At 67.5% G+C, this 55,056-nt stretch carries 56 protein-coding genes and 4 tRNA genes (2 of these 60 only partly in view); 35 read left to right on the top strand and 25 right to left on the bottom strand.

All coding sequences use genetic code 11. The features are described 5' to 3' along the window. The 4 genes from ACVXZ4_RS16840 to ACVXZ4_RS16825 form a co-directional block, all read right to left on the bottom strand. Positions 1 to 442: the 5' portion of an alpha/beta fold hydrolase gene (locus ACVXZ4_RS16840; protein WP_461795933.1), read on the bottom strand. The gene continues 338 nt to the left of window position 1, outside the view; only the first 442 of its 780 coding nucleotides appear in the window; the start codon lies at positions 440 to 442; the stop codon falls past the left edge of the window. Positions 443 to 577: 135 nt separating this feature from the next. After that, positions 578 to 650 (bottom strand) — tRNA-Phe (locus tag ACVXZ4_RS16835). 61 nt (positions 651 to 711) lie between these two features. Next, positions 712 to 785: transfer RNA gene (locus tag ACVXZ4_RS16830), tRNA-Asp, on the bottom strand. A 15-nt stretch (positions 786 to 800) separates the two neighbouring features. Continuing rightward, positions 801 to 873: transfer RNA gene (locus ACVXZ4_RS16825), tRNA-Glu, on the bottom strand. Between the two features lie 191 nt (positions 874 to 1,064). On the opposite strand from ACVXZ4_RS16825, the gene ACVXZ4_RS16820 reads away from it, so the two are divergent. The 3 genes from ACVXZ4_RS16820 (at position 1,065) to ACVXZ4_RS16810 (ending at position 5,394) form a co-directional block, all read left to right on the top strand. Then, positions 1,065 to 2,312, top strand: a complete 1,248-nt coding sequence (locus tag ACVXZ4_RS16820) for a M23 family metallopeptidase (protein WP_461795932.1) — start codon at positions 1,065 to 1,067, stop codon at positions 2,310 to 2,312. Between the two features lie 290 nt (positions 2,313 to 2,602). Further along, complete coding sequence (locus tag ACVXZ4_RS16815) at positions 2,603 to 3,880, top strand: peptidoglycan DD-metalloendopeptidase family protein (RefSeq protein WP_461795931.1); 1,278 nt, start codon at positions 2,603 to 2,605, stop codon at positions 3,878 to 3,880. 149 nt (positions 3,881 to 4,029) lie between these two features. Continuing rightward, positions 4,030 to 5,394: a peptidoglycan DD-metalloendopeptidase family protein gene (locus ACVXZ4_RS16810; protein ID WP_461795930.1), complete on the top strand. Its 1,365-nt coding sequence runs from the start codon at positions 4,030 to 4,032 to the stop codon at positions 5,392 to 5,394. Between the two features lie 52 nt (positions 5,395 to 5,446). Here ACVXZ4_RS16810 and ACVXZ4_RS16805 read toward each other — a convergent pair whose 3' ends face one another. Then, positions 5,447 to 5,941, bottom strand: coding sequence for an inorganic diphosphatase (locus tag ACVXZ4_RS16805; RefSeq protein WP_461795929.1), 495 nt, complete (start codon positions 5,939 to 5,941; stop codon positions 5,447 to 5,449). Positions 5,942 to 6,314: 373 nt separating this feature from the next. Here ACVXZ4_RS16805 and tilS point away from each other — a divergent pair, with 373 nt between their 5' ends. From tilS to ACVXZ4_RS16730, 15 genes are all read left to right on the top strand, one after another. Beyond that, positions 6,315 to 7,223 (top strand): tRNA lysidine(34) synthetase TilS, encoded by a 909-nt coding sequence (gene tilS / locus ACVXZ4_RS16800; RefSeq protein WP_461798015.1) that lies wholly within the window; start codon positions 6,315 to 6,317, stop codon positions 7,221 to 7,223. A 24-nt stretch (positions 7,224 to 7,247) separates the two neighbouring features. Further along, a complete protein-coding gene (gene hpt / locus ACVXZ4_RS16795) occupies positions 7,248 to 7,799 on the top strand; it encodes a hypoxanthine phosphoribosyltransferase (RefSeq protein WP_461795928.1) in 552 nt (183 codons plus the stop codon). 497 nt (positions 7,800 to 8,296) lie between these two features. After that, on the top strand, positions 8,297 to 10,294 hold the full coding sequence (gene ftsH / locus ACVXZ4_RS16790; protein WP_461795927.1) for an ATP-dependent zinc metalloprotease FtsH: 1,998 nt from the start codon (positions 8,297 to 8,299) through the stop codon (positions 10,292 to 10,294). 34 nt (positions 10,295 to 10,328) lie between these two features. Then, complete coding sequence (folE, locus tag ACVXZ4_RS16785) at positions 10,329 to 10,907, top strand: GTP cyclohydrolase I (RefSeq protein ID WP_461795926.1); 579 nt, start codon at positions 10,329 to 10,331, stop codon at positions 10,905 to 10,907. Next, the gene (gene folP, locus ACVXZ4_RS16780; protein WP_461795925.1) at positions 10,904 to 11,755 is read left to right on the top strand and encodes a dihydropteroate synthase; all 852 of its coding nucleotides are present in this window, start codon (positions 10,904 to 10,906) and stop codon (positions 11,753 to 11,755) included. The genes folE and folP overlap by 4 nt, the downstream gene beginning before the upstream one ends. Continuing rightward, positions 11,752 to 12,162 (top strand): dihydroneopterin aldolase, encoded by a 411-nt coding sequence (folB, locus tag ACVXZ4_RS16775; RefSeq protein ID WP_461795924.1) that lies wholly within the window; start codon positions 11,752 to 11,754, stop codon positions 12,160 to 12,162. The genes folP and folB overlap by 4 nt, the downstream gene beginning before the upstream one ends. Next, entirely contained in the window at positions 12,159 to 12,686 is a 528-nt protein-coding gene (gene folK / locus ACVXZ4_RS16770) for a 2-amino-4-hydroxy-6-hydroxymethyldihydropteridine diphosphokinase (protein WP_461795923.1), read from the top strand. Before folB ends, folK begins: the two co-directional genes overlap by 4 nt. A gap of 13 nt (positions 12,687 to 12,699) precedes the next feature. Next, positions 12,700 to 13,182 (top strand): DUF3180 domain-containing protein, encoded by a 483-nt coding sequence (locus ACVXZ4_RS16765; protein ID WP_461795922.1) that lies wholly within the window; start codon positions 12,700 to 12,702, stop codon positions 13,180 to 13,182. Between the two features lie 10 nt (positions 13,183 to 13,192). After that, positions 13,193 to 13,672 carry a PH domain-containing protein gene (locus tag ACVXZ4_RS16760; RefSeq protein WP_461795921.1) on the top strand — a complete coding sequence of 160 codons (480 nt, stop codon included), beginning with the start codon at positions 13,193 to 13,195 and terminating at the stop codon, positions 13,670 to 13,672. Next, positions 13,669 to 15,210, top strand: a complete 1,542-nt coding sequence (locus ACVXZ4_RS16755) for a PH domain-containing protein (protein ID WP_461795920.1) — start codon at positions 13,669 to 13,671, stop codon at positions 15,208 to 15,210. The genes ACVXZ4_RS16760 and ACVXZ4_RS16755 overlap by 4 nt, the downstream gene beginning before the upstream one ends. Further along, complete coding sequence (locus ACVXZ4_RS16750) at positions 15,207 to 15,947, top strand: Rossmann-like and DUF2520 domain-containing protein (protein WP_461795919.1); 741 nt, start codon at positions 15,207 to 15,209, stop codon at positions 15,945 to 15,947. The genes ACVXZ4_RS16755 and ACVXZ4_RS16750 overlap by 4 nt, the downstream gene beginning before the upstream one ends. Before the next feature lie 43 nt (positions 15,948 to 15,990). Continuing rightward, the gene (gene panC, locus ACVXZ4_RS16745) at positions 15,991 to 16,854 is read left to right on the top strand and encodes a pantoate--beta-alanine ligase (RefSeq protein ID WP_461795918.1); all 864 of its coding nucleotides are present in this window, start codon (positions 15,991 to 15,993) and stop codon (positions 16,852 to 16,854) included. Positions 16,855 to 17,086: 232 nt separating this feature from the next. Then, positions 17,087 to 18,586, top strand: a complete 1,500-nt coding sequence (gene lysS, locus ACVXZ4_RS16740; RefSeq protein WP_461795917.1) for a lysine--tRNA ligase — start codon at positions 17,087 to 17,089, stop codon at positions 18,584 to 18,586. Continuing rightward, positions 18,583 to 18,720, top strand: a complete 138-nt coding sequence (locus tag ACVXZ4_RS16735; protein WP_461795916.1) for a hypothetical protein — start codon at positions 18,583 to 18,585, stop codon at positions 18,718 to 18,720. The genes lysS and ACVXZ4_RS16735 overlap by 4 nt, the downstream gene beginning before the upstream one ends. 33 nt (positions 18,721 to 18,753) lie before the next feature. Beyond that, positions 18,754 to 18,969, top strand: coding sequence for a hypothetical protein (locus ACVXZ4_RS16730; RefSeq protein WP_461795915.1), 216 nt, complete (start codon positions 18,754 to 18,756; stop codon positions 18,967 to 18,969). Here ACVXZ4_RS16730 and ACVXZ4_RS16725 read toward each other — a convergent pair. The 6 genes from ACVXZ4_RS16725 to ACVXZ4_RS16700 form a co-directional block, all read right to left on the bottom strand. Continuing rightward, entirely contained in the window at positions 18,953 to 19,945 is a 993-nt protein-coding gene (locus ACVXZ4_RS16725; protein ID WP_461795914.1) for a pirin family protein, read from the bottom strand. The genes ACVXZ4_RS16730 and ACVXZ4_RS16725 overlap by 17 nt on opposite strands. 134 nt (positions 19,946 to 20,079) lie before the next feature. Next, positions 20,080 to 21,744, bottom strand: coding sequence for an MDR family MFS transporter (locus ACVXZ4_RS16720; protein ID WP_461795913.1), 1,665 nt, complete (start codon positions 21,742 to 21,744; stop codon positions 20,080 to 20,082). Next, on the bottom strand, positions 21,741 to 22,367 hold the full coding sequence (locus tag ACVXZ4_RS16715; protein ID WP_461795912.1) for a TetR/AcrR family transcriptional regulator: 627 nt from the start codon (positions 22,365 to 22,367) through the stop codon (positions 21,741 to 21,743). The genes ACVXZ4_RS16720 and ACVXZ4_RS16715 overlap by 4 nt, the downstream gene beginning before the upstream one ends. Positions 22,368 to 22,537: 170 nt before the next feature. Continuing rightward, positions 22,538 to 22,750: a helix-turn-helix domain-containing protein gene (locus tag ACVXZ4_RS16710; protein WP_461795911.1), complete on the bottom strand. Its 213-nt coding sequence runs from the start codon at positions 22,748 to 22,750 to the stop codon at positions 22,538 to 22,540. Next, positions 22,750 to 23,475 carry a hypothetical protein gene (locus ACVXZ4_RS16705; protein ID WP_461795910.1) on the bottom strand — a complete coding sequence of 242 codons (726 nt, stop codon included), beginning with the start codon at positions 23,473 to 23,475 and terminating at the stop codon, positions 22,750 to 22,752. Before ACVXZ4_RS16705 ends, ACVXZ4_RS16710 begins: the two co-directional genes overlap by 1 nt. Further along, positions 23,475 to 24,104 (bottom strand): hypothetical protein, encoded by a 630-nt coding sequence (locus ACVXZ4_RS16700; RefSeq protein ID WP_461795909.1) that lies wholly within the window; start codon positions 24,102 to 24,104, stop codon positions 23,475 to 23,477. Before ACVXZ4_RS16700 ends, ACVXZ4_RS16705 begins: the two co-directional genes overlap by 1 nt. Before the next feature lie 429 nt (positions 24,105 to 24,533). On the opposite strand from ACVXZ4_RS16700, the gene ACVXZ4_RS16695 reads away from it, so the two are divergent. From ACVXZ4_RS16695 to mmuM, 5 genes are all read left to right on the top strand, one after another. Further along, a complete protein-coding gene (locus ACVXZ4_RS16695) occupies positions 24,534 to 27,020 on the top strand; it encodes an ATP-dependent Clp protease ATP-binding subunit (RefSeq protein WP_461795908.1) in 2,487 nt (828 codons plus the stop codon). 97 nt (positions 27,021 to 27,117) lie between these two features. Next, positions 27,118 to 27,618: an amino-acid N-acetyltransferase gene (locus ACVXZ4_RS16690; RefSeq protein ID WP_461795907.1), complete on the top strand. Its 501-nt coding sequence runs from the start codon at positions 27,118 to 27,120 to the stop codon at positions 27,616 to 27,618. A gap of 381 nt (positions 27,619 to 27,999) precedes the next feature. Further along, a complete protein-coding gene (locus ACVXZ4_RS16685; protein ID WP_461795906.1) occupies positions 28,000 to 30,606 on the top strand; it encodes an ExeM/NucH family extracellular endonuclease in 2,607 nt (868 codons plus the stop codon). A gap of 100 nt (positions 30,607 to 30,706) precedes the next feature. Continuing rightward, positions 30,707 to 31,324, top strand: a complete 618-nt coding sequence (locus ACVXZ4_RS16680; protein ID WP_461795905.1) for a hypothetical protein — start codon at positions 30,707 to 30,709, stop codon at positions 31,322 to 31,324. A gap of 139 nt (positions 31,325 to 31,463) precedes the next feature. After that, on the top strand, positions 31,464 to 32,357 hold the full coding sequence (mmuM, locus tag ACVXZ4_RS16675) for a homocysteine S-methyltransferase (RefSeq protein ID WP_461795904.1): 894 nt from the start codon (positions 31,464 to 31,466) through the stop codon (positions 32,355 to 32,357). A gap of 2 nt (positions 32,358 to 32,359) precedes the next feature. Here mmuM and radA read toward each other — a convergent pair whose 3' ends face one another. Both radA and ACVXZ4_RS16665 read right to left on the bottom strand, forming a co-directional pair. Further along, positions 32,360 to 33,718 (bottom strand): DNA repair protein RadA, encoded by a 1,359-nt coding sequence (radA, locus tag ACVXZ4_RS16670; RefSeq protein ID WP_461795903.1) that lies wholly within the window; start codon positions 33,716 to 33,718, stop codon positions 32,360 to 32,362. Between the two features lie 10 nt (positions 33,719 to 33,728). Beyond that, entirely contained in the window at positions 33,729 to 34,505 is a 777-nt protein-coding gene (locus ACVXZ4_RS16665; RefSeq protein ID WP_461795902.1) for an SGNH/GDSL hydrolase family protein, read from the bottom strand. A 71-nt stretch (positions 34,506 to 34,576) separates the two neighbouring features. Here ACVXZ4_RS16665 and ACVXZ4_RS16660 point away from each other — a divergent pair. After that, positions 34,577 to 34,666: transfer RNA gene (locus tag ACVXZ4_RS16660), tRNA-Ser, on the top strand. Positions 34,667 to 34,945: 279 nt separating this feature from the next. Here ACVXZ4_RS16660 and ACVXZ4_RS16655 read toward each other — a convergent pair. Then, positions 34,946 to 35,107, bottom strand: a complete 162-nt coding sequence (locus tag ACVXZ4_RS16655) for a hypothetical protein (RefSeq protein WP_461795901.1) — start codon at positions 35,105 to 35,107, stop codon at positions 34,946 to 34,948. Between the two features lie 219 nt (positions 35,108 to 35,326). On the opposite strand from ACVXZ4_RS16655, the gene ACVXZ4_RS16650 reads away from it, so the two are divergent. The 3 genes from ACVXZ4_RS16650 (at position 35,327) to ACVXZ4_RS16640 (ending at position 36,609) form a co-directional block, all read left to right on the top strand. Beyond that, positions 35,327 to 35,554: a hypothetical protein gene (locus ACVXZ4_RS16650; RefSeq protein WP_461795900.1), complete on the top strand. Its 228-nt coding sequence runs from the start codon at positions 35,327 to 35,329 to the stop codon at positions 35,552 to 35,554. 270 nt (positions 35,555 to 35,824) lie between these two features. Beyond that, positions 35,825 to 36,184 (top strand): ArsR/SmtB family transcription factor, encoded by a 360-nt coding sequence (locus ACVXZ4_RS16645; RefSeq protein ID WP_461795899.1) that lies wholly within the window; start codon positions 35,825 to 35,827, stop codon positions 36,182 to 36,184. Next, entirely contained in the window at positions 36,181 to 36,609 is a 429-nt protein-coding gene (locus ACVXZ4_RS16640; protein WP_461795898.1) for an SRPBCC family protein, read from the top strand. Before ACVXZ4_RS16645 ends, ACVXZ4_RS16640 begins: the two co-directional genes overlap by 4 nt. A gap of 35 nt (positions 36,610 to 36,644) precedes the next feature. On the opposite strand, the gene ACVXZ4_RS16635 is transcribed toward ACVXZ4_RS16640, so the two are convergent. After that, entirely contained in the window at positions 36,645 to 37,577 is a 933-nt protein-coding gene (locus ACVXZ4_RS16635) for a Ppx/GppA family phosphatase (protein WP_461795897.1), read from the bottom strand. Between the two features lie 74 nt (positions 37,578 to 37,651). Here ACVXZ4_RS16635 and ACVXZ4_RS16630 point away from each other — a divergent pair, with 74 nt between their 5' ends. The 3 genes from ACVXZ4_RS16630 (at position 37,652) to ACVXZ4_RS16620 (ending at position 40,277) form a co-directional block, all read left to right on the top strand. Further along, positions 37,652 to 39,169: a CYTH and CHAD domain-containing protein gene (locus ACVXZ4_RS16630; RefSeq protein WP_461795896.1), complete on the top strand. Its 1,518-nt coding sequence runs from the start codon at positions 37,652 to 37,654 to the stop codon at positions 39,167 to 39,169. Positions 39,170 to 39,246: 77 nt separating this feature from the next. After that, positions 39,247 to 39,570 carry a hypothetical protein gene (locus ACVXZ4_RS16625; RefSeq protein ID WP_461795895.1) on the top strand — a complete coding sequence of 108 codons (324 nt, stop codon included), beginning with the start codon at positions 39,247 to 39,249 and terminating at the stop codon, positions 39,568 to 39,570. 62 nt (positions 39,571 to 39,632) lie between these two features. Then, entirely contained in the window at positions 39,633 to 40,277 is a 645-nt protein-coding gene (locus ACVXZ4_RS16620; RefSeq protein WP_461795894.1) for a TOPRIM nucleotidyl transferase/hydrolase domain-containing protein, read from the top strand. Positions 40,278 to 40,374: 97 nt separating this feature from the next. Here the strand turns inward: ACVXZ4_RS16620 and ACVXZ4_RS16615 are convergent, their stop codons facing one another. Both ACVXZ4_RS16615 and ACVXZ4_RS16610 read right to left on the bottom strand, forming a co-directional pair. After that, positions 40,375 to 42,924 (bottom strand): MMPL family transporter, encoded by a 2,550-nt coding sequence (locus tag ACVXZ4_RS16615; RefSeq protein WP_461795893.1) that lies wholly within the window; start codon positions 42,922 to 42,924, stop codon positions 40,375 to 40,377. Positions 42,925 to 43,010: 86 nt separating this feature from the next. Further along, complete coding sequence (locus ACVXZ4_RS16610; RefSeq protein WP_461795892.1) at positions 43,011 to 43,655, bottom strand: TetR/AcrR family transcriptional regulator; 645 nt, start codon at positions 43,653 to 43,655, stop codon at positions 43,011 to 43,013. 123 nt (positions 43,656 to 43,778) lie between these two features. On the opposite strand from ACVXZ4_RS16610, the gene ACVXZ4_RS16605 reads away from it, so the two are divergent. Continuing rightward, positions 43,779 to 45,311: an FAD-binding oxidoreductase gene (locus ACVXZ4_RS16605; RefSeq protein ID WP_461795891.1), complete on the top strand. Its 1,533-nt coding sequence runs from the start codon at positions 43,779 to 43,781 to the stop codon at positions 45,309 to 45,311. Positions 45,312 to 45,319: 8 nt separating this feature from the next. Here the strand turns inward: ACVXZ4_RS16605 and lhgO are convergent, their stop codons facing one another. The 3 genes from lhgO to ACVXZ4_RS16590 form a co-directional block, all read right to left on the bottom strand. Then, complete coding sequence (gene lhgO / locus ACVXZ4_RS16600; protein WP_461795890.1) at positions 45,320 to 46,567, bottom strand: L-2-hydroxyglutarate oxidase; 1,248 nt, start codon at positions 46,565 to 46,567, stop codon at positions 45,320 to 45,322. After that, positions 46,557 to 47,552 (bottom strand): YihY/virulence factor BrkB family protein, encoded by a 996-nt coding sequence (locus tag ACVXZ4_RS16595; protein WP_461795889.1) that lies wholly within the window; start codon positions 47,550 to 47,552, stop codon positions 46,557 to 46,559. The genes lhgO and ACVXZ4_RS16595 overlap by 11 nt, the downstream gene beginning before the upstream one ends. Before the next feature lie 97 nt (positions 47,553 to 47,649). Further along, positions 47,650 to 48,075 carry a DUF5997 family protein gene (locus tag ACVXZ4_RS16590; RefSeq protein ID WP_461795888.1) on the bottom strand — a complete coding sequence of 142 codons (426 nt, stop codon included), beginning with the start codon at positions 48,073 to 48,075 and terminating at the stop codon, positions 47,650 to 47,652. 69 nt (positions 48,076 to 48,144) lie between these two features. Between ACVXZ4_RS16590 and ACVXZ4_RS16585 the strand changes: the two genes are divergently transcribed. From ACVXZ4_RS16585 to ACVXZ4_RS16575, 3 genes are all read left to right on the top strand, one after another. Beyond that, positions 48,145 to 48,786 (top strand): LysR family substrate-binding domain-containing protein, encoded by a 642-nt coding sequence (locus tag ACVXZ4_RS16585; protein WP_461795887.1) that lies wholly within the window; start codon positions 48,145 to 48,147, stop codon positions 48,784 to 48,786. Between the two features lie 25 nt (positions 48,787 to 48,811). Further along, complete coding sequence (locus ACVXZ4_RS16580) at positions 48,812 to 49,156, top strand: hypothetical protein (protein WP_461795886.1); 345 nt, start codon at positions 48,812 to 48,814, stop codon at positions 49,154 to 49,156. A 196-nt stretch (positions 49,157 to 49,352) separates the two neighbouring features. Next, positions 49,353 to 50,894 (top strand): ABC-F family ATP-binding cassette domain-containing protein, encoded by a 1,542-nt coding sequence (locus tag ACVXZ4_RS16575; RefSeq protein ID WP_461795885.1) that lies wholly within the window; start codon positions 49,353 to 49,355, stop codon positions 50,892 to 50,894. 12 nt (positions 50,895 to 50,906) lie between these two features. Here the strand turns inward: ACVXZ4_RS16575 and ACVXZ4_RS16570 are convergent, their stop codons facing one another. Beyond that, the gene (locus tag ACVXZ4_RS16570) at positions 50,907 to 51,536 is read right to left on the bottom strand and encodes a DedA family protein (protein WP_461795884.1); all 630 of its coding nucleotides are present in this window, start codon (positions 51,534 to 51,536) and stop codon (positions 50,907 to 50,909) included. 35 nt (positions 51,537 to 51,571) lie between these two features. Beyond that, positions 51,572 to 52,348, bottom strand: a complete 777-nt coding sequence (locus ACVXZ4_RS16565) for a hypothetical protein (RefSeq protein ID WP_461795883.1) — start codon at positions 52,346 to 52,348, stop codon at positions 51,572 to 51,574. Positions 52,349 to 52,495: 147 nt separating this feature from the next. Between ACVXZ4_RS16565 and ACVXZ4_RS16560 the strand changes: the two genes are divergently transcribed. After that, on the top strand, positions 52,496 to 52,951 hold the full coding sequence (locus ACVXZ4_RS16560; RefSeq protein WP_461795882.1) for a hypothetical protein: 456 nt from the start codon (positions 52,496 to 52,498) through the stop codon (positions 52,949 to 52,951). Positions 52,952 to 52,965: 14 nt separating this feature from the next. Here ACVXZ4_RS16560 and ACVXZ4_RS16555 read toward each other — a convergent pair whose 3' ends face one another. The 3 genes in view from ACVXZ4_RS16555 to ACVXZ4_RS16545 are tightly spaced (at most 54 nt apart) and all read right to left on the bottom strand, a layout consistent with a single transcriptional unit that may run on beyond the window. Continuing rightward, the gene (locus ACVXZ4_RS16555; protein ID WP_461795881.1) at positions 52,966 to 53,523 is read right to left on the bottom strand and encodes a hypothetical protein; all 558 of its coding nucleotides are present in this window, start codon (positions 53,521 to 53,523) and stop codon (positions 52,966 to 52,968) included. A gap of 54 nt (positions 53,524 to 53,577) precedes the next feature. Continuing rightward, positions 53,578 to 54,354 (bottom strand): DNA-formamidopyrimidine glycosylase family protein, encoded by a 777-nt coding sequence (locus tag ACVXZ4_RS16550; RefSeq protein ID WP_461795880.1) that lies wholly within the window; start codon positions 54,352 to 54,354, stop codon positions 53,578 to 53,580. 32 nt (positions 54,355 to 54,386) lie between these two features. Beyond that, positions 54,387 to 55,056, bottom strand: the end of a protein-coding gene (locus ACVXZ4_RS16545) for an ATP-dependent helicase (protein WP_461795879.1). It continues 3,989 nt past the right edge of the window; the window shows 670 of its 4,659 coding nt (coding positions 3,990-4,659); its start codon lies beyond the right edge, outside the window; it ends in the stop codon at positions 54,387 to 54,389.

The raw sequence follows: 55,056 nt of genomic DNA, 5'->3' as shown, positions 1-55,056 counted from the left end.
AGTAGACGGCGGCGGCCCGGCGATCGCGTCCGGCGCGCAGCAGCTCGGCGACGGTGCGCTGCGTCGCGCGGCCCCGGTCGCTGAGCCGGTGAGCGGATGACACCAGCACCAGTCTCCTCACGAGCTCTGGATAGTCGGCCGCGAGCTGGAGGGCGATGGTGCCACCCGTGGAAATTCCGAGGATGTCGACCGGTTCGTCGAACAGCGAGGTGACCGTGTGCGCATATTCCGCGGCGAGGTCGGCGATCGAGGTCCCTGGTTCCAGGTCGTACCGCCGATCGATGCTGACGACGGTGCGGTCACCGATGAAGTCGGCGATCTCCTTGCGCTGCATCCACGCTTTGAGCCGGGTCGGAGTGCCCGTGCGGCCCGAGAGTCCCGGCAACACGACCAGCGGCGCGCCGCTCCCCGCGGAGAAGTGAGGCAGCGCTCTCTCGGTCATGGTCGATTTTACGCACGCGGGTATTACGGACGGGTGACCGCTGTGTATGGATCAGGTAAGAGTTTGCGGGCTGTCGCCGCGGGCTCGACGGCGCAAAAAAGTCCCACCCCGCGTAGAAGCCGCGAAATGGGACAGTGGCTCCGACGGGCGTCGATCCCGTGACCTCTCGATTTTCAGTCGAACGCTCTACCAACTGAGCTACAGAGCCTTAGCGTCTAACGATAGACGTAATAAGGCACGGCCGTCTGGCGAGAGATGACCGTGCCTTGCGACCCTGACCGGACTTGAACCGGCGACCTCCGCCGTGACAGGGCGGCGCGCTAACCAACTGCGCTACAGGGCCTAGCTATGTGTTTCGTGACCCCAACGGGATTCGAACCCGTGTTAACGCCGTGAAAGGGCGCCGTCCTAGGCCACTAAACGATGGGGCCGTGAAGAAAAATCCTTCATAGCTGCCGAGGGACAAGCATAGGGGAGCCCAGCCCCTTTTCCAAACCACCACCGGATGCCGCCGAGATCGGCCGACGCATCCCCTCCCCACTCCGCCGCCACTCCGCTAAAATACGGGGACCCGTCACCCCTCGGAGGTAGGTTCAACGTGTTGTCGAGACTTCGGGGAAAAATGACACACACGAACGGCCAGGGCGACGCGGCCCACCCAGCACGGATGCTCCGCGGCAGGCGGGCGATCGCAACGGTCGCCATGCTCGCGGTGCTCACTGCAGGGTCGATCCTCGGTCAGGCCGGCTCGCCCGCGTTCGCCGCCGACTACCCCAGCTGGGACGACGTGCAGGCCGCCCGCCAGAGCAAGGACGCGACCGCGGCAGAAGTCACCCGCGTGCAGGGACTGTTGGCCGGGCTTCAAGCCGCCGTCGATGCGACACAGGCCGTCGCCATCCAGAAGGGTGACGAGTACCAGGCCGCACAGCAGAAGTACGATGAGGCCGCCTACAAGGCCGCCGAGCTCCAGAAGCAGGCGGATGCCGCTCAGGCGAAGGCCGCGAAGTCCAAGCAGCAGGCCGGCCAGCTCGCTGCCCGGCTCTCCCGGTCCGCCGGAAACGACCTCTCCACCCGCCTGTTCTTCAGCGGGGGAGACTCCAAGGCCTACCTCGCCCAGCTCGGCCTCGAGAGCATGGTCAAGGACCAGTCCGCCGGCATCTACGAGAAAGCCATCCAGGACCAGAACACCGCGCAGTCGCTGACCGACCAGGCGGATGTCGCAAAGGCGGCCCTCAAGATCCTCGCGGACACCGCGCAGAAGGCGCTGGCCGAAGCAACGACCTCTGCGGAAGCCGCCGCGGCCGCCTACACCGAGCAGAGCGACAACTCGGCTCGCCTCCAGGCGCAGCTCGCCACCCTCACGACGAACGTCGATCACCTCGAGAGCGAGTACGTCGACGGGATCAAAGCACTCTGGGGAGAACTCGCGGGCCTCGGCGCGGGCAAGATCTCGACGACCGGCTGGGTGCGTCCGGCGGGCGGCCACATTTCAAGCCCCTTCGGATTCCGCATCAACCCGTACACGCACTCTTACGCGTTCCACGCCGGCACAGACCTCGGTGCAAGCTGCAACTCGCCGATCTTCGCGGCCCACGGCGGCACCGTCGTCTACGCAGGGCCGAACGGCGGCTATGGCAACTTCGTGCTCATCGACAACGGCAACGGAATCTCCACCGGCTACGGGCACATCGTCAACGGCGGCATCCACGTGAGTGTCGGCCAGCCCGTCGGCCCCGGCCAGCCGATCGCGGCCGTCGGCAGCACCGGTCACTCGACCGGCTGCCACCTCCACTACGAGGTGCGGCAGAACGGCAACGCCATCGATGCCGTGCCGTTCATGCGCAACAACGGCATCGAGTTGGCGAACTGACCCGAGTGACCCTGCGCCGCCCAGTCGACTCTGCGCCCGAAAGTCGCCCGGCGAAACAACTGTGCGCCCGAAAGTCGACTGTGCGGTCGAACGATTCGCCGCAGAGTGCACTGAGGGCAGCACAGTGGCGGCGACGGTGCTGCCGACGACGGGATCGCCCGCTGAGGGCGCACCCCGCGCCGCGCCGTCGGCAAACGCTGGTCATCCCGCAACCGGGTTGTTAGTGTGACTGATGTTAACAGTGTTACTGGAGTGACTCAGGCTCGTCGAGGTCACGGAATCGGGGACTGATGGCGCTCATCAACGGCGGCACCGTGCAACGCATACGACACAGGTCGGCCGGCGTGCGGCGTTGGATCTCCGCGCTCGCTGTGCTCTCCGTGCTGGCGAGCGGGTCGATCATCGGCTCGACCTCAGCGGCCTACGCGACCACCTATCCGAGCTATGCCGACGTGCAGAACGCCCGGCGAAGCGAGGCGGCCAAGAAAGCCGAGGTCGACACTCTCACCCAGCTGCTGGCGACCCTGCAGGCCGCGGTGGATTCCACTCAAGCCGACGCGGTGCAGAAGGGCGCGGCAGCCCAGCAGGCCCAGCAGAACTATGACGATGCCGCGGCGAAGGCGCAAAAACTGAAGGGCCAGGCGGATGATGCCCAGGCCCGGGCGGACCGCTCGAAGCAGCAGGCGGGCCAGCTCGCCGCCCAACTCGCACGCTCCGGCGGCACCGACCTGAGCAGCACCCTGTTCTTCAACAGCAGCGAGGCCAAGAGCCTGCTCACCCAGCTCGGGCTCGCCAGCATGGTGAAAGACCAGTCGGTGGGGATCTACGACAAGGCGATCCAGAACCAGAACGTCGCGCGCGCTCTCACCGACCAGGCGGATGTCGCCAAGGAGGCGTTGAAAGCGCTCGCGAGTGAAGCCGAGAAAGCGGCGCAGGCGGCGGCAGATGCCGCACAGGCCGCGGCCGCGGCGCTCAGCGAACAGCAGGCCCACCAGATCGAGCTGAACGCCCAGCTCGCCATCCTGGTGTCCAACACGAACCAGACCGAAGCCGACTATGCGACCGGCGTCGAGGTGGCCCGCCAGGCTGCTGCGGCGGCACTCGCCGCGCAGCTCGCAGCGGCACCGCGGGCGGGACAGATCTCCTCGGCGGGATGGGCGCGCCCAGCCGGAGGGCACATCTCCAGTCCGTACGGCTATCGCATCGACCCCTACAACGGCAAGTACGCCCTGCATGAGGGCACCGACCTTGCGGCCGGCTGCGGCAGCCCCATCTACGCCGCGCACAGTGGCACGGTCGTGCTCGCCGGACCCTACGGCGGCTATGGCAACTACATCCGCATCCGCAACGACGGCGACAGCAGCTACGAGACCGCCTATGGGCACATCGTCAACGGTGGCATCCTCGTGCACATCGGGCAGAGCGTGCAGGTGGGTCAGAACATCGCCAGGGTCGGGAGCACCGGGATGTCGACGGGATGCCACTTGCATTTCGAGATCCACCACAACGGCGGAACCCAGGATCCGGTGCCGTTCATGCGTTCGATGGGCGTGGAACTCGCCAACTGAATCCACCGGTTCGAGCGGCGGATCGTCCCCACCCGTTCGTGGGACTGGCGCGTCTTCCGGCCGCTTGCTACTGTGACAGATGTTAACAGTGTTACTCATGTGACTGCACCTGTGACCGTGGGGGGATCTGCGGCACGACTCGGGGACTGATGAAATCCACATTGCTCGGCCGCTCGGCCGCCCAGGCGACTTCCGGCACGGCCGCAGAGGCGCGCGCTCCACGATCCACTATCGGCATTCGGGCCTCTCGCGTAACCGCGGTCGCCGCGGCGATCGCCGTCGTGGTGGCCGCAACCATCCTCGGCCAGGCCGGCCAGTCCGCCTACGCCGCCGACTACCCCACCTGGGCCGATGTGCAAGCCGCGCGCAACAGCGTCAAGGCCAAAGAAGCGCAGATCGCCCAGCTCGACGCCCTCCTCACCGGACTCCAGTCCCAGGTCGACGCCACCCAGGCCGCCGCCGAACAGAAGGGCGCGGAGTGGCAGGCCGCCCAGCAGAAGTTCGACGAGTCGTCGTTCCGTGCGGGTGAGCTGCAGAAGCAGGCGGATGTCGCCAAGGCGAAGGCCGCGAAGTCCAAGCAGCAGGCCGGCCAGCTCGCCGCCCGTCTCGCCCGCACCGGCGGAAGTGACCTCTCCGCCCGACTGTTCTTCAACGGCGGCGAGTCGAAGAGCCTGCTCTCGCAGCTCGGCCTCGCCAGCATGGTCAAGGACCAGTCGGCCGGCCTCTACGACAAGGCCACCCAGGACCAGAATTCTGCGCAGTCCCTCACCGACCAGGCCAATGTGGCCGCGGACGCCCTCAAGGTACTCGCCGCTGTTGCCCAGACCGCGCTCGATGAGGCAAACGCCGCGTCAGAGAAGGCCACCTCCGCCCTCAGTGCGCAGAAGGCCAACAAGGAGCGGCTCGAAGCCCAGCGGGCGATGCTCGTGAGCAACACCGCGACGACGGAGGCCAGCTACCAGGACGGCGTCGAATACCGGGCCGAGGAAGCCAAGAAGCTCAAAGCAGCGCAGGAGGCCGCCGCCGCCAAAGCCGCAGCCGACTGGGTCGCCGCGCATCCGCCGTCGTCCGGGGGCAGCGGCGGGGGCGGTTCGAGCGCGAGCCCGAGTGGATGGGTGCGCCCCTCCGGTGGCCGCGTCAGCAGCCCGTTCGGCTGGCGCGTCAACCCCTACTCGGGCAAGGAAGCATTGCACGCCGGAACGGACCTCGCGCCCGGGTGCAACTCCCCGATCTTCGCCGCCCACGCCGGCACGATCACCTTCGCCGGCCCGAACGGCGGGTATGGCAACTTCATCCTCATGAACAACGGTGACGGAGTTTCCACCGGCTACGGCCACATCGTCAACGGCGGCATCCTGGTGCGGGCCGGGCAGCAGGTGCAGGTGGGCCAGCAGATCGCGAAGGTCGGCAGCACCGGCAATTCCACCGGGTGCCACCTGCACTTCGAGGTGCGCCCCGGCGGTGTGGCGATCGATGCCGCGCCGTTCATGGCCGCACGCGGGGTTTCCTTCTAACCGACTTCACCGGCCGAGCCCGGCGCAATCACCGGCTCGACCATCCGATGTTCTAGTGGTCGCGCTCGGCCGCCAGCTTCTCGATGCCGGCCTGCACGATCGCCTCGGCTTCGGCGGCGTTGCCCCAACCCTCGGTCTTGACCCACTTGCCGGGCTCGAGGTCTTTGTAGTGCTCGAAGAAGTGCTCGATCTCCTTGCGCTGGAACTCCGGAATGTCGTCGACATCCTGGATGTGCGACCAGCGCGGATCCTTCGCCTGCACGGCGATCACCTTGGCGTCTGAGCCGCCGTCATCCGTCATGTTGAAGACGCCGACCGGGCGCACCTTCAGACCGACTCCCGGGAAGAGCGGGTAATCGAGAAGCACGAGCACGTCCACCGGGTCGCCGTCGAGGCCGAGGGTGTTCTCGAAGAAGCCGTAGTCGGTCGGGTAGACGAAGCCGGTGAAGAGCACCCGGTCGAGGAAGACGCGGCCGGTGACGTGATCGACCTCGTACTTGTTCTTGCTCCCCTTGGGGATCTCGATGATCGCGTCGTAGCTGGCCATGAGGGGCGCTCCTAAAGTTCGGTGGATGACGCAATAACGTTATCGGATGACCACACGCCCCCGCCTGACTCCCGCTATCGCCGACGTGCGCTCCGCGGCGCGTGCGTGCCTCGGCGGCATTGAAACCGCGTCTGCATCCCTTCGCTACTACCCTGCCGCCGCCGCTCCTGCCGCTCCTGCCGCTCCGGCCGTTCCTGCCGCTCCGGCCGCTCCTGCCGCTCCTGCCGTTCCGGCCGCTCCGGCCGCTCGAAATGCAGGATCCGGTGTGACTCCTGGGGCAGAAGAGGCGTCCGGGGCGACTTCTGTCACTGGGAGTCCTGCATTTCGCACGGGTACGGCGGGGAATGCAGGGCCAGGACGGGCTGCGCCGGGGATCGCGTCGGTGCTCGTCGCGCTCAGCGGGGGTCCGGACTCGCTCGCGCTGGCAGCCGCCACCGCGTTCGAAGCACCCCGGGTGGGCATCCGCGCCGGGGCGGTGATCGTCGATCATGGACTGCAGGACGGGTCGGCGGATGTCGCGGCTCGGGCCGCCCGCCAGGCCCGTGACCTCGGGCTCGACCCGGTGATCGTCACGCGAGTCGCCGTCGGCACGGCCGGGGGACCGGAGGCGGCCGCCCGCGATGCCCGGTATGCGGCGCTGGCGGAGGCCGCCCGGGATTCCGGGGCATCCGCGGTGCTGCTCGGGCACACCCTCGACGACCAGGCTGAGTCGGTGCTGCTCGGGCTTGCACGCGGAAGCGGGCCCGGGAGCATCACCGGAATGGCGGCGGTGAGCGGCCTTTATCGACGCCCACTGCTCGCAGTCACCCGTGCGACCACCGAGCGGTTCTGCGCCGACTCCGGGCTCGAGCCCTGGAATGACCCGCAGAATGACGACGAGAGATTCACCCGGGTGCGCGTGCGGAAGACCGTGCTGCCGATGCTCGAACGTGAGCTCGGACCGGGCTTCGCGGCGGCGCTCGCCCGCACCGCCGACCTCGCGCGCGAAGACACCGATGCGCTCGACCAGTTCGCCGCCGACCAGCTCGAGGAGCTGGCCGACCACGCCGAAGCGGGCATCTCGCTCGCGGCCAGCGCGCTCGAGCACGACCCGCCGGCCCTGCGCCAGCGCATCATCCGGGCCACAGTCCTCGCCGAGTTCGGGGTGAGTCTCAGCCGTTCGCAGACCCTCGAGGTGTCGCGGCTTGTGACCGACTGGCACGGGCAGTCGACCATCGACCTCCCGGGTCTCAGCGCCGAGAGGGTCGGGGGGCTGCTGCACTTCCGCTCGACGCGCACCTAGGCCAGCCGATGAAAGAATGGGGTCATGGAATACAGCGACATCGCCGATGACCTCGAGAGCGTGCTCATCACCGAGCAGGAGATCCGCGACAAGATCGCCGAGTTGGCCCGTCGCATCGAGGCCGACTACCTGGGGGAGCGACTGCTGCTCGTGGGGGTGCTTCGCGGCGCCGTGATGGTGATGGCCGACCTCGCGCGGGAGCTCACGCTGCCGATCGAGATGGACTGGATGGCGGTCTCGTCGTATGGCTCCGGTACCGAGTCATCCGGGGTCGTACGTATCCTCAAGGACCTCGACACCGACCTGCACGGCCGCAAGGTGCTCATCGTCGAGGACATCATCGACTCGGGGCTCACCCTCTCGTGGCTGCGCGCCAACCTCGGGATGCGCGGCGCCGACTCCGTGGAGATCTGCGCGCTGCTGCGCAAGCCGGCGGCAGCCAAGCTCGCCGTCGACGTGCGGTACGTCGGTTTCGAGATCCCCAACGCCTTCGTCGTGGGGTACGGCCTCGACTACGCGGAGAAGTACCGCAACTACCGCGACATCGGGATCCTCGCACCGCACGTCTACGCGTAGAACCCCTCGTCTCGATAGGGGCGCACTACTCGGCCAGCGGGATGCGGGCCGTGAGGGAGCCTGCGTCGCGATGCGGTCGCGCCCCGTTCACGGATCAGGAGTCGCGAGACCCTTGTGGCGCGTCGGCCCTCCAAGCACGGCGTGTCGCGCGAATCTCCTGATCCGCGAACGGGACGGGGCCGGGACACCCCGAGGGGAAAATTTTCGACGAGTGCGGCCAGGGGCGGCCGAGCCCCGGCCGGGTCTCGACGGGGGCGCTGGGCGCCCTGCTCGACCAACGGGGATACGGTCGTCGGGCGCCCTGCTCGACCAACGGGGATACCGGCGCCGGGTGCCCTGCTCGACCAACGCGGATACGGGCGCTGGGCGCCCTGCTCGTCCAGCGGGTTCGGGGATTACGCCCACGGCAAACATGCAGCAGCCACCCAGTACCGCTCGGGTAGCCTTGGCGTCACATTCTTCGTCAGAAAGGTGCCGGGCGTGATCCCCGGAACACTATGGATTTCAAGCGATTTCTCCGCGGCCCGCTGATCTACATCCTGCTGGCAGTCATCGTCGTGTCGGTCGGATTCAGCCTCCTCAGCGGCTCCGGATTCAAAGAGATCACGACCAAGGACGGCCTCGCCCTCCTCCAAGACGACAAGGTCGCCTCGGCCAAGATCGTCGACAGCGAACAGCGCGTTGACCTCACTCTGGCCACCGCCGGAGCCGACGGCAAGCAGGTGCAGTTCTACTACGCCACCGCCCGCGGCGCCGACATCGTCAAGGCCGTGGACTCCTCCGGCGCCAAGTACGACGACCAGGTCGACAAGGGCAACTGGCTGTCGTCGCTTCTCGGTCTCGTCATCCCGTTCATCATCATCGGCCTGATCTTCTGGTTCCTTCTCTCCAGCATGCAGGGCGGCGGATCCAAGGTCATGCAGTTCGGCAAGTCCAAGGCCAAGCTCGTCTCCAAGGAGAGCCCCAAAGTCACGTTCGCGGATGTCGCGGGTGCCGACGAGGCGATCGAGGAACTCGAGGAGATCAAAGACTTCCTGAAGGATCCGGCCAAGTTCCTCGCGGTCGGCGCACGCATCCCCAAGGGAGTGCTGCTCTACGGCCCTCCCGGCACCGGCAAGACGCTCTTGGCCCGCGCTGTCGCCGGTGAGGCGAACGTGCCGTTCTACTCGATCAGCGGATCGGACTTCGTCGAGATGTTCGTCGGAGTCGGCGCGAGCCGCGTGCGCGACCTCTTCGCCCAGGCCAAGGAGAACTCCCCGGCGATCATCTTCGTCGACGAGATCGACGCCGTCGGACGCCACCGCGGATCCGGCATGGGTGGCGGCCACGACGAGCGCGAGCAGACTCTCAACCAGCTGCTCGTCGAGATGGACGGGTTCGACGTCAAGACGAACGTCATCCTCATCGCGGCGACGAACCGTCCCGACATCCTCGACCCCGCGCTGCTGCGCCCCGGTCGCTTCGACCGCCAGATCGGAGTGGATGCTCCCGACCTCCTCGGCCGCAAGCAGATCCTCGAGGTGCACGGCAAGGGCAAGCCCCTCGCGGCCGGAGTCGACCTCGAGGTGCTCGCGCGCAAGACGCCGGGATTCACCGGAGCCGACCTGGCGAACGTGCTGAACGAGGCCGCGCTCCTCACCGCCCGCTCGAACGCGCAGCTCATCGACAACCGGGCCCTGGATGAGGCCGTCGACCGCGTGATGGCCGGACCCCAGCGCCGCACCCGCGTGATGCGCGACCAGGAGAAGCTCATCACCGCCTACCACGAGGGCGGACACGCCCTCGTCGCCACGGCGATGCGCAATACCGACCCCGTCACCAAGGTCACCATCCTTCCCCGAGGTCGTGCGCTCGGCTACACGATGGTGCTGCCGCTCGAAGACCGCTACTCCATCAGCCGAAACGAGCTGCTCGACCAGCTCGCCTACGCGATGGGTGGCCGTGTCGCAGAGGAGGTCGTGTTCCACGACCCCACAACCGGGGCATCCAACGACATCGAGAAGGCCACGTCGACCGCGCGCAAGATGGTGACCGAGTTCGGCATGTCGTCGAACATCGGATCGGTCAAGCTGGGCTCCGGATCGGGCGAGATGTTCCTCGGCCGTGACATGGGCAGCCAGCGCGACTACTCCGAGCGGCTCTCCGAGCAGGTCGATGCCGAGGTGCGCACCCTCATCGAGAACGCGCACAACGAGGCCTGGGAGGTTCTCAACGAGAACCGCGACATCCTTGACAAGCTCGCGACGGCCCTCCTCGAGAAGGAGACCCTCGACCACACCGAGCTCGCCGAGATCTTCAAGGACGTCAAGAAGATGCCCGAGCGGCCCCAGTGGCTGTCGAGCACCAAGCGCCCGGTGTCGGCCCTTCCCCCCGTGCTCGTGCCGCAGAAGGCGCCGATCGACGCCGGAGTGGTGGATGGCGGAGTCACGTCGGAGCCGGCGAAGAAGGCGCGCGAGCCACGCCCGCGCAAGCGCCCCGACATCGCCACCGCGTAGTCCCGCTGCGCTGTCTCCCTCTACGCTCGTAGACGTGAGTATCGATACCGCACGGATCGAGGCTGCCGTTCTCGAGATCCTCGCCGCGATCGGCGAGGATCCGGCTCGGCCGGGACTGCTGAGCACTCCGAAACGCATCGCCGAGTCGTACGGCGAGTTCTTCTCCGGGCTCGGCGTCGACCCGCTCGACCACCTCGCGCCCAGTGTGGACTTCATCGCCGACACCCCTGAGGCCGGCGAACTGGTGCTCCTTCGCGACATCGAATTCCGTTCCATGTGCGAACACCACCTTCTGCCGTTCACCGGGGTCGCCCACCTCGCCTATCTTCCGGGTGCCCGAATCGTCGGCCTCGGTTCCCTCGTCCGGGTCGTCGAAACCCTCGCCGCTCGTCCGCAGCTGCAGGAGCGGCTTACCGAGGAGATTGCGGATGCGCTCGAGGCCGGCCTCGACGCGCGCGGAGTGCTCGTGGTGCTCGATGCCAGCCACGGATGCGTCACCGCGCGGGCGAGCCGCCAGGTGCACTCGACGACCGTCACCCTCGCGAGTCGCGGCATCCTCTCCCAGCCGGCGGAGCGGGCCGAGATCATGGCACTGATCGGGGCGACACCGTGAGCGGCGAACTGGTCTCTCTCCGGCCGTATCGTCCGGTCGGTCTCTCCCGGCCCCGCATCATGGGAATCGTCAACGTGACCCCTGACTCCTTCAGCGACGGCGGCCTCTACCTCTCGCAGGATGCCGCGATCGCCCACGGCGAGCAGCTCGTGACCGCCGGGGCCCAGCTCGTGGACGTCGGCGGGGAGTCGACCCGGCCAGGGGCCGTGCGCGTCTCCGCGGTCGAAGAGCAACGCCGGGTTCTGCCCGTGATCGAGGCGCTCGTCGACCGGGGCATCCCGGTGAGTGTCGACACCATGAATGCGTCGACCGCGCTCGCCGCCGCCGAACTGGGGGCGGTCATCATCAACGACGTGTCGGCCGGTCTCGCCGACCCGGGTATGGCGAGAGTCGCAGCCGAGACCGGGCTCCACTTCATCGCGAGCCACTGGCGGGGGCCGAACGCCCCCGGCGACACGAGCCGCCCGAGCACCACCTATGGGAACGTGCTGAGGGATGTGCGCACTGAGCTGAAGAACCGGGTGGCGGAGCTCATCGTCAACGGGGTGCGGCCGGACCGCATCATCCTCGATCCCGGCATCGGCTTCGCCAAGACCGCCGAGCAGAACTGGCAGCTGCTCTCCAACATCGCCGCCCTCAGCACCATCGGATACCCAGTGCTGATCGGGGCTTCCCGCAAGAGATTCCTGGCCCCGCTCGTCGAGCCGGACGCCCCGACCTCGGCCCGCGATACCGCGACGGCCACCATCAGTGCGCTGGCCGCCCAGTCCGGAGTGTGGGGGGTTCGCGTGCACAATGTCGCCGCAACGAAGGATGCCCTCGACGTGTGGGAGGCGATGCAACCGTGACCGACCGCAATCCGACCGAACAGGACTCGCCGATGGACAGCATCCGACTCGAGGGTCTTCGCATCTTCGCCCACCACGGCGTGCTCGAGTTCGAGCGGGAGAACGGCCAGGAGTTCGTCATCGACCTCGAGATCGCGGTCGATCTCGCACCGGCAGCGGCCTCCGACGACGTGACCAAGACCATCCACTACGGCGAGTTGGCCGAGGCCGTGTACGCGGCGGTCCAGGCTGACGCGGTGGATCTCATCGAGACTGTGGCGGAACGGGTCGCCGCCATCGTCCTCGGCTACGAGCGGGCCAAGCGGGTCACCGTCACCATCCACAAGCCTGCGGCGCCGATCACCGTGCCCTTCGGCGACGTCTCGGTGACCATCACCCGCAGCCGCCCGATCGGCCCCACCCCGTGAGGCGCCGCATCGTGCTGCCCGTCGTCATCGCGCTCGGCTCAAACCTGGGCGATCGGGAAGAGAACCTGCGGGCCGCCGTGCGCGACATCGTCGCTCTCGACGGCGTCTCGGTGACCGCGGTCTCCGGCATCGTGCAGTCCCACGCCGTCAAACCGACGGGAACGGATGCCGCGGCCCCCGACTACCTCAACGCCGTGATGCTCGTTCAGAGCGCCCTCCACCCCGAGGCCCTGCTCGTGGAGCTTAATCGCATCGAGGCAGACCACGGCCGGGTGCGGGTCGAGCGGTGGGGCGATCGGACCCTCGACCTCGACATCATCGACTTCGCCGGGCTGGAACGCGACTCCGATGACCTCACGCTTCCGCATCCGAGGGCCTGGGAGCGCGCCTTCGTGGTCGTGCCCTGGTTGCAGGCCGACCCGGATGCCGTCATTCGCGGGCGCGGTCGCATCGATTCGCTGCCGGTCGCGACGTCGACCGAGGTGTGGTCCTACGACTCGCCGCCGCTTTGGATTGCGTCATGAAGCGGGGCGCGTCATGAAGCGGACGAACATCACCACCCTCGTGCTGCTCGCGCTCATCGGCGGCATCGGTGGCGGATTCGTCGAGACTCTCCTCGCCGCTGCGGGGCGCCCGATCGTGCTCCCTCCGCTCACTCTCGGGCTCGCCCTCCTGGCCATCGGGATCATGGTGGTCGTGCTCGCCCTGCCCATCCGGAGGCTCACCCGCGGCAAGGCGACTCAGCCGATCGATCCGTTCTATTCGACGCGGGTGCTCGTGCTCGCCAAGGCCAGTGCGCTGAGCGGGTCGCTGGTTACCGGATTCGGAGCCGGGGTGCTCGTCTACCTGCTGTCGCGATCGGTGGTGCCGGGGGCGGGATCCGTCGGGCTCGCCGTTGCCACGCTGGTCGGCGCTGCCGGTCTCCTGGCCGGGGGCCTCGTAGCAGAGCACATGTGCACGATCCCGCCGAGCGACGACGATGACGACCAGGGCGACCGCGCCGTGCGGGTTCGGCCGTAGGGTGGGCAGCATGGAACGACTCGAACTGCCCGGCGTCACCTGGAGACGCGTCTCCCCCCGGCTCGTCTGGGTCGAGATAGCTGGAGGCGCCGGCTTCTTGGTGGTCGTGCTTGCCGCCGGCGTCGTGATGTTCCTGTTGCAGGTCTGGATCGTCGTCGCCGTGATCGCCGCCATCGCCGTGACCGCGATCGTCAATCTCGCGCTCACCCCTCGTCGTGTGCGGTCCATCGGCTACCAGCTGCGCGAGGACGACCTCTTGTTCCGCCGTGGCATCATGTGGCAGCGCTTCGTCGCAGTGCCCTACGGACGCATGCAACTGGTGGACATCAACCGGGGTCCGATCGCCCGCGGACTCGGACTGAGCGAGCTGAAGTTCGTGACCGCGGCGGCCGCGGCCGGCGTGACCATCCCCGGCCTCACCGAGGCGGAGGCGGAGCAACTGCGTGACCACCTCGTGTCGGTTGCGGAGAGCCGCCGGGCCGGGCTGTGAGCGAACCCGAGATCTCGGCTCCGGTTTCCGTGCCGACGGTCGTCGCGCGGCTCACCGATGGCGAATGGCACCGCCTGCACCCGGCGACGCCGCTGCTGAAAGGCGGCTTCGTGCTCATCGTGGTGCTCGGTTATGTCGTGAGCAACCTCCGCGAGCGCGTGCTCGGCCTGTTCCTCCCCCGGTTCGACGATGGCGGCGATCCGGTCGACTACGTGCTGAGCCATGGCATCATCCTTCAGGTGCTCGGAGGCGTCGCCCTGCTCCTCATCGTGTTGATCACCGGCTTTTACGTCTCCTGGCGCATGCACACGTTCCGCATCACCAGCGAGGTCGTCGAGGTGCGTTCGGGCATCCTGTTCCGCACCAATCGCAAGGCCAGGCTCGACCGCATCCAGGGCATCAACATCGTGCGTCCCTTCATCGCGCGCCTGTTCGGGGCCGCGAAACTCGAGATCAGCCAGGCCGGCCACGATGCGAACGTGCACCTCTCGTACCTCTCATCGGCGGCGGCAGACGACCTGCGCCGGGAGATCCTGCGCCGGGCATCCGGCACCCGCGCCGCCGAGCGGGCTGCAGTCGCCCCGGTCGGTACCCTGCTGGATCGCCGCGTGAACGAGCTGCTCGCGCCGGAACTGGACCCGGATGCCGCGCCGCCGGAGTCCGTGGTGAAGATCCATCTCGGCCGGCTCTTCGGGTCGATGCTGCTCGGCACCGGTACCGTGTTCGCGGTGCTCGTCGTGATCGGGGCCGCGATCTGGATCTCGGCGACCGGTCGCCTGTATGTGCTGTTCTTCGCCCTTCCAGGCATCATCGGATTCGGGGGGTACTACGCGCGCAGGTTCTCGCAGTCGCTGCGGTACACGATCGCCGGCACTCCGGATGGCGTCCGCGTCGGCTTCGGGCTCTTCTCCACGAGCAACGAGACCCTGCCGCCGGGGCGCATCCACTCGATCGAAGTGAGCCAGTCGCTGCTCTGGCGGCCGGCCGGCTGGTGGCAGATCCGGGTGAACAGGGCCAGCCACACCTCGAGCCGGGGTTCCGCGAACCAGGCGAACACCACGATCCTGCCAGTGGGGAACCTCGCGGACGTCACCGCCGTGCTGAAGCTCATGCTGCCGGAATTCATCGGTGAGGAGACCAGTGCCTTCATCGAGAGCGGCATGACATCCCGGGGTTCCGACGGCTTCACGAACTCACCACGGCGGGCGGCCTGGCTTCGCCCGTTCTCGTGGCGTCGCAATGGATTCGCGATCGTGCCCGGCTCGTTACTGCTCCGCAAGGGAGCGATCTGGCGGCGCCTCATCATCGTGCCCCAGCCGCGGCTGCAGAGTGTCGGATTGCACCAGGGGCCCTTGCTGCGGAGCCTGCGTCTCGCGTCGATCCACCTCCACACGGTGAACGGACCGATCACCGCGGATATCGGTGCCGTGGATCGAGACGCCGCGCTCGCCTTCTTCACCGAGGTCGCCGACGTGGCCGTTCGTGCCGGTCAGTCGGACACTTCTCACCGCTGGCGGGCCGGGGAGCTTCCCGCATGAGCTTCGACAGCCTGTCCGATCCCGATCTGCCGGCCTCCGATCGCGAGGAGGATGTTCGCCGCCGTTCCGGTCGGCTCGGGATCGGGATCGTCGGAGCCGGCCGGGTCGGCCCGGTTCTCGGAGCCGCGCTCGCCGGAGCCGGCCATGCCGTCGTCGGCATCTCCGCGATCTCGGAGTCCAGCCGGGAGCGCGCGGAGGCGATGCTGCACGGGGTGCCGATCCTCGACGTGCCGGCGATCATCGAACGAAGCGAGCTGGTGATCCTCGCCGTGCCTGCCGCGGAACTTCCCGCGCTCGTGGCCGGCCTGGCGTCCACCGGGGCCTGGCAGCCGGGGCAGCTCGTGCTGCACACCGCTGCCGAGTACGGCACCGCGGTGCTCGCTCCCGCCGTCGCGGCCGGCGTGATCCCGCTCGCCATCCATCCGGCCGTCTCCTTCACCGGCACGACCATCGATATCTCACAGCTCGTGGGCGCCTACTTCGCGGTGACCGCGCCGGCACCGGTGCAGCCCATCGGGCAGGCACTGGTGGTGGAGATGGGCGGGGAGCCGATCATCATCGCGGAGGAGGATCGTCCGGCCTACGCCGAGGCTATCGCCACGGCCACCAGCTTCTCGAGCGCCATCGTCGACCAGGCCACCACCCTGCTCGCCTCGATCGGCATCGAGGCTCCCGGAGCCGTGCTCGGTCCGCTCGTGCGCTCCTCCGTCGAGAACGCGCTTCGCCGCTCGCACTGACGGGTCCGCCGGCCACCGGCACGCGGGGCACTACCATCGAGGGATGCCCATCGCCGTAGCCGAGACCATTTCCGAGCTGCGCACGATCACCGGGCGGGCACGGGCCGAGGGCAAGCGGGTCGCACTCGTTCCCACGATGGGCGCTCTCCACGCTGGCCATCTCGCGTTGGTGCGCCGGGCCACCGAGATGGCGGATGTGGTGATCGTCTCGATCTTCGTCAATCCCCTGCAGTTCGGTCCGACCGAGGACATCGACCGCTACCCCCGCACCCTGCCCGAGGATCTCGCCCAGCTGGAGCCACTCGGCGTCAGTGCCGTCTTCGCGCCGACGGTGCTGGAGATGTACCCGACCGGCGCCAGCGACACCAGGGTCACCGCGGGGCGGGTCGGGTCGCTGTACGAGGGTCGAACCCGGGCCGGCCACTTCGACGGAGTGCTCACCGTCGTCTCCAAACTGCTCAACATCGCCCAGCCCGACGTCGTGTTGTTCGGCCAGAAGGATGCGCAGCAGGTCTTCCTCGTCAAGCGCATGATCGTCGACCTCGACCTGCCGATCGCGGTCGAGGTCGTGCCGACAGTCCGAGAGGACGACGGCCTCGCCCTCTCGAGCCGCAACCGATTCCTCGACGCGAAGGAGAGGCGGGCGGCGCGGGGGCTGTCCATCGCTCTCGAGGCTGCCGAGTCATCCGCCGACCGGGGCATCGACGCCGTACTCGCCGCGGCCCAGTCCGTGCTCATGGGGGAACACCTCGTGGAGTTGGACTACCTGGTGATCGTCGACCCCGAGACCTTCCTCCCGGTCGACGACGACCACCAGGGGCGGGCGATCGTGCTTGTCGCCGCCCGCGTGGGCACCACGCGCCTCATCGACAACGAGGCGATCTTCCTCGCAGGCATCCACTCCTGACGGGGCGCCCGTCGGCCCTCCGTTCGCGAACGGCCCTTTCCGGGCCATCACGGACTGCGCGGGCCGGCGGGCCGACCCGGTGTGTCCGCAATCGCCCGGAAATCGGATGCGGTCGGTGCTCACCAGCGCCGGAAGCGTCGAGCCGCCGCACCAACCCTGTCGTCACCGGCGCCCCGTCGCCCGAACGCCGCCGGTAAACTCGTCGAGCCGCAACCCTCAGGAGCCCACACGCATGACCGAGCAGACCCCGCCGCCAGAGCCGACCGAAGAAGAGCTCTCCGAGCAGACCGTGGTGCGCCTCGGCAAGCGTGAGCGGCTGATCTCCTCCGGTGCCGAGGCCTATCCCGTCGGGCTGCCGATCACCACGACGATCCCGGCGGTACGGGCCCAATATGAGGGCCTCGAGACGGATGCGGCCACCGGCGTCACCGTGGGCCTCGCCGGCCGCGTCGTGCACCTCCGCAACACGGGCAAGCTCTGCTTCGCGTCGCTGCAGTCCGGCGACGGATCCCGCGTCCAGGCCATGGTCTCGCTCGCCGAGGTGGGGGAGGAATCCCTCGCGGAGTGGAAGGATCTCGTCGATCTCGGCGACCATCTCTTCGTCTCCGGTGAAGTGATCTCCAGCCGCCGCGGCGAACTGAGCGTCCTCGTGAAAGAGTGGAAGATCGCCGCGAAGACGCTTCGTCCGCTGCCCAACCTCCACGTGGAGCTCAACGAGGAGACCCGCGTGCGAGCCCGGTACCTCGACCTGATCGCTCGAGAGGGTGCGCGCAAGATGGTGCGCGACCGCTCGGCATCCGTCGCCTCTCTGCGCAAGACCTTCGCCGACCACGGCTACATCGAGGTGGAGACCCCGATGCTGCAGACCATGCACGGCGGGGCATCCGCTCGGCCGTTCGTGACCCACAGCAACGCCTTCGACACCGAGCTGTTCCTGCGCATCGCGCCGGAGCTTTTCCTCAAGAGGGCGGTCGTCGGCGGTATCGAGCGGGTATTCGAGATCAACCGCAACTTTCGTAACGAGGGCGCCGACTCCACCCACTCGCCCGAATTTGCGATGGTGGAGGCCTACCAGGCCTACGGCGACTACAACCAGATGGCGGATCTCACCCAGGAGATGATCCAGAAGGCCGCGCTCGCCATCGGCGACAGCCTCGTCGTCACGCTGGCGGATGGCACGGACTACGACTTCGGCGGGGAGTGGGACCGCATCTCGATGCTCGACTCGCTGAACGCGGCATCCGGCTGGCAGATCACGGCGCACACTCCACTCGACGAGCTGCGGGGGTATGCCGACTCCGTGGGCGTCGAGGTCGGACAGCCGACACCCGGCAAGTACATCGAGGAACTGTGGGAGCACTTCGTGAAGCCCGGGCTCACGCGCCCGACCTTTGTGATGGACTTCCCGGTAGACACGTCCCCTCTCGTGCGCGATCACCGCACGCAACCCGGGCTGGTCGAGAAGTGGGACCTCTATGTGCGCGGCTTCGAGCTCGCCACGGGGTATTCCGAACTCGTCGACCCGGTGATCCAGCGTGAGCGGTTCGTCGAGCAGGCGAAGCTCGCCGCGGCCGGCGACCCAGAGGCAATGCGTCTCGACGAAGAGTTCCTGCGGGCGCTCGAGTACGGGATGCCGCCCTCCGGGGGCATGGGCATGGGTGTCGATCGCCTGCTGATGGCCCTTTCCGGACTCGGCGTGCGCGAGACCATCCTCTTCCCGTTGGTGAAATGATGACCGTCCCGCCGGTCGAGCCCAAGGATCCGAGGAAGCCCTCGGTCACCCGCATCTGGCTCTGGATCGGCGTCGCCGGCGTGGGGCTCTATTCGATCGTGCAGGGCGTCCTCGGCATCATGAGGCACGGCTGACATTCCCCCAGCCTCACGACGTATCCTGTTGACGTGATCGAAAACTTCTGGGCCAACGCGGCGTACTCGTTGATCCCGACGATCCTGCTCGGGCTGATCTTCTGGCTCGTCATGCGCTCGATCTTCCGGGCGGACCGCACCGAGCGCACGGTCTATGCCGAGATCGAGGCCGAGGAGCGTGCCCGCTTCGAGGCGGAGAACGCGGACGCGGCCAGTCCCGCCATTCGTTCGTCTACTCGCGAGCCCTGAGTCGCACGTTCGGCATCTCGGGCGCCGGCAGCGGCCGCCCGTCATAGCCGCGCACGGTGCCGAAACGACCCGCTTCGGTCGCGCCGCCCACGACATCCGCCTGCCAGTCCTGACGGAAGGCCACGATCTCCTCGTGGCTGCGCCCGATGAAGTTCCACCACATCACGATGCTCTCGCCCAACGGCTCGCCGCCGATCAGCAGCAGGCGCACCGGTGCGTCCCCGGCTTCGAGGCGCAGGATGTCGCGGCCAAGTCCCGCGACACCGAGATGTGACGGCGGCACGACCTCGCCGTCGAGGAGGAGGCTGCCCGCATCCACCAGCACTCCGTGCTCGAACCGCGGATCGACGGGCAGATCGATGGATGCCCCGGCCGGCAGGTCCACTTGCGCACCGACCAGCGCGCTGAAGACAGCCGCGGAAGAGCGCTGCCCCACGAGCGAGCCGATGAAGACCCTCACAGTGGCGGCCCCGAAATCGGCGGCGACGGGCACGAAGTGCTCGAAGAACGGCGAGCGGTGCCGCGACGCGTCGGGCAGGGCGATCCACAGTTGGGCTCCGTGCAGGAGGGCGGTGGACGCCGTGGACACCTCGGAGTGCGCGATGCCCCGCCCCGCCGTCATGAGATTGAGCTCACCCGGGCGCACGAGCGCGTGGCTCCCCACACTGTCGCGGTGGTCGATGTCGCCGTTGCCGGGCACCCCAGCGAACAGCCAGCTCACGGTCTGCAGGCCGGTATGCGGATGCGGCGGCACGACCATCCCGCCTCGGTGGGCCACCACATCCGGACCATAGTGGTCGACGAAACACCAGGCGCCGATGAGCGACTTGCGCCGCTGGGGGAGCGTGCGCCGCACGATCATCGCGCGGGGGCCGCCGAGGGGAACGTCACGCGGCTCGAGGATCTCGATGCCTCTGGATGAGAGGGGTGCCGGATCCTCGAGCAGCTCCGCCGGGTGCTTCTCGAGGTTGCTCATGCCGAAATGCTACGCGGGTCAGTTCCCGGGCCCCACGCAAACCACCTCCCGTTTTTCCGACCACCTCCCTGTCGAAACAGGGTGGTGGTGAGAAAAACGGGAGGTGGTGAGGGGGAGGCGCTCGCGAGGTCGAGCTACGCGGGTAACGCCGCCGAGCCGACTGTCGCCGCCGAGCCGACTGACGCCCCCGAGCCGACTGACGCCGCCGTGTTGGCCAGCACCGGCACGCGCACCGTAGTGGTGTCTGACGCGACCTCCGGGATCGTCGAGTCTGAGGCATCCGGAGCGCCGCGGTCGATCGTCGTGGCCAGCGGTTTCTCCTGCACGAAGGCCAGGAGCACGGCCGCGACCAGCACGAGCGGCACCAGGTAGAGGAAGATCGGCGCGAGAGACTCGTTGTAGGCGCCCACGATGATGTCGCGGATGCCCTGAGGCAGTGCGTTCACCACCGCGGGGGTGAGCGAGTTGGATCCCGCGCCGCCGGTGGACCCGGCCGGGAGATTCTCGGCAAGGCTCGCCGTGAGGCGGGAGACGAACAGGCTCCCCACGACGGCCGACCCGAGGGACGATCCGATCTGGCGGAAGAAGTTGTTCGACGCCGTCGCGGTGCCGACCTGCGAGACGGGGAACGAGTTCTGCACTACCAGGATCAGGATCTGCATGCTCATGCCGAGCCCGAGTCCCATGATCGCGAGGTAGACGCAGATGATCCAGACGGCGGTGGTGGCCAGCAGGGTCGAGAGCAGCGTGAGCCCCACGGCGACCAGCACGGTTCCGATGATCGGGATCGCCTTGTAGCGACCGGTCTTCGACACGATCTGGCCCGAGACGATGGATGACAGGAGCAGCGCGCCCATCATCGGGATCATCAGGAACCCGGCCTGCGTGGCGCCGACGCCGGTCACCATCTGCAGGTAGGTGGGCATGTAGGCGAGGGCTCCGAACATCGCGACACCGGTGATAAGGCCGGCCGCGGTGGTCAGGTTGAAGTTGCGGTTCTTGAACAGGTGCAGCGGGATCACCGGCTCAGCGGCCCGGCGCTCGATCAGCACGAAGGCCACGGCCGCGACCACTGTGCCGGCGATGAGGCCGATGATGATGGGCGAGTTCCAGTCGTAGGTGTTGCCGCCCCAGGTGGTGAAAAGCACGAGGCAGGTGGCCGCGAGGGCGAGTACCGTCATGCCGGCGTAGTCGACCTTCGGGTTGCGGGTGGTGCCCTTTGGCAGCTTGAGGAAGAAGACGGCCGAAGCGATGGCGATGATGCCGAGCGGGATGTTCATCCAGAACGCCCAGCGCCAGCCGGGTCCGTCGGTGAAGAATCCGCCGAGCAGGGGGCCGGCGACCGAGGAGACGGCGAAGACCGCACCCATGATGCCGGAGTACTTGCCGCGCTCGCGAGCCGGTACGACATCGGCGATGATCGCCTGGGCGAGGATCATGAGGCCACCGCCGCCGAGGCCCTGGATAGCGCGGCCCACGATGAGGGCGGTCATCGAGTCGGCGAGGCCACCGACGACCGATCCGACGAGAAAGAGCCCGATCGCGATGATGAAGAGCGACTTGCGCCCGATCAGGTCGCCGAGCTTTCCGTAGACCGGCATCACGATGGTGGAGGCGAGGATGTAGGCCGTCGTCACCCAGAGCATGTGGCTCACGCCGTCGAGCTGGCCGACGATCGTCGGAAGCGCGGTGGAGAAGATGGTCTGGTCGAGCGATGCCAGAAGCATCGCGACCATGAGGCCGGCGAATACCAGCAGCACGTTGCGTTTGGCGGTCGGGGTGACCGTGGTGGTTGTCATGAAACTCTCTCCATTACTGTGCGGAGCAGGTCGACTGCCCGGGTGTAGTTCTCGCGCGGGTCACCCGAGGTGCCGCGCGGCCATTTCTTCATCGCGACCCGCATGGCCGAGAGGCAGACGCTGAGCAGGATCTGCGCGGCCTCCTGCCGTTCCTCTGGCGTGTAGCTCGCGAAGTTCGGTTCCGTGCTGAGCCACTCGCCGACGACAAGACCGAGACGGTCTTCCATGGCGCTCACCCGCATGATCTGGCGGGTGAGAAGCTGCGGATACTTCTCGAGCACCATCCGGCGAAGGTCGCGGCTGTCGTCGATGGTCGAATCCGCCACCACCGAATAGACGAGGGATGCCACGTCGTGCAGCACGTCGTCGGAGCGGTGGTTCGACAGGTGCTCGATCGCCTCTTCGCTGACTTCGCCGGAATCGATGCCGAGCACGGCATCCTCCTTCGACGCGAAGTAGTTGAAGAAGGTGCGGGACGACACGTTGGCACGGTCGCTGATGGCATCGACCGTGGCGTGCTCGAGCCCGATTTCGAGAGCGAGCTCAGCTGCGGCCGCGTAGATCGTGCGGAAGGTCGCGGCGCGCTTGCGCTCGCGGATCCCGACCTCGACAATTTCGTTCATGAATGCATTCTTGCACACTCTGCAAAACAGCGCAAACTGCAAAATTGCGGGGGTGCAGCCTGCGAGCGCGTCCGAAAATGCAGGAGATTCACCACCGGTGGGGCCCAACGCCGCGAAACACATCACATTGTGGCGAATCTCCTGCGTTTTCGTGAGCGCGCGAGGAACGGCTAGGCGACGACGAGCAACTCCCCGACCTCGCATTCCAGCGCGCCACAGATGGCCGAGAGCGTGGAGAAGCGGATGGCACGCGCCCGGTCGTTCTTCAGCACGCTCAGGTTGACGATGCTGAGGCCCACCAGCTCGCTGAGTCTTGTGAGCGTCATCCCCCGCTCCGCGAGGAGTTCGTCGAGACGGCAGTGGATCCCGGTCTCCTCCTCCACTAGATCAGCCCCTCTGTGTCGCGCTGCAGCGCAAGCTTCTGCTGACGCAGCCGCGCGGCATCGGCCTGAAGGGTCTCGCCGTAGCGGAACGCGATCCCGATGGCAACGATCGCGAGGGCGGCGCCGAGCGGCCAGAAATCGATCGAGAGGCCCTGGGCGGGAAGCGGCCAGCCGATCTCATTCCCGCTGCCCGGTACAACGTACTTGTCGTCGATCGTCCAGCCGGTGACGGTGAGCGCCGTCGCAGAAACTATGAGGCCACCGATGCCGCTGCAGACCTGCCAGAGAATGCCGCCGACACCGATCGCCGCGGCGGTGCCGAAGGCGGTCTTCGACAGGACTCGACCGAAGGGATCGCCGCGAAGCAGGCGCGCGGCCAGCACCGCGACCGCGACCCCGATCGCCACGACCATCGTGCCCTGGAACAGCTCGGCGGCGGCGAGCCAGATCCTCGCATCAAGGCCGAGTCCGGTGAGGCTGACATCGGCTACCTCGAAGCCGCCCCCGGCAACCTGCACCACTGGCGCGGGGTCCAGCTTCACCGAGGGCGTGAGCGCCGGCCAGAACACCTGCACCGGCATGGCGGTCTCGACGGTGGGGGCCAAGAGGTCGAATCCTGCGGCAAGAAGGGTGAAGACGGTGCCCACTACCGCCTCGATCACCGCAATCCAGTAGATGACGCGAAGGAGCGATGGCTTGCGCGGAGCGAATGGGTCCCGGGCCATCAGACGAGTCCCTCGACGTCGCGCTGCAAGCGCTCGCCGTATCCGAAGGCGAGCCCGACGAGCAGCAGGCAGACGCCGATGCCGAGCGGCGTGCCATCCACGGTGCCGATGATCGGCCAGAATCCGCGCACCCCGTTCAACTGGTCGGCGGCCATCCAGGCAGCGAGCAATCCGAGACCTCCGTAGAGCAGCCCGCCGATCAGCAGAATCGCACCCGAGATCGCCACGATGAGGCTCAGCGACCGCCGGAACGCTCGCCCGCGAAGCAGCCGCCAGGCGAGCAGTGCGATGGATGCCGCGATCGCGGCCTGGGTGAGCACGCCGGCGACGCGCGCAATCGTGGCGAGCGCGACGGTGCCCGAGTCGAGGCCGGAGACCACCACCGACGCCGAGTCATAGCCGCCGCTCACGATGGATGCGGATCCGCGATCCGCCGCTGCGGGCAGGGTGTGGTCGAGCGCAAGGGTCAGCGGCGTCGTGCCTGAGGCGAGCGACGAGATGACGGCGCCCAATCCGAAGACGAGGGTGAACAGCCCCGCGGCGACGGCGAGGGCGAGGAAGATCCACACGGTGACGCGGCTTGCGGCCACGAGTGCGCCCTTCCCGGCGAGTTGGTCGGTCTGCGACATGATGCTCTCCTAACGACAATCGATAACAACGATAAACGTTAACTTAGAGGGGAATTGGATCTGTCGTCAAGCCGTCGAGTCGCTATTTTCGAGAGGGGGCGGAGTTTGCATATTCCTCCGCGATCCCGGAAACTCCTCGGGCGCGTCACGCGACGGCGGTTCCGAAAACGCAGGAGATTCGCCACCAAACGCCACGGAATGCCGCGAGGAGGGCACGTTCGTGGCGGATGTCCTGCGTTTTGGGAGCCGCCCGGGGGAGCGCCCGCAGAACCGCCGCGGGAAACACCGCCGGAAGGCGCTACGACGGCCGCCAGGAGTGGCACTCAGGATGCCGTCACGCCTTGGGCGAACACAGGCAGTAAACGCAGGGTCTGCTGGTTACTCTCTCTATAACGGCGCCACACCTGCATCGGTGCCAGAGGAGCAAACATGTTCGAACGATTTACCGACCGAGCCCGCCGGGTGGTCGTCTTGGCGCAAGAAGAAGCCAAGATGCTCAACCACAACTACATCGGCACCGAGCACATCCTGCTTGGTCTCATCCATGAGGGTGAGGGCGTCGCAGCCAAGGCGCTCGAGTCGCTCAACATCTCGCTGGACGCCGTGCGCGAGCAAGTCCAGGACATCATCGGCCAGGGTCAGCAGCAGCCGACCGGCCACATCCCCTTCACGCCCCGTGCGAAGAAGGTTCTCGAGCTGAGCCTGCGCGAGGCGCTGCAGCTCGGCCACAACTACATCGGCACCGAGCACATCCTGCTCGGCCTCATCCGCGAGGGTGAGGGTGTCGCAGCCCAGGTGCTCGTGAAGCTCGGCGCCGACCTCAACCGCGTGCGCCAGCAGGTCATCCAGCTGCTCAGCGGTTACCAGGGCAAGGAGCAGGTCGCCGTCGGCGGCGAGACCCAGGCCGCGGCTCAGGGTGGAAGCCAGATCCTCGACCAGTTCGGACGCAACCTCACGCAGGCGGCGCGCGACGGCAAGCTCGACCCGGTCATCGGGCGCGAGAAGGAGATGGAGCGGGTCATGCAGATCCTGTCCCGTCGCTCCAAGAACAACCCCGTGCTGATCGGTGAGCCGGGCGTCGGCAAGACCGCCGTCGTCGAAGGTCTCGCCCAGGCGATCGTTCGCGGCGACGTGCCGGAGACGCTGAAGGACAAGCAGCTCTACACACTCGACCTCGGATCGCTCATTGCCGGAAGCCGCTACCGCGGTGACTTCGAGGAGCGCCTGAAGAAGGTCACCAAGGAGATCCGCACCCGCGGCGACATCATCACGTTCATCGATGAGATCCACACGCTCGTCGGGGCCGGTGCAGCCGAAGGCGCGATCGACGCCGCATCCATCCTCAAGCCGTTGCTCGCGCGCGGTGAGCTCCAGACCATCGGGGCCACCACGATCGACGAGTACCGCAAGCACTTCGAGAAGGATGCCGCGCTCGAGCGTCGTTTCCAGCCCGTGCAGGTGCACGAGCCTTCCTTGGCCCACACCATCAACATCCTCAAGGGACTCCGCGACAAGTACGAGTCGTTCCACAAGGTCTCCATCACGGATGGCGCAATCGTCGCCGCCGCGAACCTGGCCGACCGCTACGTGGCCGACCGTTTCCTCCCCGACAAGGCGATCGACCTGATCGACGAGGCCGGCGCACGCCTGCGCCTCTCGATCCTCTCGGCTCCGCCGGAGCTGCGCGAGTTCGACGACAAGATCGCCGAGGTCCGTGGCTTCAAGGAAGGCGCGATCGAGGACCAGGACTTCGAGAAGGCCGCTTCGCTTCGTGACGAAGAGAAGAAGCTGCTCGGAGAGCGCCTGCGTCTCGAGAAGCAGTGGAAGAGCGGAGAGGCCGGCTCGACCGGCACCGTGGACGAAGGCGTGATCGCCGAAGTGCTCGCCGCCGCCACCGGCATCCCGGTGTTCAAGCTCACGGAGGAGGAGACCAGCCGTCTCGTCTTCATGGAGAAGGCTCTCCACCAGCGCGTCATCGGCCAGGAGGAGGCCATCTCGGCCCTGTCCAAGACCATCCGACGCACCCGTGCAGGCCTCAAGGACCCGAAGCGCCCGAGCGGTTCGTTCATCTTCGCCGGCCCGACCGGTGTCGGTAAGACGGAGCTCGCGAAGGCTCTTGCCGAGTTCCTCTTCGACGACGAGAACGCTCTGATCTCCCTCGACATGTCCGAGTACGGCGAGAAGCACACTGTTTCGCGGCTGTTCGGTGCCCCTCCCGGGTTCGTCGGCTTCGAAGAGGGCGGCCAGCTCACCGAGAAGGTGCGCCGCAAGCCGTTCTCCGTCGTGCTGTTCGACGAGATCGAGAAGGCTCACCCCGACATCTTCAACTCGCTCCTCCAGATCCTGGAAGAGGGACGCCTGACAGATGGCCAGGGTCGCGTCGTCGACTTCAAGAACACCGTGATCATCATGACCACCAACCTCGGTACGAAGGACATCTCGGGCACGCCGCTCGGATTCACCTCCTCTACAGACACCGCGACCGGTTACGACCGGATGCGTGGAAAGGTCGTGGAGGAGCTGAAGAAGAACTTCAAGCCGGAGTTCCTCAACCGTGTCGACGAGACGATCGTCTTCCCGCAGCTCAGCAAGGACGAGCTGCTGCAGATCGTGGACCTGTTCATCAAGCGTCTCTCCGACCGCCTGCTGGACCGCGACATGACCGTAGCGATCTCCGTCCCTGCCAAGGAGCACCTGATCAAGGTCGGGTTCGATCCCTCGCTCGGAGCGCGGCCGTTGCGCCGTGCCATCCAGCACGAGGTCGAGGACCAGCTCTCGGAGCGCATCCTCACCGGTGACCTGAACGCGGGTGACCACGTGCACGTCGACTACATCAACGACGAGTTCGTCTTCACGACCGGGCGCCAGCCGGGTCGCGAGTCGCTCGAAGCGGAGATCGCGGCGCTGGAAGCGTAAGCACGTTGGCAGCGTAAGCACGCTGGAGTCCTCAGCACTACGAACGAATGAGCCTGTCGAGATCTCGACAGGCTCATTCGGCGTTTAAACTCGTCGGATGACCTTTTCCGTGCGCGCAGCCCGCACCAGTGACGTGCCGTTCATCCAGGCGCTCGTCGAACCGCTCGTGCAGCGCCGCATCCTGCTCGGCAAGGACTCCGTCGTCTTCTACGAGGCGATCCAGGAGTTCCGCATCGCTGAAGACGAAGCGGGCAACGTCATCGGCTGTGGCGCCCTGCACGTGATCTGGCAGGACCTCGCCGAGGTGCGCACTCTGGCCGTCATCGACGAATGGCTGCACCGCGGTGTCGGCCACGCCCTCATGGAACAGCTGGAGGCGGATGCCCGCGACCTGGGTCTCAGCCGCCTGTTCTGCCTCACGTTCGAGGTGCCCTTCTTCACGCGCCACGGCTTCGAGCCGATGACGGAGGAGCCGATCGATCCGGCCGTGTACCTCGAGCTGGTGCGGTCGCCCGACGAGGGTGTCGCGGAATTCCTCGATCTCGCCCGGGTGAAGCCGAACACGCTCGGCAATACACGGATGATCAAGCGGATCTAGGGTCCGCACCCAGCCCCGGCGGTTTTTCGGCTTGCTGCTCTCGCGACCGGTCCGCCGTGTTCGCGGATCAGGAGTCACGACGGATCTGCGGCGTGTCCCGGCGCGACACGCCGACCCGATCCCGAAACTCCTGATCCGCGAACGGGGTTAGGCCGGCAGAAGGCGCCCAGCGGGACTTTCGCGTGACGGAGCAGCCGAAGCCCGGTTTCCGCATGCCGCAGACAGTACGTTCCGGACCACACAGGTCTACCCCCGAACGAGGGTCGTCACTTAGTCTTTACCGAGCGTTCGCTTTCACGCCCCCTTCCGGTCACCCGAGGACCGTTGGCTGGGATCCGCGTGCGCTGATCACGCAGCTGTGTTCACTCGGGGAGGGCAATGATGACCGCAACACCAGGATTCGTTCGACGGATCGGTATCGGATTCCTGGCGGTGACCGCCCTCGTGTTCACACCGCTCTCGGCGCTTCCGAGCCAGGCGAACACCGCCGGCACCGGTGTCGTCATCAACGAGGTCTATCTCAGCGGCGGCAGCGCCGGGGCGGCATACACTAACAAGTTCATCGAGCTCTACAACCCCGGACCCACCGCCGTGAGCCTGGCCGGATGGTCGTTGCAGTACCGTCCCGCTACCAGCACTGGTGGGGCATCCGGTCTGGTCGCGCTGTCGGGATCGATCGCGCCGGCCGGCTACTTCCTCGTGCAGGGCGGCAGCAACGGGGCGAACGGCGCACCGCTGCCGACACCGGACCTGGTGGGCACGCTCAATCCGAGCGGCTCGGCTGGCACGATCATCCTGTCCAACACGGCCTCCGCCCTCACGCTGCCCGCCGGGTCGATCACCGGCAACCCGGCCGTCGTCGACCTGCTCGGCTACGGCACCTCCAACACCTTCGAAGCCGCGGATGCCCCGGCTCCGGCCGGCAACACCGACGTGAAGTCGCTCACCCGCACGGCATTCGCCGACACCGACAGCAACGCCGGCGACTTCACCCTCAGCTCGACGATCACCCCGAAGGCCGGCGGGCCGACCGACCCGGGTGGCCCGGTCGATCCGCCCGTTGCGCTGTCGATCGCCGAGATTCAGGGCTCGACGGATGTCAGCCCCCAGGTCGGCAAGACCGTCGAGACCACCGGTGTCGTCACCGCCGCCTACCCCACAGGCGGGTTCAACGGGTTCTACCTGCAGACCGCGGGAACCGGGGGAGCACTCGACCTCGCCACACACACCGCCTCGGACGGCATCTTCGTCTATTCCCCGAGCACGGTCGCCAGTGTGGCGATCGGTGACCACGTGAAGGTCACCGGGGCGGTCAGCGAGTTCAGCCACCTCACCGAGCTCACCGTGGCATCCGCCGCCGGGCTCACCGAACTCGACAAGACCGGTGTCGTTGCGCCCGCGCCGGCGACTGTCGGCTTCCCGTCGACCGATGCCCAGCGTGAGTCCCTCGAGGGGATGCTGGTGGCGCCCCAGGGCGCCTACACCGTGACAGACAACTACTCGACGAACCAGTACGGCGAGATCGAGCTGGCGCATGACACGAGCGCCCTGCTGCAGCCCACCGCCGTCGCGCCTGTCGGCACGCCCGGCTACCAGGCCGTGATCGCCAAGAATGCGGCCGTCCGCGTCACTCTCGATGACGGAGCGAGCACCAACTTCCTCTCGGCGGCGAACACCGGCAAGCCGCTGCCGTGGCTGAGCTTGGCCACCCCCCTGCGGATCGGGGCGCCGGTCAGCTTCACGCGCCCGGTGATCCTCGAGTTCCGCAACAGCCTGTGGAAGCTGCAGCCGACCACCGAGCTCACCCCCGCCGATGCGGCGACGGTGCAGCCGGCGACCTTCGGCAACACCCGCACTACCGCGCCGAAGAAGGTGGGCGGCACCGTCAAGGTCGCCACATTCAACGTGCTCAACTACTTCCCGACCACGGGCGAGGAGCGCACGGGCTGCACTTACTACACCGACCGTGAGGGCGTGCCGACCACTGTCAACAACAGCGACGATCCGGGATGCGGCGTGCGCGGCGCGGCCAACGAGGCCAGCTTTCAGCGCCAGCAGGCCAAGATCGTGACCGCGATCGGCGCACTCGGCGCCGACGTCGTTTCGCTCGAGGAGATCGAGAACTCGGCGAAGCTCGGCCAGGACCGGGATGCCGCAGTGGCGACTCTTGTGACGGCGCTGAACGCGAAGGGCAAGATCTGGGACTACGTTCGCTCGCCCGCGACGGTGCCCGCGGCGGCCGATGAGGACGTCATTCGCACCGCGTTCATCTACCGCACGGCCACGGCCAAGCCGGTCGGCGCATCCACCATCCTGATCGGGTCGCCGGCGTTCACCAATGCGCGTGAGCCGCTCGCGCAGGCCTTCCAGCCGGTGCGGGGCAAGAAGGGGTCTACCTTCCTGGTGATCGCCAACCACTTCAAGTCGAAGAGCTCCGGCGCCACAACCGGGGACAACGTGGATGTGGGCCAGGGCGCCTACAACGGGGATCGCACCCGGCAGGCCAAGGCTCTGCTCGCCTTCGCCGACCAGCAGAAGGTGGCAGCGAAGACGGACAAGGTGCTGCTCGTCGGTGATTTCAACTCCTACGAGCAGGAGGATCCGATCCTCACGATCGCGGCCGCCGGGTACGTCGATCAGGTGCCGAAGACCGGGAAGCAGACGTATGCCTTCGACGGCATGGTCGGCTCTCTCGACCACGTCTTCGCCTCTACCGCAGCCGATCGCAGCGTGGCGGGGGCGGATGTCTGGAACATCAACTCCGTCGAGTCCGTCGGCCTGGAATACAGCCGGTTCAACGCCAACGTGACGAACCTGTACGAGGTGAGCCCCTACCGTTCGAGCGACCACGATCCGGTCATCCTCGGATTGGACCTTCCGATCAAGGGCGGCCACCATGGCGGCGGCGGCGGACACAGCGGCGGCGGACACAGCGGCGGGGGACATGGTGGCGGAGGTCACGGTGGGTGCGGTCATCGCGCCTTCTAATCGGAGACGCCACGGATGCCCGGCGCGCCGCCTCCGGCGGGCCGGGCACACACCCCCGCAAATGCCGGGCAAACGACTGCACGCTGGCTACCCTTAGGCCATGTCGACGTTTCGAACCCCTGTCGGCCCGCAGCCACCGAAGGTCTACTGGCGCCGCCGCTTGATTCTCGGTCTCGGCGCGCTCGCAGTGATCGTGATCATCATCCTGATCATCGTGCGTCCGGGATCGGGCAGCCCCAGTCCGGCGAACACGACGAAGCCGGGCGCGTCGCCGTCCGTGACGCCGAGCGCCGCAGCATCCACCCCCGCGGCAGGGGCGGCCTGCGTGCCGGCCAGGATCAAGCTCGTGGCCGTGACGGACAAGACGACCTATGCCGCCACGGAGCAGCCGCAGATCAGCATGTCCATCACGAACACCGGTTCGGCCGACTGCACGATCAACCTCGGCTCGACGCAGCAGGAGCTCATCATCACAAGCGGCTCCGAGACGATCTGGGATTCCAAGGACTGCCAGACGGCACCCGTCGACACCCCTGTCACCTTGAAGCCCGGGGTCGCGGTGACGACACCGGCCATCCCGTGGGACCGTACCCGCTCATCGAAGACCACCTGCGACGCCAGCCGCCCGCCGGTGACTGCTGGCGGTGCGAGCTATCACCTCGGCGTCAAGGTCGGGGCGCTCACCTCCAAGGCGACGGTGCAGTTCCTGCTCAACTGATTACGGTTCCGGCCGACTCCTCGGCAACCGTGCGTCCGTTTGTCAGCCATGCTGCCGAACTTTCGGGCGCATGGCTGACAGACGCACGCACGGTCGGTTGCGGCAGGCGCGCGCACCGTGCGACTCCTAGGCTGGACGGATGACGTCCCTGGCTGCTGCCCTCGCTTTCGGGGGCGTGTTGCTCGACGGCGGACTCGGCACTCTGCTCGAGGCGCGCGGGCACGACCTCTCGTCAAAACTGTGGTCTGCGCGGCTGCTGCTCGAGCGTCCGGAGGCGATCCTCGACGCGCACCGCGAGTATTTCCGAGTGGGAGCGGATGTCGCCATCTCGGCGTCATACCAGGTGAGCTATGAGGCACTCGCCGCAGCCGGACTCGACGTCGGTGCGGTGGACGCGCTGCTGCGCCTCAGCGTGTCGCTGGCGGCCGAGGCTCGCGACGAGAACCGTCCGGGAGGCTGGATCGCGGCATCCGTCGGTCCCTTCGGCGCTGCCCGCGCGGACGGGTCCGAGTATCGCGGCGACTATGGGCTCACCGTGGCGGAGTTGCGCGACTGGCATCGCCGGCGGTTGGAGATACTGATCGATACCGAAGCCGACGTGCTCGCGGTCGAGACCATCCCGTCGCTCGCCGAGATCGAGGCGATCGTTCGCGAGATCGACGGCACCGGGATGCCTGCGTGGATCTCCGTCACCTCGGCGGACGGCCTGCTTCGCTCCGGCGAGTCCCTCGAGCGTGCATTCGAGATCGCCTCCGACATCGATGAGGTGATCGCCGTGGGCATCAACTGCACCCACCCGCGCGACATCGCTGCAGCGATCGAAGCGGCACGGGAGGCGACATCGGCCCCGGTGATCGTGTATCCCAACTCGGGTGAGACGTGGGACGCGGACGGGCGTCGCTGGGTGGGCGAGCCCGGGCTCTCCGGCGCCCTGGTACAGGAGTGGATCGCGCTCGGAGTCGCTGGTGTCGGCGGATGCTGCCGCATCGGCCCGGAGCAGATCGCGTCCCTCGCCGGCTGGGCGGCAGACTAGCCTCAGAACGCCGGAACGTCCGACTGCTGCGTGCCCGCCAGTGCGAAGGCCTTGCGCATTGCTTCGCGCAGCAGTCCGTGTTCGGCATCGATGACCGTGGTGTACCCCAGTCGACGGGCCTCGGCCACGCGCTGTTTCGCCTGGGACACCGGGCGGATCTCGCCGGCGAGGCTGATCTCCCCGACGGCGGCGAGCGAGGCGGGGAGCGCGATGTCGCTGTTCGCGCTTGCGATGGCCAGGGCGATCGCGAGATCCGCTCCCGGCTCGGTGAGTCTGATTCCGCCCACCGTCGATACGTAGACGTCGCATTCGCTGAGCTTGAGACCGGCGCGTCGTTCGAGCACAGCCAGCAGCATCGCCACCCGCGAGGAGTCGACCCCGTTGGTGACCCTGCGGGGGTTGGGCGCGCTGGTCTTCACGATCAGTGCCTGCACCTCCACCGGTAGGGCGCGGCGCCCCTCGACGGCCACGGTCACGCAGGTGCCGCTCACGGCTACTTTGCCGCGTGAGAGGAACAGTCCGCTCGGGTCGGCGACCTCGGAGATGCCGTCGCCGGTCATCTCGAAGCAGCCCACCTCATCCGTCGGTCCGAAGCGGTTCTTGTGGGCGCGGATGAAGCGCAGTGAGGTCTGCCGGTCGCCCTCGAACTGGCACACGACATCCACCAGGTGCTCGAGCAGTCGTGGGCCGGCGATCGAGCCGTCCTTGGTCACGTGACCGACGAGCAGCACCGGGAGGTTGCGGTCTTTCGACACGCGGATGAGGGTGGATGCCACCTCCCGCACCTGCGACGGACCACCGGCCAGCCCGTCCACCAGCGACGACGACACCGTCTGCACCGAGTCGACGATGAGCAGGTCGGGCTTCACCTGGTCGATCTGGCCGAGCACGGTGGCGAGATCCACTTCTGCTGCGAGGAAGAGCAGCGGCTGAAGTGCGCCGGTGCGCTGGGCGCGCAGACGCACCTGGCTCACGGATTCCTCGGCGGTCACGTAGAGCACGCGCATGCCGTTGGCTGCGGCTTTCGACGCCACCTCGAGCAACAGCGTCGACTTGCCGACGCCCGGCTCGCCGCTCAGCAGGATGGTGGCGCCGGGCACGATACCGCCTCCAAGCACCCGGTCGAATTCGGCGATGCCACTTGGCCAGTGGGCCACTTCGTCGGCGCTGATCGCGACTATCGACTTCGCGGTGCGGTCCTCGCTGAGGGTGACGGCGCGCAGGCCCCGGCCGAGGGGTGAGGTCGAGTCCGCGGCATCCGCGATGGTGCCCCAGGCCTGGCATTCGGCGCAGCGGCCGGCCCATTTCGGGGTGGTCCAGCCGCACTCCGTGCAGCGGAAATTCGACTGGACTCTTGCCATGCTCGACAGCCTAAGCGAGGCCGCCGTCACCGCTGTCCGCGCCGCCTGCGGCTGTGGACAAAACTGCTCGATCGACGAGGGGAAGGAACGCGGATGCCCACACCCGGTACCCGCGGTCGTTGGGGTGGAAGAAATCGGCTGCGACCCGGTTGAGGGCGTAGAGCGCCGCCCCCTGCCCCCGGGTCTTCGCATACAAGGGAGCGACCTCGAAGCCGTGCTCGTCGGCGAGCCGGTGCACGATGGTGTTTGCGACCTTCACATTGCGTTCCGCCGCCCCGACGTAGAAGGACGGAACCTCGGCCACGATCGACCCTGCCGGCAGGGAGGAATAGACCTCGGTGAGCTCGCGGGTGAAACGCTCCCGGTCGAAAGCGGGCATGTCGTTGGCGCCGATGGCGACGGTGACGAGGTCGGGGGAGAGGCGGCGCAGCGGGGCAAGCTGGAGCGCGATCGCCTCCCGAAGGCGAGCCCCCGAGATGCTGAGGTTCACGACCCGCACCGAGCGTCCCGTGCTCTGCTGCAGGTGTCGCGCGATCAGGCCGACGTAGCTTCGACCCGGCTGGCTCGCGCCGACGCCCTGCGCCGCGGAGTCGCCGATCGCCACGTAGAGCAGATCGCCGGGCCTCGAGCGCTGCTCCTTCCACCACCGGGCGTTGAGGTGCAGTGTGCGTGCGAGCCGATCCGCCCCACCGCGCTGGCGCCGCAGCACGAGGGCGCGGGCGACGATGACGATCACCACCAGGGCGATGATCGCGACGACGGTCACGATCCAGGGCAGGGCGGTCACGGGGTCGATTTTACCCGGCCATCCCCGTCGTCGAACGGGATCGGCCCCGGTCGTGTACTAAGATCGTCCCCGGAACCGTGTCCGAGCGGCCGAAGGTGCAACTCTCGAAAAGTTGTGTGGGTGAGAGCCCACCGTGGGTTCAAATCCCACCGGTTCCGCCATTAAAATGCTGGTCAAGCAGGATTATCCTTGCGATCTTGCCATATTCCGATTGGGCATTCGCAGAGTGATCGGGCCGTCGCAGACGCCGAAGACCTCCCGGCCTCGTCAGAAGCAATAGACCGATGCATGCCGTGGACGACGGCCAGAATGGACCGGACTGCCCTCACTATGGCTCCGAGCTTCGTGGTCTCCTCGTGCGGGAGGGAACCCCGACAGATTCAGGCTCGGGATCGCCCTACCCCAGCGCCGGCGATGCCGCGGCGGAACGCTGGAGCGAGTCATCCATCATTGACCTGGTAGTCGGGCTCCTCCGCGAAGTCGTCATCGGCGTCATCGTGGGGCGACGGCCTGTGTGGGGAGGGGTGCAACTCCTCCTCGGTGTCATCCGGATTCAGCCCCTGGAGGTCGAAATCCTCGGCACCGACGTCTCGCTTGATCATGGAGTCTCGATTCTCTTGCGACGAACTTCGTTATAGGTGCATCGATTCACTCTTGCACGACTGGTGTCCCGCGCACCATGGGACTTCGGCAGGACCGGCGGCAGAGCGATACCTAAGAGGCCTCAGCGGATCGCGTTACTCGTTCGAAACTCGAACAGGATTGACGGAGCGAGTCGGGCGCCCCCACTGCCCAGAGGCTCGACCACGAAGGAGCTGACCATGACATCCCCCTTGAGCTTCGCGGCAGACATAAAGCCGCTCTTCCGGGAAAGCGATCGTACGAGCATGACTAAGGCGTTCGACCTGTGGAGCTACCTCGACGTGAAGGCGAACCAGGATGCGATCGCGGCACGACTGACGGACGGCTCGATGCCCTGCGACGGCCCGTGGCCGGAATCACGGGTGGGGATACTGCTCCGATGGATCTCGGAAGGATCGAACCCCTGACTCTGATGCCAGGTGTCCACCGCCCGAGTTTTTAGTCGGTCCCGCCCGGCGACCTGCCCACTCGGGTCGCGAGCAGGTGGAATTCGAGCACGGGCTGTGGCGTGATGGCCGAGCAGGTGCTCAGCAGAGGATCGGAGAGCGATTCGGCGAGGTCGACCTCGATGCGTCTTCGCAGAGTTCGACGCCGGCGCGGGCTTAACAGGCACGCGTGTCCTGCTATATTCAACTCAGCAGTTCTCAACCGAGTAGTTTAATAAACGGACGGATCTCGTGCCCACCGACACTCTCAGCCGCGTCTTCGCGGCCCTTGCAGATCCGACCAGGCGCGCGATTCTCGCGCGCCTGTCGCAGGGCGAGGCGACGGTGGGACAGCTGGCGGAGCCGTTCGCGATGAGCTTTGCGGCCGTCTCGAAGCATCTCCGGGTGCTCGAAGCCGCGGATCTCGTCAGCCGGAGTCGGGAGGCGCAATATCGCCCCGCGACCCTTCACGCTCGGCCGCTGGCGGAGGCCGGCGCCTGGATCGACGACTACGCGAAGTTCTGGGGCGCCAGCTTCGATGCCCTCGGCGACCTTCTCGCCGACACCACGACCACCACGAATGACGCCAACAACAGAGGAGAGATCCCATGAGCAACCCGGTCAGCATCACCCGCACCTTCCCCGCCACTCCCGAGCAGGTCTTCGATGCCTGGACGACGCCGGCGAGTTTCGCGGTCTGGTTCGGCACCGCCGCGATCCCCGTCGACGACGTCGAGATGGATGTCCGCGTCGGTGGCGCGTGGAAGGCGACCATGCACCTTCCCGACGGAAGCCTCAAGCACTGGGTCGGTGAGTTCACCGAGGTGAATCGTCCCACGCGGCTGGCCCTCACTCTCACGGACCAGCCCGACGAGCCCGCCCGGGAGCCGGTCACCGTCGACATCGTCGCCGTCGACAGCGGGGCGATGATGACAATGGTGCAGGCCGCCGCCGGCTTCGACGACGCGGCCAAGGCGGCCGTCACCGCGGGCTACACCGCGTTCTTCGACGATATGGAGAAACTGCTCGTCGGGTGAGCGTACTCGAGGTGAGCGTCTCGGCCGGAGAGCCGCTACATCGTCATGAGGTGGTCGAACCGGCGCAGGATCAGGCCCTCGCGCAATGCCCACGGGCAGATCTGCACCGACTCGATGGCCAGTCCCTCCATCGCCGTCTGCGCCACGATGGCAGCGGCGAGCAGCTGGCGCGATCGAATCGCTGACACTCCCGGGAGCTCGGCGCGGTCTGCCGAGGACATCGCCGACAGTCTCGCCGCCCAGAGCGCGAGGTCGTGAACCCGCAGCTCGCGTCGCACGTACGGCCCGCTCGCGCGGGGTGCGGAACCGGTGAGGCGGGCGAGTGAGCGGAAGGACTTCGAGGTCGCGGTGACTATCGTCGGTGAGCCACGACGCTCGATGTCGGCGATGGGATCGTCGAGGATCGCCCGGATGTGCCTGCGCAGCGCTTTGATGCTCTTGGCGGTGGGCGGGTCGGCGTCGAGGAAGTCGCGGGTGAGCCTGCCGGCACCGAGGGGCACGGAGAGCGCGAGTCCGGGTTGTTCATCGGCTCCCATCGCCAGTTCGAACGAGCCGCCGCCGATGTCGAGGTTCAGGATTGTGCCGGATCCCCAGCCGTACCAGCGCCGCACCGCGAGGAATGTCGCTGCGGCCTCCTCCGGTCCGCTCAGTTCGATGAGCGGCGTGCCGGTCTCGGCGAACACGCGCGCGAGTACCGCCTGTCCGTTCGTGGCTTCGCGTATGGCGGACGTGGCGAACGCCATCATGTCTTCTGCACCGTGCTCTTTCGCGAGGTTCGTCGCATCGGTCACGAACTCGATGAGTTTGTCCTGACCGGTGACGGAGATCGAGCCGTCATCATCCAGGAATTCGATGAGTTGAAGCGGGCGCTTGTGTGAGGTGAACGGGATGGGCCGAGCGCCAGGGTGGGCATCGATCACGAGCAGATGGACGGTGTTGGACCCGATGTCGAGGACTCCCAGTCGCATGAGCCGAATATATCGTCTGGTCGGCAGGGCGCAGCACTTCAGGCGCCGAGGCGGAGCGCAATTACGCTTGCGACATGACCGGTCAGGATGCAGTGGAGATCGAGAGAAAGTTCGACGTCGACGATTCGGCGCAGTTGCCGACCTTCGATGAGCTCCCGGGAGTCGAAAGCGTGGCCGAGGCCGTCGAGTTCGAACTGGACGCCGTGTACTTCGATACCGAAGACCTCGCTCTGGCCGCCGCCCATATCGCCCTTCGTCGACGAAGCGGAGGGGAAGATCAGGGATGGCACCTCAAGACGGTGCTCGATGCGGACACGCGCCAGGAATTGCATGAGCCGTTGGGGAAAGATCCGTTGGCCGTTCCGGAGCGGCTGTTACGGCAGGTGCGTGTGTACGTGCGCGACCGCGCGGTGATTCCGGTGGCGAGGCTGCGCACCAGGCGTGTCGTCCATCGACTCCTCGATGCCGGCGGGGGAGTCCTCGCGGAAGTATGCGATGACTATGTGCGGGCCGACAGGCTGCTGCCCGAGTCGACCACCCGCACGTGGCGGGAATGGGAGGTCGAGCTCGTGGCCGGCCACGGTGACCTGTTGGACGCAGCCGAAGCGAAGCTCGCGAGCGTGGGAGTGAAGCCGTCCGCCCACTCCTCCAAGTTGGCCAGGGCCCTGGGTGAGCTGCGGCAAGTCTCCCCTACCGCGCCGCGGCCCGGTGGCACGGGTTCTGCCGGGCATGTTCTCCTGGCTTATCTCGAGACCTCTGTGCGGATGCTGCAGCGGGAGGATCCGCGGGTTCGGGAGGATCAGACGGATGCGGTCCACCAGTTCCGGATCGCCCTCCGCCGACTGAGATCCGCATTGCGCACCTTCGGTCCGCTCGTGGATCCCCAGGCGGCGAAAGGCCTGCGCGCCGAGCTGAAGTGGATGGCCGGGACCCTGGGGGCGGCGCGCGACCTGCAAGTGCTCCACCAGCGGATCAGCTCACTGGTCGCAGCGGAACCATCAGAACTGATCATCGGTCCGATCTGCTCCCGGATCGCCGAGCACGCCGCCGCAGACCTTCACAACGCACGTCTCACCGGTCTCGCCTCGCTCGACGACTCGCGGTATTTTCGGCTGCTCGACTCGCTCGATTCGTTTCTCGTCTCGCCGCTCCTGCGAGGCGCCGCATCCGAGCCCGCCCGCCGGATCGTTCCCCATCTCATCGAACAGGACTGGAAACGCCTCCGCTCACGAGTGCAGGCCTCGCAACGGGCGGCCCAGGGAACGGAACGTGACCTCGCTCTGCACGACGTGCGCAAGAGCGCGAAACAGCTGCGGTACGCCGCCGAGGCGGCCGCACCGGTGCACCGAAAGAGTGCATCTCGCGTGGCGGCTGCGGCCGAGGAGATCCAAACGATCCTTGGCGAGCATCACGACAGCGTCGTCGCACGACAGGTTCTCTTTCAATGGGGTGCCGATGCGCAGCTTCGCGGCGAAGACGGATTCACCTATGGCCGCCTGCACGCAATCGAACAAGCGGCCGCGACGGATGCCGAAAAGCGGTTCCGCCGGTCTTGGAAGCGGTTCCCTCGACCCTCCTCGAAGAAGAAGTAGCTCGGCCGACGCGGCATTCAGGCGACTGTCACCTGCCGTTTAGGGCGATGCAACCTTCGCGGATCAGCCTTGTTTCCATGATTGCTCTTCGACTGTCGATCGCCTCCGTCGATACTCCCCTGTGGGTCAACGTCGTCCGGAACAGGTTCGACCGCTTCACAAGGGTCCCCTTCTCCGACACGGAGTCGATCGTGATAATCCCACGTGTCGGGGCGATCCTTCTCACGGACACCGGCAGTGCATTGACGGTGCACGTGGTAGCACCCGATGAGACCACCCTCGCCTTCATCCGGGACGCGATCGCATTCGAAGTCAGCGAAGCCGTGCCCGAAACATCGCGCGGACACCGTCTCGAATTGGAATGGGACTACCCCCAGCACATCCCCCTTCCGTTCCGCTGAATCCTGGCAGTCGCTGTCGCCCCCATGGTCCGAAGATCGCCGGGGGCTGCCATGCTTGCCGAATGACGGATCTCGACAGCTTTCGCCACGCTGTCATCGGATGGGTGACCAGCGGCGGCGACGAGGCCCGCGCCCTCGCTAGCAGTCTCAGTGTGTCCGTGGAATCGGTCATCTTGGTCGAAGGTGTGAGCGACGAAGCCGCCATCGTCGCGCTGGGCGGGATCACCGGAGACGAGCCGGAGCTCGCCCGGGCGTGCATCATCCCGATGGGCGGCGCCACCAATATCGCGAAGTACCTCACCGCCCTCACTGCCCTCGGTGTCCGGGTCGCCGGCCTCTGCGACGCCGGCGAGGAGCGGTACTTCCGACGCGCCCTCGCTCGGGTCGGATTCGGCACGATCGATAGCCGGGCGCGCATGGCCGCCGCTGGCTTCTTCGTCTGCGTCGAAGACCTGGAAGACGAGCTGATCCGCGCCCTCGGCGTGGAGTTGGTTCAGCGGGTGCTGCAGGAGCACGGCGATTGGGGACTCTTCCACACCTTCCAGAACCAGCCGGCGCAACGCGGTCGGCCGGTCGATCGGCAACTCCGACGGTTCCTCGGCACTACAGCCGGGCGGAAGGAGCGCTACGCGAAACTACTGGTGGGGGCTCTCGATCCCTCGAAGATCCCGCGCCCGCTCGGCGACCTGATGCGGTTCGCCGGCTAGCGTCTGCGGTGCCGCGGACGCCCGACCCTGCTATTTTCAGCGGCACGGTGATCCTGGTCGCCACGAGCCCGGAGCCGGGAACCGACCCGTCGGTGGCTCAGCCGCGCCGCGCCGGTTCCTCGATCTCGGGAAGCGCCGCATGGGACTGCGGGTGGGTGCGCTCGAGCGATGCACCCTCGACGTCGACATCCGGGATTATGCGGTCGAGCCACTTCGGGAGCCACCACGCGGACTTCCCGAGCAGGTGCATCGCGGCCGGGATGAGCAGCATCCGCACGATGAAGGCGTCGGCGAGCACCCCGAAGGCGAGGCCGAATCCGATCGGGCGGATGGTGGACGACTCGGAGAAGATGAAGCCGGAGAAGACCGCGATCATGATGATCGCCGCCGCGGTGACGACCGGTCTCCCGATCCGCAGGCCCTGTTGCACGGCGACGCGGGCCGGCGCCCCGTGGGCGAAGGCCTCCCGCATGCCGGAGACGAGGAACAGCTGGTAGTCCATCGCCAGGCCGAACAGGATGCCGATCTCGATAACGGGCAGGAAGCTCAGGATGGGTGCGGGGTCGTGCACCCCGAAGACCGCGCCGAGCCAGCCGAACTGGTAGATCGCGGTGATGGCGCCGAAGGTGGCGAGCAGTGAGAGCACGAACCCGGCGGTCGCGGTGAGCGGCACGAGGATGGATCGGAAGACGATGATCAGGATGATCAGGGACAGGCCGACGACGACCGCGAGGTAGATCGGGAGCACCTCGGCGAGCTTCTCCGAGACGTCGATCTGGGCGCTGGCGTTGCCGGCCACCCCGAGCGATGCGTTCCCCGCGCTGGTGGTGACCGGTGAGAGGTCGCGCAGGTCGTGAACAAGGGTCTCCGTGCTGACACTCGACGGCCCTCCGGTGGGTATCACCTGGAAGGCGACCACGGTGCCGTCGGAGGAAGCCCCGATGGGGGCGACGGAGTCCACGTGCTTCTGCGCGGCGAGCTTCTCGCCGATCGTCACCTCCTGCTGCAGGAGGGCATCGCCCGTCGCCTTCTCCGGAAGGGTCGCTACGACGAGCAGCGGCCCGTTCTGGCCCGGACCGAACTTGTCCGCGACCGTGGTGAATGCGGCGTACTGGCTCGAGGAGGTGGCCTCCGATGAGCCGTCGGGCAGGCCGAGTCGCATGCTCATCGCCGGGAGCGCGATCACACCGAGCACGGCGATCCCGGCCACGATCGTGACGATCGCCCGCCAGGTCGGCATCGCGCGGGTGACGGGGGGACGGGCGGTAGCGGTGCCGATCGCCGCGCGCTCCTTCTTGCTCAGGATCTTCATCCCCGCGAGCGAGAGCATCGCCGGGGTGAGAGTGATCGCCACAAGGATTGCGACCGCCACAGCGACGGCACCGACGGTGCCCATCAGGCCGAGGAAGGGGATCCCGGTGATGTTGAGGGCAAGCAGGGCGACGATCACGGTGGATCCGGCGAACACGACAGCGTTACCGGAGGTGCCATTGGCCAGCCCGATCGACTCCCGCACGGCCATGCCCTGTTTCAGCTGTGATCGGTGCCGGTTGATGATGAAGAGGGCGTAGTCGATTCCGACGGCCAGTCCGAGCATGAGGGCGAGCACCGGGGTCACGGAGGTGAACTGCACTGCGCCGGAGAAGGCGAGTGCTCCGAGCAGCGCCGCCGCGATCCCGACGAGTGCGCTGAGCAGCGGCAGGGCCGCACCGAGGAGGGTGCCGAGCATCACCAGAAGCACGACTGCCGCGACGACGAGGCCGACGATCTCTCCCGGCCCGACGACACTCGGGATCCCCTGGGAGATGTCACTCGACACGCTCACCGTGACGCCGGCGATCTTGGTGTCTTCGGTGGCGCTGACGACCTTCGCCTTCAGGGCAGGGGACACCGCGAAGTTGGACTTGTCGAACTGCACCGTCGCGAGGGCGGCGCTGCCGTCCTTCGAGACGAATCGGATGTTCTTGGACAGGTCGAGGAGCTGGGAGCCGAGCTCGAGCTTCGATGCCTGCGCGGTGAGTTCGGTCGCCCCGGCCGTGATCTTCTGCTGTCCGGTCTCCAGTGCCGCCTTCTGGGTGTCGATCTGTGCCTGTTGCGCCGCGAGTCTGGCGAGCACGGCCGCGGGAGCCCGGCCGGCAGCCTGCGCCTTCGCGGCATCGAGTTGCTGCTGGGCTGCGGCGAGCTGGGTGGTGCCGGCATCCAATTGCGCCTGGGACGCAGCGAGCTGCTGCTTTCCGGCCTCGACCTGCGCCCGCCCATCAGTCACCTGGGTGCGCTGCTCGGCGAGCTTGGCCTCGGTGGTGAACGGGTTGGTGGTCGCCTTGACTCCGGCGAAGCCGCCGATGTCGGCGAGGAGGGATTCCACGCCCGCCTTCTCAGCGCTGCTGAATGCTGTGCCGTCGTCGGTCGCGAAGACGACGCTGCCACTTCCCCCGCTGACCTTGGGGAACTTCGTGGCCAGCTGGTCGGCGACCTTCGCCGTCGCCGTGCCCGGAATCGTTATCGAGGAGGAGATCGTGCCGGCGAACAGCCCGTAGCCAACCCCGGCGAGGGCGATGATCACGATCCAGGACAGAATCACCGTCCAGTGACGACGTGCCGAGAAGCGTCCGAGTCGATAGAGGAGACCGGCCATGTTGGAGCCCATTCTGAGTAGTTACGCATTACGAAGCGGCGCCTTGAGAGGCGTAGGAGGTGGAGATGCGGGGCACGCCGGCGGGCCCGAGGGTGAAGTCAGGGTGAGAGCATGTAGCCGGAGCGCATACTCTCGATGAGTCGGTCGAGCAGTCGCCGCCATTCTTTTCGACCTTCGAAATCGAGGCGCACGCCGCAGCGCAGCGTCCAGTTTCGGGCGGCGACGATGAGACCGTTCATCAGGGAACCGACCAGAAGCTCAACGTCGAAGGAGTCGGCATCCGGATGGCGGCGCTCTACTTCGTGCAGCAGCCTGTCGGCCGCCCGGGCGAACGCCTGGTCGGTGAGGATCTTCTCACGGGACGGATCGGCGCCCGGCTCGCCGAGGATGACTGAGATCCTGGCGATCGCCGCCGGCACATCGCTGGCGCGAAGCGATTCGGACAGCTCGTTGAACATCGACTCGCGAGTGCCATCCCCGACCGGGATCGCGGCCACCGTCGCCATGAATTCCTCGATCAGCACATCGAGCGAATCGACGCACAGGGTGATGAGGATGTCATCCACCGAGGGGAAGTGGTTGAAGACCGTTCGCCGAGCGACATCCGCGCGCTGGGCCAGCTCGTCGACGGTGAAGCCCGGTCCGCCGCGTTCGGCGACCAGCTCGCGCGCCGCGTCGAGGATCGCGGCCCGATGGCGCACCTTCAACGCATCGCGTCGGTTGGGGGAGGCGGCGGTAAGCACGATGTAACACTAAGTGCATCGTTGCACTAAGTGCATTCGGGTGCGGGGATGCGCAGGAAACTCCCACCTGCGCGACGGAGACCGATCCTGCCACGCTCGCTGATCCGTGCCTACGATGGGCCGATGGGCACAGTCTCTCGACGCCACCTCCTCGCTCTCGCCGGAGTCGGCCTGGTCGCTGCCGGATGTGCGCCGATCCCGCCGAAGCCCACCCCGAGCGCGACGACGGCGGGTCCGCCGGACTGGGCGGCCCTTGCGGGGAGCGTCGGAGGCACCCTCTCCCGCCCGGGCGATGCCACCTACGACACCGTCCGGCTCACCGAGAACCCCCGCTGGGATGCCGCCCGACCGCTCGCCGTGCTCTCGGCCGAGACGGCGTCGGATGTCGCGGTGGCGTTCGCCTTCGCCGCCAAATTCCGCATCCCGCTCGCCCTTCGGTCGGGCGGGCACAGCTACCCGGGCTATTCCGCGGGAGGAGCACCCGGTACGGGAGTGAAGCCGTCGCTGGTGATCGACACCCGAAGAATGTCGCAGGTCGAACTCGCCCCCGACAACACGGTGCGAATCGGGGCCGGAGCGTCCCTTGCCGCGGTCTACGACGCGATCGGATCGAAGGGACGGGCGATCGCGGGAGGGTCCTGCGCCACGGTCGGGATCGCCGGGCTCACGCTCGGGGGCGGGGTCGGAGTCCTGGTCCGCGCTTACGGGCTCACCTGCGACTCCCTCGTCGGGGTGGAGATCGTCACCGCGGACGGCACAGTGCATTCGGCGAGCGAAACGACAGACAGGGACCTCTTATGGGCCAGTCGGGGCGGGGGTGGTGGCCATCTCGGGGTCGTCACGGCGCTCACCTTCGCAACACGCCCCGCACCGGAGGTGACGATGTTCTCACTGAGCTGGCAGTTCGCCGATGCCGCCGCGGTGATCCAGGCCTGGCAGGGCTGGGCACCCACCGCGGATGCGAAGCTGTGGTCCACCCTCAAGCTCCTCAACGGCGCGCGCTACTCGACCGAGCCTGGCGTGTTCGTTTCGGGCACCTGGCTCGGGGATCCCGCCGCGCTCACCACTGAGCTCCAGCCGTTCCTCGCGGCCACGGGCACTCCCAAATCGAGAAGCTCGTCGACCCACGAATACCGGGAGGCGATGATGCTCTATGCGGGATGCGGCACCTCACCCGCCGCCGCGTGCACCACCGGGGCCGGCGGCGTTCTCAAGCGGGAGCCCTTCGCGGCGACCTCGCATGTCGCCACCGTCGTGTTGGATGCCACGGGCATCCAGACCCTGCTCGACACCGTCAAGACAGCCAAGGCCGTGCCCGGAATGATCGAGGGCGGAATCTCGATGGACGCCCTCGGTGGCGCGGTGCAGGCGGTCGCCTCCGACGCCACAGCGTTCCCGCACCGGGACGCGTTGATGACCGTGCAGTACACGGCGACGTTCACGAACGGGGCCGATCCCGATCCCCTCGCCCGCTGGGTGCGTGGCTTCCGCGCCGCGCTCGTGCCGCAGTGGGGCGATGCCGCCTACGTGAACTACGCCGACGCCGATATCGCCGACCCCGGTGCCTCCTACTTCGGCGCCAATGCGCCCCGACTGCAGAAGATCGCCCGACGCTACGATCCCCGTGGCCTTTTCAGCCAACCGCAACCCTGGTAACCCGGAGCCTACGCCGTCGCCTCCTCGATCGCGTCGGCCAGGTGCTCGCCGATCGCGAACGACGAGGTCGCCGCGGGCGATGGCGCGTTGAGCACATGGAGCACGTTGTGGTCGCGGCGGATCAGGAAGTCGTCGATGAGGGTGCCGCGAGCATCCATCGCCTGCGCGCGAATGCCCATCGGGCCGCGATGCAGGTCGCTCGCCTGCACCTCGGGCACATACTGCCGCAGTGATTTCGCGTACGAACCGGCCGACACATCATGCGAGAACTCCGTCCACGCAGTGCCCAGATTGCCGGCGGCGAAGCGCCAGAATCCGGGGTACCCGAGCGAGGAGAGAGAGTCCCGCGGGGTGATCGCCCAGGGCTTGTAGGTTCGACGGCTGAAGGCGAGGAACGCATTCGGGCCCGCCCAGACCTCCCCGTTGATGCGGCGGGTGAGGTGCACCCCGAGGAACGGGAGCGAGGGATCGGGCACCGGGTAGATGCTCCCGCGGATGCGGTCGGCCAGGGGCTGAGCCACGCGATACCAGCTCCCGCGGAACGGCAGGATGCGCACATCCTTCGCCGCTTCGCCCGCGAGCCTGTCCGCCTGCAAGCCCGCACACACCACCGCCTGGTGACCGCGGAGGACAGCGCCTCCCACACCGGTGACGGTGCAGCCGTCGGCCGTGCTCGTGACGGATTCGACGGGCCAGGAGGTGAGGAGCGTGCCCCCGAGGGCCACGACCTCCACGGCGAGCTGACGGGCCACCGCGGCGAAATCGACGACTCCGGTGCGCGGCGAGTGGATGGCGGCAACGCCCTCGGCGGCCGGTTCGATCTGACGAAGCTCCTGCCGGTCGACCCGGCGGAGTCCCGGCACGCCGTTCTGCATCGACCGGTCGTAGAGACGCGCGAGCCCGGGCAGCTCCGCATCGGAGATGGCGACGACGAGTTTGCCGGTGAAGTCGATCGGGATGTCGTGGTCGAGGCAGAACTGCTCCATCAGGCCGCGACCCCGCGCGCAGAGCACCGCCTTGAGAGACCCGGGCGCGTAGTAGATGCCCGCGTGGAGTACCCCGGAATTATGGCTGGTCTGGTGAGCCGCGACATCCGCCTCCGCCTCGACGACGACCACCCGTGAGCCGGGTCCACGCGTGAGAAGCTGCCACGCCGTTGCCAACCCGATGATGCCGCCGCCGACCACGATGATATCGAAACCGTCACCGTCGGAGGGGGAACCACTCGTCGTCGGGTTCGACGATTCATTCACCATGATTCGAATTGTAATGATCCCGCGCCGAATCCTCGCGCAGTTCCCGGCCGAGCTCGATGTCGCCCTCCCGGTTTCGCGCGGCACGGTCGCTCGCCTCGGTCTCCCGCGGAGGCAGCTGGATCTGACGCTCCGCCTCGACGCCGGCTCGCAGCTCCCGCGCCCGCTCGAACTGGGCATCGAACTCTGCGCCGAAGAGAAGGGTGAGGTTCGAGATCCAGAGCCAGAGCAGCACGACGACGAATCCGGCGAACGAACGGTAAGTGCGGTCGAAATCAGCGAAGTCCTTCACATAGAACGCGAAGAGCAGCGACACCCCGACGAGCACGACGACAGAGATGGCCGACCCGGCGGTCAGCAGCCGGATCTTCGGCTGCCGCACATTGGGGGTCGCATAGTTCAGCACCGTCACGATGAGCACCACCGTGATCACCAGCACCGGCCACTTGGCGACCGACCAGATCACGAGCGGAGCGGACCCTAGCCCGAAGGCGTCCCCGATGCCCTCTGCGACAGGCACAGAGAGCACCAACGCCGCGACGGTGATGATCACGAGCACGATCAGCACCACTGCGACCAACAGCTGGAACGGCTTCAGCTTCCAGATCGGGCGACCCTCGCGCACCTCGTAGATGCGGTTGAGCGAGCGTCCGAACGCCGCCACGTACGACGAGACCGCCCAGGTCGCCAGCAGCACGCTCACGACGAGCGTCCAGCCGATGGCCGGTGACTGTCCAAGCGCGCGGAGAGGTCCGGTGAGGAGGGCAACGGCCGAACCGGGCGTCACATCGTCGACGGTCGAGAGCAGGGCATCCACGGCCTTGCGTCCCTGGCCGAACAGGTTGGCGACCGAGATGAGGGCGACGAGCCCGGGAGCGGATGCCAGCAAGGCGAAGTAGGTGAGGGATCCGGCCAGGTCCGCGAGGCCGTGCGTGAGGAAGCCGTGGATCGTCGAGCGCACGATGAGGCGCCACGCCGGTCGGGTCACGGTTGCCTCACCCTCCCAGTCTGAGCGATCGGTCTGCGGGCGACAACTCGTGCCTTTCGCGGGCGCCGGCGGGGCGGATCAGGGGGGCTCGCGCGGGTCAGCCGCGTGCTGCCTCTTCGCGCTGCGAGCGCTTGTACGCCTTGAGCGCCTTCACCCGGGCGTTCTCCTCATTCACCTCGGCGTGGGTCGCACGCTCGCGCACGAGCCAGGCCGGCGGCTGCTGCAACAGGGCGGAGATCTCATCCGTCGTCAGCGGCTCGGTGACTTCGCCGCGAGCGAGTCCGGCATTGGAGACGCCGAGTTTGTGCGCGACGACCGGACGCGGATGCGGGCCGGTCTTGCGGAGCTCCACCAGCCACTCGGGCGGGTCGGCGATCATCTGGTTCAGCTGGTCGCGCGAAACGGGCTCGGCCTGGAACGATTCGGGGGTGGCGGGGAGATAGACCCCGAGTTTCTGGGCCGCCGTCGCGGGCTTCATGGTCTGGGCTTGCTTTAACGACTGGGGGGATTTCGCCGGGGTCATGCGCCCAGCGTAGCCTGAGACCCCTGCAGCGCTCTGCTGTGATCGACGCCGCGATCGAGGGGAATTCCCGTGGACGAAGTGCCGGCTGCCTTCACCATCGCCTTCGCGACAGGGGTCACCCTCACGCGCTGGACCCGCGCGTGGGAGGAGCGGCAGCGCCGCATCCCGCTCGCCTTCCTGCCAACGGATGCCGAGAGCCAGGTGTCCGCGCTCCACGAGGGTCTCGCGGACGTCAGTTTCGTGCGCCTTCCCGTTGATCGGAACGGCCTCAGCATCATCCCGCTCTATGACGAGGTAGCCGTCGTCGTCGTGCCGAAGGAGCATCCGGTCGCAGCTTTCGACGCCGTCACTCTCGACGACCTCGCGGGTGAGGACCTGGTGCCTCCCACCCTCTCCGCGGAGGAGGCGGTCGAGCTCGTCGCGGCGGGAGGCGGCATCGTGGTCCTCCCACAATCCATCGCCCGGCTGCACACCCGCAAGGACGTCGTCGCACGACCGGTGACGGATGCCGCCGGCACGTCGATCGCGATCGCCTGGCTCGAGGATCGCACCACCCCGCAGGTGGAGGAGTTCGTCGGCATCGTGCGCGGCCGCACCGCCGCCAGCTCGCGCGCGGTTCCCACCCCCAAAACCGAGAAGCCGCGTAAGGCCGTCGCTCCGAAGGCCCGTGCCCCCCAGCGCGGCCGCCCCCGCAAGTCCCGCGGGCGATGAGGCTCCCGGTGGCTAGCATGGCGGGGTGACAGCTATCCCCTCGTGGCGCCGAATTCCGATCGCGAAAATCGCGACCGGGGTCCTGCTCGGGCTCGCCGTGCTCGCCGCACTCGATCTGGGGTTCACCGCGCTCGCCGTGGTCCTGTCGACGCTGAATCCGCGGATCGGCCTGATCGGCGACGCCGGAGCCGTGCTCAGTTACTTCACGTTCTATCCCAGCGTTCTGGTCGCCGCCCTCACCCTCCTCGCGGGGGCACTGATCGCCTGGCGCAATCCGAGCCTCACCAGGCTGGGCATTGCCGTGGTGATCACGGGAATCCTCTCGGCCGCGTTCGTGGCTGTTGCGCTGCTTCCACAGGCGTTGCGGTGACGAGCGTCTCGGCCGGTGGCCCTCGACAGGCGCCGTCCACTGAGGCACACTAGTCACGGTCCCATTCCCTCAGGTCAGGACGATTCCGTTGAAGAAAGCTCCCGCGTCCACGCGCTGACCTTTCTCGACCGCCCCCCACTGCGATAAGCGCAGCGCGGCATCCGGGTCAGTGCATCCACTGACCACCGGGAGTCGCATGCCGTCATCAATCGTTCTCAACACCGTCGGGCTCACCTGGCCGGATGGGTCGTCCTTCCTTGCCGGCGTCACCGCGAGTTTCGGATCGGGTCGCACCGGTCTCGTCGGTCTCAACGGAGCCGGCAAGTCGACGCTGTTGCGGGTGATCGCCGGGCTCCAGCGGCCGTCGAGCGGCAGCATCCAGGTGTCCGGTGAGGTCGGCTACCTCCCGCAGACCATCCCTCTCGAGACCGATCGCACGGTGGCCGAGCTTCTCGGCGTGCGCCGACAGGTGGACGCGCTGAGGGCGATCGAGAGCGGCGATGTCTCCGTCGCCGCCTTCGAGCAGCTCGCCGAGAGGTGGGATGTCGAGACCGAGGCCGGCGAAGCGCTGCGGGAGGTCGGCGTCGACGCCGGGCTCGATCGCACGATCGCCACCCTCAGCGGAGGGGAGGGGATGCTCGTGGCGATCGCCGGCCTTCGCCTGGCGAATGCCCCCATCGTGCTGCTCGACGAGCCGACCAACAACCTCGACATCGAGGCAAGAGACCGGCTCGCGACCCTGGTGAGCCGGTGGCGCGGCACACTCGTGATGGTGAGCCACGACATCCGGATGCTCGAACTCATGGACGACACCGCAGAACTCCACGACGGTGCCCTGCGGATGTTCGGCGGACCGTACAGTGCCTACCTCGCCCAGATCGACGCCGAGCAGGCCGCCGCGCGCGCCGACGAGCGCTCTGCCGCGCAGCTCGTGCGCACCGAGCGGAGGCAGCGTATCGAGGCCGAGACGAAGATCGCCCGGAGCGCGCGTTCGGGCCGCACAGATTTCGATAACAAGAAGTTCACCCGGGGGGTTCGCAACCAGCGGCGTTCCGACGCGCAGGTCACGGCCGGTAAGCAGCGCCGCACCCTCGACGATTCGGTGACGGATGCCCGCGCCGCGCTCGATCGCGCGTCCGACCGGGTGCGGGACGATGCCTCCATTCACATCGACCTCCCCGACCCGAAGGTCCATGCGTCGCTGCGGCTCGCGGAGTTTCGCGGAGTGGTGATCCAGGGTCCGGAACGGGTGGCCATCGTCGGCCCCAACGGGGTAGGCAAGACGACCTTGCTCGAGGAGGTGGCGCGAGGCGAGGGCGTCGGTTACCTGCCCCAGCGCCTCGACGGGCTCGACGCCAGCTCCACGGTGCTCGAGACCGTTCGCAGCGCGGGCATCACGGACGCGGAGCTCCGCCATCGCCTCGCGCGCTTTCTCTTCCGCGGCGAGGCGGTCGACCGACGGGTCGGAGCCCTTTCCGGAGGAGAGCGGTTTCGGCTGGCGCTCGCTCGACTCCTCCTGGCGGAACCGCCCCCGCGCCTGCTGGTGCTGGACGAACCCACCAACAGCCTCGACACCCGGAGCGTCGACCAGCTCGTCGGCGCGCTCAGCGGCTATCGCGGGGGAGTGCTCGTGGTGAGCCACGACCGAGACTTCCTGCGGTCCCTCACGATCGACCGCTGGTATGGGATGCTGCCGGGCGGCGCGCTCGAGCGGATCGATCCCGCCGGGCTCGCCTGATCGGCGGGTACCTCAGACCACTGCGCGGTTGCGCCGCCAGGACAGGATGCCGGCGATGATCGCCCCGAGGATGAAGGCGCCCCCGATCACATAGGCCGCCGATTTCACCGCCGGGATGCTCGCCGCGAAGTACCCGGTCACCGTGAGCAGCACGCCCCAGACGAGTGCACCGACGAAGTTCGCCGCGACGAATTTGAGGTAGTCCATGCGCGCGATGCCGGCGACCGGCGGCACGAGCACGCGGCCCCAAGGGATGAAGCGGCCGACGACCACCGCCCACCAGCCGAGGTCGGTGTAGAACTTCTCGGCGCGACGGATGCTGCGCTGCACCCAGGGTCCCGTACGACGATCGAGGTACGGGCGCCCGTAGTGACGCCCGAGCAGGAAGCCGACCTGATCGCCGAGAAACGCCGCGATCCCGACCCCGATCGCGAGCACCCAGATGTTGATCCCCCCGTGCCCGGCGGAGAGGATGCCGGCGGCGAAGAGCAGAGAGTCGCCGGTGATGAAGGGGATGAAGACCCCGATGAACAGTCCGGTGCCGGCGAAGACGAGTCCCCACACGATCAGGTAGAAGAGCACCGGGCCGAAGGTGTCGAGCCAGCTCGTGACCTGCCCGTCGAGGGCGGCGAGGCGGATCATCCGCGGTCCTTCGTCGATCGCCGGAGCGGCATGGGTCAGGCCTCGGGGTCGAAAGGACCCTCGTCCGGCATGCGCCGGGCGGCGAGGGCCGCGGCGCGCTCGGCTAGGCGGCGAAGCACATCCGCCTGCGCGGCCTCGATGACGTCGGGGGCGAGGTACGGGTTCTCGTGGTGATTCGTGCCGTGGTGCTTCTCGATGTAGGCGTCGAGCTGCGGTCCCGACTCCCACGAGGTGATGAGGCAGTAGCGCGGCTCCGGTCCCGCGTGCCACACCGCGTGCCAGAAACGCTGGGTGTCGACGATGACCTGTGTGCCCGCCGGCAGCGCGATCCGCACTTCGTTGGTCGGATCGAAGCGGTCTTCGCGCAGGGTGAGGAAGGATTCCGCATCGTCGGTGAGGTTGAAGAACCCCCGCACGATCCAGCCGGAGCTGTCGGGGTTCAGGCGATTGTTGTCGTCCTGGTGCAGGTTGTAGAGGGTCTCCGAATACACGTTGGGCTGAAGTTCGATCACGCGGCAGCGGCCCACATTGGCGCCGGGCTCGGTGGCGCGGGCGGTGAGGCGCGGGGCCTTCGCGACCTGGGATTCGATCCAGACGCCGTCTTTGTCGGTGCGCGGCGGAGTGTGGTTCCAGAAGCCGTTGACCTCGATCTCACCGAAGGCGCTCGCAAGCGGGGCGAAGCGGGTGTCTCCGGACGACTTCCACTCGACGAACTCGAGGTCCTTCCACTCCTGGGGATCGGCGGCCTGGTCATACGAGTCGAGGATGACGAAGCCCTTTTCGTCCAGGAGCGAGGACTTGACGTAGCTCATCGGAAATGAACCCCTTCGATAAGAGAGCCGGCACGTTTCAACAGGCCCAACTTAGGCCACCCTAACATCCTGGCTGACGCGGTCACGGGTCTTTGGTCCCGAATTCCGGGCCCGCCGGAAGGGCGGGAGCTTAGGATCGATGTCACCATGACGGACACCTCCACCGGCGGCGGATTCGACCCGCGTTTCAATCCGGCCTTCCAGCCCGGCTACGACCCGAGCGTGCACGCGCGGCCGCCGGTTGTTCCGGATCGGGCACCCGCCCCGGAGCTGATCGAGCATCCGCTTTCCCCCGAATCGACACCGGCCATTCCGGCGGCCACGCCGACCGCAGGGGTAGCGGGTGATCCGGCCGAGTCGGCGACCCCCCGACGGTTCGATCCCTATCTCGCGAGCCTCTGGGCGCTCAGCGTCGTCTTCGTCGCCGCCGGGCTGCTCGTGCTGCGCTACATCGCGGATCGGATGGATCGACTCAGCGCCACCGGAAGTGCATTCGACTACAACCTTGTGCTCGTCTACACGATCGCGGCACCGCTTCTGGTGGTGCTTGGACTGGCGACCGCGACGGGCACGCTGTTCCTGTTGGCGGCACGTCGCCGCTGAGCCCTCGGCTCGCGTCAGCTCGCGGGCTCCGCGGGGTTGGTGACGGGCGGGACCGGTGGCGCCACGGCTGCCGGTGCGGGGGCACTTCCGCTGCGGTAGGCCTTGCGGATCACGCTGAAAGCACCGAGGGTACCGAGCGCGAGGGCGAAGACCAGGTTGAGCAGGTTGCCGTTCAGCAACAGGCCGAAGTCGGCGTTGAAGTTCGGCCAGAACAGTGGATCCAGCACTGCGGCGAAGGGGTTGAGCCCGAGCTGCTCCCCGGCGAACTTCGCGTAGTCCGAGACGAGCCCGAAGTAGAAGCTCAGAAGGATGGTGCCGAGCACGATTGCCGCGATGACCAGTGCTCCTACTTTGGAGACCAGTCCGCCCGACCCCTTGCGGTACAGCCAGGCGGCGAAGGCGGCGACGGCGAACGCGACGATCGCGGAGACGATGCCGATGCTCCAGATGACGACCCAGAGCACGATGCCGACGGGCACGGCCACGAGCGCGAAGATCCCTCCGCGCACGACATTCTCAGGCAGCGGCGTCGGCGCGCCCTCTGGTGATTGCGGAGTGAATGGAATCGACATAGTTCCCCCTATGAATTGGACAGATCCACACCCTAGCGCTGTCCTGAGTTCACGTCACCTCTGGCAATTCGGGCACCAGTACGTGTCGCGCAATTGGAGCGGTGTCTCGCCCAGTTCTCCGTGCTCGATGGGGGTGCCGCAGCGCAGACACGGCTTGCCTTCGCGGCGGTACACCCAGTCCGTCTCGCCGCGCAGCGCACCCGTGGTGGTGCGGTCCACCCTGTCCTTGTTCGCATCGATCAGCCGGTGGGCGAGGGCCACGAGCTTCGCGGGATTCTCGATCTGCCCGACCGGCCGGGTGGGCAGCGCGCCGCTGAGGAAGCAGAGTTCGTTGCGGTAGACGTTGCCGAGTCCCGCGAGCACGCGCTGGTCGAGAAGGGCGAGGCCGACCGCTCGGTCCGGGTCGGCGGTGAGACGACGGAGCGCTTCCTCCGCGTCCCAGTCCGGTCCGAGCAGGTCGGGCCCGAGGTACCCGACGACACTCTCTTCGTCGTCCCGGTCCACCACATCGAGGGTGCCGAGTTGGAAGCCGACCGCCACCCACTCGGCGGTGGCGAGGATGGCGCGGGCCTGCCACTGCGGCCGACGCCACTTCGTGCCGTGCCGATAGACGTGCCAGGAGCCCTCCATCTTGAGGTGGCTGTGGATACTGTGCTCGCCGACACGGATCAGGAGGTGCTTGCCGCGGCTCACCACTCCCTCCACGGTGTCGCCGGTCAGATCGACGGTGGCGAAAGCCGGGACGCGGATGTCGCAGCGGATGAGCTCGCCGCCGGCCAATGCAGCATCGAGGTTCACTGCGGTGCGGTAGACAGTGTCTCCCTCCGGCATGTCAGTGTCCTGTCATGATCGTCACGGACACATCAGCCCCGGAGTCGCAATCCCTGCGGGGTGGTGCTGAAGCCGGCATCCACCAGGGCCTCACCGAGGGCGGTGCCGATCACGAAGTCGCCGTTGACACGCTCGACCTTGAGCCGACCCCCCGAACGGCGGATGACGGTCGCGAGCGAGTGCGCCGCCGCCACCACCGCGCGCTCGTCTTCGGCGAAGGTCAGCATCGTCTTGCCTCCGCGCTCGACGTAGAGCGCGAGGGCACCGTCGACGATCACCACCAGCGCGCCGGCCTTCCGGCCGGGACGGTGACCTCGTTTCGACTCGTCCACCCCGTCGGTCACGGGCGCCGCGGGCCACGCGAGAGCGGCGCCGTACGGATTGGCCGGGTCGGTCGCGGCGAGAGTGAGGGCGACCGGGTCACGCTCGGAGTCCGGCTCCCGAGAGAAGGAACGAAGCCGGTCGACGGTGGCCCCCGTCGCGAACTGGGCGGCCCCGAGGCCCTCGACGAAGTAGCCGCGACGCGCGCGGCCGGTCTCCTCGAATCCGCTGAGCACCCGGTACGCGAGGGAGAATCCGCCCCGGATGCCCTCGCTCACCACTGCTCCGCGGGTGACGACGCCGTAGCGCTCGAGAAGCAGTTCGGCAGTCGCGACACCGCGCACCGTCGCATCCGGCTCGGCGAGGGGCAGAAGCGACCAG

The sequence above is a fragment of the Lacisediminihabitans sp. FW035 genome (assembly GCF_054880895.1).
The sequence above is the reverse complement of the archived record's forward strand: the minus strand, read 5'-3'. Positions and strand labels throughout refer to the sequence as shown.

Coding starts and splice junctions, on each gene's coding strand:
- ACVXZ4_RS16685 (WP_461795906.1), top strand. CDS start 28,000: ATGACCGCAACACCAGGATTCGTTCGACGGATCGGTATCGGATTCCTG.
- ACVXZ4_RS16765 (WP_461795922.1), top strand. CDS start 12,700: ATGAAGCGGACGAACATCACCACCCTCGTGCTGCTCGCGCTCATCGGC.
- ACVXZ4_RS16555 (WP_461795881.1), bottom strand. CDS start 53,523: ATGTCGATTCCATTCACTCCGCAATCACCAGAGGGCGCGCCGACGCCG.
- ACVXZ4_RS16690 (WP_461795907.1), top strand. CDS start 27,118: ATGACCTTTTCCGTGCGCGCAGCCCGCACCAGTGACGTGCCGTTCATC.
- ACVXZ4_RS16570 (WP_461795884.1), bottom strand. CDS start 51,536: ATGATCCGCCTCGCCGCCCTCGACGGGCAGGTCACGAGCTGGCTCGAC.
- ACVXZ4_RS16620 (WP_461795894.1), top strand. CDS start 39,633: ATGACGGATCTCGACAGCTTTCGCCACGCTGTCATCGGATGGGTGACC.
- ACVXZ4_RS16760 (WP_461795921.1), top strand. CDS start 13,193: ATGGAACGACTCGAACTGCCCGGCGTCACCTGGAGACGCGTCTCCCCC.
- ACVXZ4_RS16575 (WP_461795885.1), top strand. CDS start 49,353: ATGCCGTCATCAATCGTTCTCAACACCGTCGGGCTCACCTGGCCGGAT.
- ACVXZ4_RS16680 (WP_461795905.1), top strand. CDS start 30,707: ATGTCGACGTTTCGAACCCCTGTCGGCCCGCAGCCACCGAAGGTCTAC.
- ACVXZ4_RS16820 (WP_461795932.1), top strand. CDS start 1,065: ATGACACACACGAACGGCCAGGGCGACGCGGCCCACCCAGCACGGATG.
- ACVXZ4_RS16565 (WP_461795883.1), bottom strand. CDS start 52,348: ATGAGCTACGTCAAGTCCTCGCTCCTGGACGAAAAGGGCTTCGTCATC.
- ACVXZ4_RS16715 (WP_461795912.1), bottom strand. CDS start 22,367: ATGAACGAAATTGTCGAGGTCGGGATCCGCGAGCGCAAGCGCGCCGCG.
- ACVXZ4_RS16630 (WP_461795896.1), top strand. CDS start 37,652: ATGACCGGTCAGGATGCAGTGGAGATCGAGAGAAAGTTCGACGTCGAC.
- ACVXZ4_RS16720 (WP_461795913.1), bottom strand. CDS start 21,744: ATGACAACCACCACGGTCACCCCGACCGCCAAACGCAACGTGCTGCTG.
- panC (WP_461795918.1), top strand. CDS start 15,991: ATGCCCATCGCCGTAGCCGAGACCATTTCCGAGCTGCGCACGATCACC.
- ACVXZ4_RS16615 (WP_461795893.1), bottom strand. CDS start 42,924: ATGGGCTCCAACATGGCCGGTCTCCTCTATCGACTCGGACGCTTCTCG.
- ACVXZ4_RS16590 (WP_461795888.1), bottom strand. CDS start 48,075: ATGACCCCGGCGAAATCCCCCCAGTCGTTAAAGCAAGCCCAGACCATG.
- ACVXZ4_RS16550 (WP_461795880.1), bottom strand. CDS start 54,354: ATGCCGGAGGGAGACACTGTCTACCGCACCGCAGTGAACCTCGATGCT.
- ACVXZ4_RS16725 (WP_461795914.1), bottom strand. CDS start 19,945: ATGAGCAACCTCGAGAAGCACCCGGCGGAGCTGCTCGAGGATCCGGCA.
- ACVXZ4_RS16560 (WP_461795882.1), top strand. CDS start 52,496: ATGACGGACACCTCCACCGGCGGCGGATTCGACCCGCGTTTCAATCCG.
- ACVXZ4_RS16805 (WP_461795929.1), bottom strand. CDS start 5,941: ATGGCCAGCTACGACGCGATCATCGAGATCCCCAAGGGGAGCAAGAAC.
- ACVXZ4_RS16640 (WP_461795898.1), top strand. CDS start 36,181: ATGAGCAACCCGGTCAGCATCACCCGCACCTTCCCCGCCACTCCCGAG.
- ACVXZ4_RS16750 (WP_461795919.1), top strand. CDS start 15,207: ATGAGCTTCGACAGCCTGTCCGATCCCGATCTGCCGGCCTCCGATCGC.
- ACVXZ4_RS16650 (WP_461795900.1), top strand. CDS start 35,327: ATGACATCCCCCTTGAGCTTCGCGGCAGACATAAAGCCGCTCTTCCGG.
- ACVXZ4_RS16810 (WP_461795930.1), top strand. CDS start 4,030: ATGAAATCCACATTGCTCGGCCGCTCGGCCGCCCAGGCGACTTCCGGC.
- ftsH (WP_461795927.1), top strand. CDS start 8,297: ATGGATTTCAAGCGATTTCTCCGCGGCCCGCTGATCTACATCCTGCTG.
- ACVXZ4_RS16655 (WP_461795901.1), bottom strand. CDS start 35,107: ATGATCAAGCGAGACGTCGGTGCCGAGGATTTCGACCTCCAGGGGCTG.
- ACVXZ4_RS16625 (WP_461795895.1), top strand. CDS start 39,247: ATGATTGCTCTTCGACTGTCGATCGCCTCCGTCGATACTCCCCTGTGG.
- ACVXZ4_RS16705 (WP_461795910.1), bottom strand. CDS start 23,475: ATGGCCCGGGACCCATTCGCTCCGCGCAAGCCATCGCTCCTTCGCGTC.
- ACVXZ4_RS16815 (WP_461795931.1), top strand. CDS start 2,603: ATGGCGCTCATCAACGGCGGCACCGTGCAACGCATACGACACAGGTCG.
- hpt (WP_461795928.1), top strand. CDS start 7,248: ATGGAATACAGCGACATCGCCGATGACCTCGAGAGCGTGCTCATCACC.
- lhgO (WP_461795890.1), bottom strand. CDS start 46,567: ATGGTGAATGAATCGTCGAACCCGACGACGAGTGGTTCCCCCTCCGAC.
- lysS (WP_461795917.1), top strand. CDS start 17,087: ATGACCGAGCAGACCCCGCCGCCAGAGCCGACCGAAGAAGAGCTCTCC.
- radA (WP_461795903.1), bottom strand. CDS start 33,718: ATGGCAAGAGTCCAGTCGAATTTCCGCTGCACGGAGTGCGGCTGGACC.
- ACVXZ4_RS16700 (WP_461795909.1), bottom strand. CDS start 24,104: ATGTCGCAGACCGACCAACTCGCCGGGAAGGGCGCACTCGTGGCCGCA.
- ACVXZ4_RS16635 (WP_461795897.1), bottom strand. CDS start 37,577: ATGCGACTGGGAGTCCTCGACATCGGGTCCAACACCGTCCATCTGCTC.
- ACVXZ4_RS16605 (WP_461795891.1), top strand. CDS start 43,779: ATGGGCACAGTCTCTCGACGCCACCTCCTCGCTCTCGCCGGAGTCGGC.
- mmuM (WP_461795904.1), top strand. CDS start 31,464: ATGACGTCCCTGGCTGCTGCCCTCGCTTTCGGGGGCGTGTTGCTCGAC.
- ACVXZ4_RS16695 (WP_461795908.1), top strand. CDS start 24,534: ATGTTCGAACGATTTACCGACCGAGCCCGCCGGGTGGTCGTCTTGGCG.
- ACVXZ4_RS16735 (WP_461795916.1), top strand. CDS start 18,583: ATGATGACCGTCCCGCCGGTCGAGCCCAAGGATCCGAGGAAGCCCTCG.